The 57,671-nt window shown below is 46.9% G+C and carries 52 protein-coding genes (1 of these 52 running past the window's edge); 43 read left to right on the top strand and 9 right to left on the bottom strand.

What is annotated here, in order from left to right:
• The 20 genes from KE626_RS17450 to KE626_RS17355 all read left to right on the top strand — a co-directional run.
• Positions 1 to 801 carry the 3' portion of a hypothetical protein gene (locus KE626_RS17450; protein WP_211974210.1) on the top strand. Its footprint begins 21 nt before the window's first position, so only the last 801 of its 822 coding nucleotides appear in the window; its start codon lies off the left edge, out of view; it ends in the stop codon at positions 799 to 801.
• A 263-nt stretch (positions 802 to 1,064) separates the two neighbouring features.
• Positions 1,065 to 1,814 (top strand): L,D-transpeptidase family protein, encoded by a 750-nt coding sequence (locus tag KE626_RS17445; protein WP_211974209.1) that lies wholly within the window; start codon positions 1,065 to 1,067, stop codon positions 1,812 to 1,814.
• A gap of 240 nt (positions 1,815 to 2,054) precedes the next feature.
• Positions 2,055 to 2,630: a gluconate 2-dehydrogenase subunit 3 family protein gene (locus KE626_RS17440; protein WP_211974208.1), complete on the top strand. Its 576-nt coding sequence runs from the start codon at positions 2,055 to 2,057 to the stop codon at positions 2,628 to 2,630.
• A gap of 66 nt (positions 2,631 to 2,696) precedes the next feature.
• Positions 2,697 to 4,394 (top strand): GMC oxidoreductase, encoded by a 1,698-nt coding sequence (locus KE626_RS17435; protein ID WP_211974207.1) that lies wholly within the window; start codon positions 2,697 to 2,699, stop codon positions 4,392 to 4,394.
• 85 nt (positions 4,395 to 4,479) lie between these two features.
• Positions 4,480 to 6,177 (top strand): GMC oxidoreductase, encoded by a 1,698-nt coding sequence (locus tag KE626_RS17430; protein ID WP_211974206.1) that lies wholly within the window; start codon positions 4,480 to 4,482, stop codon positions 6,175 to 6,177.
• A gap of 273 nt (positions 6,178 to 6,450) precedes the next feature.
• Entirely contained in the window at positions 6,451 to 8,265 is a 1,815-nt protein-coding gene (locus KE626_RS17425; protein ID WP_249207532.1) for a glycoside hydrolase family 35 protein, read from the top strand.
• A gap of 342 nt (positions 8,266 to 8,607) precedes the next feature.
• A complete protein-coding gene (locus KE626_RS17420) occupies positions 8,608 to 9,051 on the top strand; it encodes a CBS domain-containing protein (protein WP_211974205.1) in 444 nt (147 codons plus the stop codon).
• A gap of 252 nt (positions 9,052 to 9,303) precedes the next feature.
• On the top strand, positions 9,304 to 9,786 hold the full coding sequence (locus tag KE626_RS17415; RefSeq protein WP_211974204.1) for an NADH-quinone oxidoreductase subunit A: 483 nt from the start codon (positions 9,304 to 9,306) through the stop codon (positions 9,784 to 9,786).
• A 50-nt stretch (positions 9,787 to 9,836) separates the two neighbouring features.
• Positions 9,837 to 10,475, top strand: a complete 639-nt coding sequence (locus KE626_RS17410; protein WP_211974203.1) for an NADH-quinone oxidoreductase subunit B — start codon at positions 9,837 to 9,839, stop codon at positions 10,473 to 10,475.
• 249 nt (positions 10,476 to 10,724) lie between these two features.
• Positions 10,725 to 12,470, top strand: coding sequence for an NADH-quinone oxidoreductase subunit C/D (gene nuoC, locus KE626_RS17405; protein ID WP_211974202.1), 1,746 nt, complete (start codon positions 10,725 to 10,727; stop codon positions 12,468 to 12,470).
• A gap of 11 nt (positions 12,471 to 12,481) precedes the next feature.
• Positions 12,482 to 12,946, top strand: a complete 465-nt coding sequence (nuoE, locus tag KE626_RS17400; protein WP_211974201.1) for an NADH-quinone oxidoreductase subunit NuoE — start codon at positions 12,482 to 12,484, stop codon at positions 12,944 to 12,946.
• 2 nt (positions 12,947 to 12,948) lie between these two features.
• Positions 12,949 to 14,223 (top strand): NADH-quinone oxidoreductase subunit NuoF, encoded by a 1,275-nt coding sequence (gene nuoF, locus KE626_RS17395; RefSeq protein ID WP_211974200.1) that lies wholly within the window; start codon positions 12,949 to 12,951, stop codon positions 14,221 to 14,223.
• Positions 14,210 to 16,903 (top strand): NADH-quinone oxidoreductase subunit NuoG, encoded by a 2,694-nt coding sequence (nuoG, locus tag KE626_RS17390; RefSeq protein ID WP_211974199.1) that lies wholly within the window; start codon positions 14,210 to 14,212, stop codon positions 16,901 to 16,903. The genes nuoF and nuoG overlap by 14 nt, the downstream gene beginning before the upstream one ends.
• 4 nt (positions 16,904 to 16,907) lie before the next feature.
• On the top strand, positions 16,908 to 17,858 hold the full coding sequence (gene nuoH / locus KE626_RS17385) for an NADH-quinone oxidoreductase subunit NuoH (RefSeq protein WP_211974198.1): 951 nt from the start codon (positions 16,908 to 16,910) through the stop codon (positions 17,856 to 17,858).
• Between the two features lie 11 nt (positions 17,859 to 17,869).
• On the top strand, positions 17,870 to 18,385 hold the full coding sequence (nuoI, locus tag KE626_RS17380) for an NADH-quinone oxidoreductase subunit NuoI (RefSeq protein WP_211974197.1): 516 nt from the start codon (positions 17,870 to 17,872) through the stop codon (positions 18,383 to 18,385).
• Positions 18,382 to 18,912 (top strand): NADH-quinone oxidoreductase subunit J, encoded by a 531-nt coding sequence (gene nuoJ / locus KE626_RS17375; protein WP_249207531.1) that lies wholly within the window; start codon positions 18,382 to 18,384, stop codon positions 18,910 to 18,912. The genes nuoI and nuoJ overlap by 4 nt, the downstream gene beginning before the upstream one ends.
• The gene (gene nuoK, locus KE626_RS17370; RefSeq protein WP_133810298.1) at positions 18,909 to 19,217 is read left to right on the top strand and encodes an NADH-quinone oxidoreductase subunit NuoK; all 309 of its coding nucleotides are present in this window, start codon (positions 18,909 to 18,911) and stop codon (positions 19,215 to 19,217) included. Before nuoJ ends, nuoK begins: the two co-directional genes overlap by 4 nt.
• Positions 19,218 to 19,229: 12 nt before the next feature.
• Positions 19,230 to 21,119 carry an NADH-quinone oxidoreductase subunit L gene (gene nuoL / locus KE626_RS17365; protein WP_211974196.1) on the top strand — a complete coding sequence of 630 codons (1,890 nt, stop codon included), beginning with the start codon at positions 19,230 to 19,232 and terminating at the stop codon, positions 21,117 to 21,119.
• 23 nt (positions 21,120 to 21,142) lie between these two features.
• On the top strand, positions 21,143 to 22,597 hold the full coding sequence (nuoM, locus tag KE626_RS17360) for an NADH-quinone oxidoreductase subunit M (RefSeq protein ID WP_211974195.1): 1,455 nt from the start codon (positions 21,143 to 21,145) through the stop codon (positions 22,595 to 22,597).
• Positions 22,584 to 24,023 (top strand): NADH-quinone oxidoreductase subunit N, encoded by a 1,440-nt coding sequence (locus tag KE626_RS17355; protein WP_211974194.1) that lies wholly within the window; start codon positions 22,584 to 22,586, stop codon positions 24,021 to 24,023. Before nuoM ends, KE626_RS17355 begins: the two co-directional genes overlap by 14 nt.
• Before the next feature lie 2 nt (positions 24,024 to 24,025).
• Here the strand turns inward: KE626_RS17355 and KE626_RS17350 are convergent, their stop codons facing one another.
• The 3 genes from KE626_RS17350 to KE626_RS17340 all read right to left on the bottom strand — a co-directional run bounded on the left by KE626_RS17350 (position 24,026) and on the right by KE626_RS17340 (position 28,148).
• Positions 24,026 to 26,470, bottom strand: coding sequence for an outer membrane beta-barrel family protein (locus KE626_RS17350; protein ID WP_211974193.1), 2,445 nt, complete (start codon positions 26,468 to 26,470; stop codon positions 24,026 to 24,028).
• Between the two features lie 56 nt (positions 26,471 to 26,526).
• Positions 26,527 to 26,805, bottom strand: coding sequence for a hypothetical protein (locus KE626_RS17345; RefSeq protein ID WP_211974192.1), 279 nt, complete (start codon positions 26,803 to 26,805; stop codon positions 26,527 to 26,529).
• Positions 26,806 to 26,879: 74 nt separating this feature from the next.
• Entirely contained in the window at positions 26,880 to 28,148 is a 1,269-nt protein-coding gene (locus KE626_RS17340; protein ID WP_211974191.1) for an aspartate kinase, read from the bottom strand.
• Between the two features lie 140 nt (positions 28,149 to 28,288).
• On the opposite strand from KE626_RS17340, the gene fbp reads away from it, so the two are divergent.
• From fbp to KE626_RS17315, 5 genes are all read left to right on the top strand, one after another.
• Positions 28,289 to 29,299 (top strand): class 1 fructose-bisphosphatase, encoded by a 1,011-nt coding sequence (gene fbp, locus KE626_RS17335; protein ID WP_211974190.1) that lies wholly within the window; start codon positions 28,289 to 28,291, stop codon positions 29,297 to 29,299.
• Between the two features lie 159 nt (positions 29,300 to 29,458).
• Positions 29,459 to 29,947, top strand: a complete 489-nt coding sequence (locus KE626_RS17330; protein WP_211974189.1) for a CAP domain-containing protein — start codon at positions 29,459 to 29,461, stop codon at positions 29,945 to 29,947.
• Between the two features lie 285 nt (positions 29,948 to 30,232).
• Entirely contained in the window at positions 30,233 to 30,997 is a 765-nt protein-coding gene (locus tag KE626_RS17325; protein ID WP_211974188.1) for an ABC transporter ATP-binding protein, read from the top strand.
• Positions 30,998 to 31,009: 12 nt separating this feature from the next.
• A complete protein-coding gene (locus KE626_RS17320; RefSeq protein WP_211974187.1) occupies positions 31,010 to 31,537 on the top strand; it encodes a YfiT family bacillithiol transferase in 528 nt (175 codons plus the stop codon).
• 18 nt (positions 31,538 to 31,555) lie between these two features.
• Positions 31,556 to 32,107 (top strand): NUDIX hydrolase, encoded by a 552-nt coding sequence (locus KE626_RS17315; RefSeq protein WP_249207530.1) that lies wholly within the window; start codon positions 31,556 to 31,558, stop codon positions 32,105 to 32,107.
• Position 32,108: 1 nt separating this feature from the next.
• Here the strand turns inward: KE626_RS17315 and KE626_RS17310 are convergent, their stop codons facing one another.
• From KE626_RS17310 to KE626_RS17300, 3 genes are all read right to left on the bottom strand, one after another.
• Positions 32,109 to 33,398 carry a bifunctional folylpolyglutamate synthase/dihydrofolate synthase gene (locus tag KE626_RS17310; protein WP_249207529.1) on the bottom strand — a complete coding sequence of 430 codons (1,290 nt, stop codon included), beginning with the start codon at positions 33,396 to 33,398 and terminating at the stop codon, positions 32,109 to 32,111.
• Between the two features lie 104 nt (positions 33,399 to 33,502).
• Complete coding sequence (locus KE626_RS17305) at positions 33,503 to 34,939, bottom strand: DUF5723 family protein (protein WP_211974186.1); 1,437 nt, start codon at positions 34,937 to 34,939, stop codon at positions 33,503 to 33,505.
• Positions 34,940 to 35,166: 227 nt separating this feature from the next.
• The gene (locus KE626_RS17300) at positions 35,167 to 36,054 is read right to left on the bottom strand and encodes an energy transducer TonB (protein WP_211974185.1); all 888 of its coding nucleotides are present in this window, start codon (positions 36,052 to 36,054) and stop codon (positions 35,167 to 35,169) included.
• 141 nt (positions 36,055 to 36,195) lie between these two features.
• Between KE626_RS17300 and KE626_RS17295 the strand changes: the two genes are divergently transcribed.
• Both KE626_RS17295 and KE626_RS17290 read left to right on the top strand, forming a co-directional pair.
• The gene (locus KE626_RS17295) at positions 36,196 to 37,428 is read left to right on the top strand and encodes an MFS transporter (RefSeq protein ID WP_211974184.1); all 1,233 of its coding nucleotides are present in this window, start codon (positions 36,196 to 36,198) and stop codon (positions 37,426 to 37,428) included.
• A gap of 163 nt (positions 37,429 to 37,591) precedes the next feature.
• Positions 37,592 to 38,479 carry an AraC family transcriptional regulator gene (locus KE626_RS17290; RefSeq protein ID WP_211974183.1) on the top strand — a complete coding sequence of 296 codons (888 nt, stop codon included), beginning with the start codon at positions 37,592 to 37,594 and terminating at the stop codon, positions 38,477 to 38,479.
• Between the two features lie 206 nt (positions 38,480 to 38,685).
• On the opposite strand, the gene KE626_RS17285 is transcribed toward KE626_RS17290, so the two are convergent.
• The 3 genes from KE626_RS17285 to KE626_RS17275 are packed head-to-tail and all read right to left on the bottom strand — an operon-like array spanning position 38,686 to position 41,659.
• Positions 38,686 to 39,981, bottom strand: a complete 1,296-nt coding sequence (locus tag KE626_RS17285; protein ID WP_211974182.1) for a radical SAM family protein — start codon at positions 39,979 to 39,981, stop codon at positions 38,686 to 38,688.
• Between the two features lie 30 nt (positions 39,982 to 40,011).
• Entirely contained in the window at positions 40,012 to 40,599 is a 588-nt protein-coding gene (locus KE626_RS17280) for a hypothetical protein (RefSeq protein WP_211974181.1), read from the bottom strand.
• 16 nt (positions 40,600 to 40,615) lie between these two features.
• Positions 40,616 to 41,659: an agmatinase family protein gene (locus KE626_RS17275; RefSeq protein ID WP_211974180.1), complete on the bottom strand. Its 1,044-nt coding sequence runs from the start codon at positions 41,657 to 41,659 to the stop codon at positions 40,616 to 40,618.
• Positions 41,660 to 41,896: 237 nt separating this feature from the next.
• Here KE626_RS17275 and KE626_RS17270 point away from each other — a divergent pair, with 237 nt between their 5' ends.
• The 16 genes from KE626_RS17270 to KE626_RS17195 all read left to right on the top strand — a co-directional run bounded on the left by KE626_RS17270 (position 41,897) and on the right by KE626_RS17195 (position 57,646).
• Complete coding sequence (locus KE626_RS17270) at positions 41,897 to 42,295, top strand: cytochrome c maturation protein CcmE domain-containing protein (protein ID WP_211974179.1); 399 nt, start codon at positions 41,897 to 41,899, stop codon at positions 42,293 to 42,295.
• 123 nt (positions 42,296 to 42,418) lie between these two features.
• The gene (gene ccsA / locus KE626_RS17265; RefSeq protein ID WP_211974178.1) at positions 42,419 to 44,902 is read left to right on the top strand and encodes a cytochrome c biogenesis protein CcsA; all 2,484 of its coding nucleotides are present in this window, start codon (positions 42,419 to 42,421) and stop codon (positions 44,900 to 44,902) included.
• A gap of 202 nt (positions 44,903 to 45,104) precedes the next feature.
• Positions 45,105 to 46,106, top strand: a complete 1,002-nt coding sequence (locus tag KE626_RS17260; RefSeq protein WP_211974177.1) for an alpha/beta hydrolase — start codon at positions 45,105 to 45,107, stop codon at positions 46,104 to 46,106.
• Between the two features lie 118 nt (positions 46,107 to 46,224).
• On the top strand, positions 46,225 to 46,809 hold the full coding sequence (locus KE626_RS17255; RefSeq protein WP_211974400.1) for a DUF4294 domain-containing protein: 585 nt from the start codon (positions 46,225 to 46,227) through the stop codon (positions 46,807 to 46,809).
• A 46-nt stretch (positions 46,810 to 46,855) separates the two neighbouring features.
• On the top strand, positions 46,856 to 47,353 hold the full coding sequence (locus KE626_RS17250) for a hypothetical protein (RefSeq protein WP_211974176.1): 498 nt from the start codon (positions 46,856 to 46,858) through the stop codon (positions 47,351 to 47,353).
• Positions 47,354 to 47,388: 35 nt separating this feature from the next.
• Positions 47,389 to 48,117 (top strand): bacillithiol biosynthesis deacetylase BshB1, encoded by a 729-nt coding sequence (gene bshB1 / locus KE626_RS17245; protein ID WP_211974175.1) that lies wholly within the window; start codon positions 47,389 to 47,391, stop codon positions 48,115 to 48,117.
• Positions 48,118 to 48,238: 121 nt separating this feature from the next.
• Positions 48,239 to 49,144, top strand: a complete 906-nt coding sequence (locus tag KE626_RS17240) for a serine hydrolase (RefSeq protein WP_211974174.1) — start codon at positions 48,239 to 48,241, stop codon at positions 49,142 to 49,144.
• A gap of 423 nt (positions 49,145 to 49,567) precedes the next feature.
• A complete protein-coding gene (locus tag KE626_RS17235) occupies positions 49,568 to 50,122 on the top strand; it encodes a peroxiredoxin (RefSeq protein WP_211974173.1) in 555 nt (184 codons plus the stop codon).
• Positions 50,123 to 50,229: 107 nt separating this feature from the next.
• The gene (locus KE626_RS17230; protein WP_211974172.1) at positions 50,230 to 50,817 is read left to right on the top strand and encodes a carboxymuconolactone decarboxylase family protein; all 588 of its coding nucleotides are present in this window, start codon (positions 50,230 to 50,232) and stop codon (positions 50,815 to 50,817) included.
• Between the two features lie 193 nt (positions 50,818 to 51,010).
• A complete protein-coding gene (rpmB, locus tag KE626_RS17225) occupies positions 51,011 to 51,247 on the top strand; it encodes a 50S ribosomal protein L28 (protein ID WP_089759466.1) in 237 nt (78 codons plus the stop codon).
• Positions 51,248 to 51,277: 30 nt separating this feature from the next.
• Positions 51,278 to 51,460 (top strand): 50S ribosomal protein L33, encoded by a 183-nt coding sequence (rpmG, locus tag KE626_RS17220; protein WP_089896023.1) that lies wholly within the window; start codon positions 51,278 to 51,280, stop codon positions 51,458 to 51,460.
• 74 nt (positions 51,461 to 51,534) lie between these two features.
• The gene (locus KE626_RS17215; protein WP_211974171.1) at positions 51,535 to 51,708 is read left to right on the top strand and encodes a DUF4295 family protein; all 174 of its coding nucleotides are present in this window, start codon (positions 51,535 to 51,537) and stop codon (positions 51,706 to 51,708) included.
• A gap of 387 nt (positions 51,709 to 52,095) precedes the next feature.
• Entirely contained in the window at positions 52,096 to 53,058 is a 963-nt protein-coding gene (ftsY, locus tag KE626_RS17210) for a signal recognition particle-docking protein FtsY (protein ID WP_211974170.1), read from the top strand.
• A gap of 209 nt (positions 53,059 to 53,267) precedes the next feature.
• Positions 53,268 to 54,149: a cupin-like domain-containing protein gene (locus KE626_RS17205; protein ID WP_211974169.1), complete on the top strand. Its 882-nt coding sequence runs from the start codon at positions 53,268 to 53,270 to the stop codon at positions 54,147 to 54,149.
• A gap of 223 nt (positions 54,150 to 54,372) precedes the next feature.
• Entirely contained in the window at positions 54,373 to 55,680 is a 1,308-nt protein-coding gene (gene rimO / locus KE626_RS17200) for a 30S ribosomal protein S12 methylthiotransferase RimO (protein ID WP_211974168.1), read from the top strand.
• A gap of 181 nt (positions 55,681 to 55,861) precedes the next feature.
• Positions 55,862 to 57,646, top strand: a complete 1,785-nt coding sequence (locus KE626_RS17195) for a DEAD/DEAH box helicase (protein WP_211974167.1) — start codon at positions 55,862 to 55,864, stop codon at positions 57,644 to 57,646.
• Positions 57,647 to 57,671: the final 25 nt, after the last annotated feature.

Genomic DNA, 57,671 nt, shown 5'->3' with positions numbered 1-57,671 from the left:
CAAAGGGCCAGCGTAGCCATGCTCATGGCGTCAGTAATTGTTTTTTCGGCTTTTCGTTCAGACCGGGGCACCCAGCCAGGTTCCTATCTGCATAAAATCTCTTCTCCGGCAGGTCAAACGGTGCTGGAATATAATGCAGACAAAACCATCAGTAAGATTGTACAGTTTCATAAAACAGAAAATGCCAGTTACAGCGACGTGCAATTACCTGTTTATGAAAATGGCCGCCTGGTAAAATGTCTTTTTGCCGACGAGGAACAGGCTACTACCGGTGATCTGTATACCTCGTACGACTATACCGCCACAGGTGATAAGGTAGCCAAGATCAGTTACTACCGTAACAACGAAGTATATACCTACGATTCACTGGTGTATAATGAAGGCGGTAAACTGGCCACCCGCTTCCTGTTTGGTAAAAATCCGGCTAAGGGTACCTGGGAAAATACCGGTTACCAGCAGTTTACCTGGGATGCTGCAGGGAACATAACCCGTATGGATACTTACGGCAAACAGCCCGGTTACAGCAAGTTCCTGCATACCTCCGCTGCCAGCTATACTTACGATAACAGGCAGAACCCGCAACAGCAACAACCGGAACTGGCTGTTTTAATGGAACTCAACGCCGCCAACCTTTCTGCCAACAACATCCTGACGGAGAACGTCAGCAGCGCTAACACCTCCCGCGTGGTAACCAGCACCTACTCTTATGCGTATAACGGCGGTAAATACCCCGTACGTGGTACCTATACTTCAGGAATGGACGCGGGAGTCGTAAAACTGGAATGGATAAAACTACAGTAAAGGAATAATCACTTAACTTTACAATAATTAAAATAACCGTTCCGTTTTTTATGAGGATACAGACACTGTTTGGTGTATTGTTTTTGTTAGGTGGAATTTTCCAGGCTTTTACGGCTATATTGATCTATCAGGGGCACAAGCACTATATACTGAAGATTGCCAGCAAGAAAGTGAGTATGGTAATATATTTTATTATTGCCCTGTTATTGTTTTATCTTGCTTACGTAAACCTGGTTTAAATATTAAAATTTTGTTGAATTAGTATGAAGCGACTTGTTGTAATCGTCTTGATTTTGTTGGGTGCAGGCAAAATTTTTGCCCAGCAATCCTTCCTCGACAACCAGAAAATGTTTCCCAAAGTAGGAGAGGCATACCGTGAAAAGGAAGAGTTGCTGAAAAAAGAGTTTGAAAAGAAAGGACTTACATATCCGGCCAGGTATATGTTTATCCGCTCCTTTAAGCTCGATAGCGAGATGGAAATTTGGGTGAAGAATAGCGCATCTGATACCTTCCGTCTGTTTAAATCCTACCGCGTATGCACGCTGTCGGGTAAAATGGGACCTAAACGCAAGGAAGGCGACCGCCAGGTACCGGAAGGCTTCTACTATATCAACGATTTTAATCCTAACAGTAATTATCACCTGTCACTGGGTATCAACTATCCCAATTTTTCCGACCGCATCCTGAGCGACGCCAAAAATCCGGGCGGAGAAATCTATATCCATGGCAATTGTATTACCGTAGGCTGTATTCCTTTAACAGATGAATTTATTGACGAAGTATATATTTTGGCGGTAAATGCCAAAAACGCCGGACAGGATTTTATCCCGGTACACGTTTTCCCGGTTAAATTCGGTAATCCCGGCTCCATGAACTATCTCGGCACTTTTTCCCTCACTGATGGTTCTTCCAAACAATTCTGGTCGGAACTGAGAGGGGCATACGATTATTTTGAAAAACACCACCGGCTCCCGGTTGTACTGGTGGATGACAAAGGAAAATATATTATGTAGGCAGCTGTTAGCTTTTAGCGGTTAGCTGTTAGTAAATGCAGCGAAGATATAAGCAAAGTAAAAACAGCGAAGATATAAGCAAGAACCCGTTTGATAGCATATCAGACGGGTTCTTTGTTTTTGGTAAATATCTCTTTTTACCCATCAGGAAAATCATATTCATCAGATTAATCATAGTTTTATTTGGTTTTTAGCAATTTTTTTTTCAACTTGTTCGAAGGTCAAATCAATTTACTAATTATGCACAGAAGAGACGCAATCAGGAATGTGGCGATTTTGTTAGGCACCGCCATTTCCGCTTCCACGTTATCAGCCTTAGAAAGCTGCACAGGCTCCGCTCCGAAAAATTATGATTTGCAAAAGCCGGAAACCAAGGCATTACTGGCTGAGATAGCGGAAACCATCATACCCAAAACCAGTACGCCTGGTGCTAAAGATGCCAAAGTAGAGGAATTCATGCTTGTAATGATGAACGATTGCTACAAGAAAGAAGATCAGCAGGTATTCCTGGATGGACTTTCGAAGATAGAAGAAGCCAGTAACAAACAATTCAAAAAAGGCTTCGTCGAGATCACGCCGGAACAACGGACAGAACTGCTCACCAAAATTGAGCAGGAACGCGTTGACTATAATAAACGTAAAGATAAAAAGGAAGGAGATCCTACCCACTATTTCCAATACCTGAAAGAACTGACCCTCCTGGGTTATTTCACCTCCGAACCGGGCGCCACCAAAGCCCTTCGCTATGTGCCGGTTCCTGGTAAATACGAAGGTTGTATACCTTATACCAAAGGTGAAAAAGCCTGGGCCGTTTAAGCGCTGCACCTTATGCTTTTAGCTTTATGCTTTCAGCTTTTTTTTACGTTTCAAACATAATATGATATGAACCTGAATATAAAAGCACAGGAACAGAACACCTATGATGCCATCGTTATTGGCTCTGGCGTTAGTGGTGGCTGGGCCGCAAAAGAACTCACCGAAAAAGGATTAAAAGTGCTCATGCTGGACCGCGGAAAACCACTGGAGCATGTGAAGGATTATGAAACGGCTACCAAAGATCCCTGGGAGTTCAAACACCGCGGCCGCATCACCGTGGATCAGCGAGAAACGCACCCTAAACTGAGCCGCGACTATCCCTATAGTGAGCACAACGAAAAATATTGGATCAACGATTCCGAAAGTCCGTATAATGAAGTAAAACGCTTTGACTGGTATCGCCCGGATATCGTAGGTGGTAAGTCTATCATGTGGGGCCGTCAGTCCTATCGTCTCAGCGATATCGACTTTGAAGCCAACCTGAAGGATGGCATCGCGGTAGACTGGCCTATCCGTTATAAAGATATTGCCCCCTGGTACGACTATGTAGAGAAATTTGCAGGTATCAGCGGTACCAGGGAAGGGTTGCCACAACTGCCCGATGGCCAGTTTATGCCTGCTATGGAAATGAACTGTGTGGAAAAAGATGTAAAGAAAAGTGTGGAAGACAAATTCAAAGGCCGTATCATCACAATGGGGCGTGTGGCCAATATCACCCAGCCGCTCCCGGGTCGTGAAAAATGCCAGTACCGCAATCTTTGCAGCCGCGGATGTCCGTTTGGCGCCTACTTCAGCACGCAATCATCAACGCTGCCTGCAGCAGTAGCCACCGGTAACCTTACGCTGCGTCCCGATTCCATCGTGAACTCCGTGATCTATGATGAGAAGCTGGGTAAAGCCACCGGTGTAAAGGTGATCGATAAACATACCAAACAAACAGTAGAATATTACGCAAAAATCATCTTCATCAACGGTTCAACATTGGGCTCTACCTTTGTAATGCTGAACTCCGTGTCTTCCCGCTTCCCGAACGGATTGGGTAACGATAGCGGCGTGCTGGGTAAATACCTGATGGACCACCACTTCCGTACCGGCGCTTCCGGCACCGCAGAAGGATATGAAGATAAATACTATTTCGGCCGCCGGGCCAACGGTATCTATGTACCACGCTATCGTAACATTGGTACCGATAAACGTGATTATATCCGTGGATTTGGTTACCAGGGTGGCGCCAGCCGCTCAGGATGGAGCCGCGGTATCGCTGAAATGGGCGTGGGTAAAGATTTTAAAGAAATGCTCACTGAACCGGGCCAATGGAGTGTCGGTTTGGGCGGCTTTGGCGAATGCTTGCCGTATGAAGCCAACCAGGTAACCCTCGACTCGTCTGTGAAAGACGCATGGGGACAGCCAGTGTTGAAGTTCGACGCCGAATTTAAAGAGAATGAAAAGAAAATGCGCGTGGACATGATGAATGATGCCGCCGAAATGCTGGAAGCAGCAGGTATGAAGAATGTGAAAACGTACGACAACGGTTCTTACCCCGGTATGGCCATTCATGAAATGGGTACTGCACGTATGGGCCGCGATCCGAAAACATCCATACTCAACGGCTTCAACCAAATGCATGCTGTGAAGAATGTATTCGTAACTGATGGATCTTTCATGGCCTCCGCTTCCTGCGTAAACCCTTCCCTCACCTACATGGCTATGACAGCCCGTGCGGTGGACTACGCAGTTAAAGAACTGAAGAAAGGTAATATCTGATTTTTATAACAGTACTTAGCGGTCAGGATTGCAGCTTCACAGAAAGCTAGGTCCTGGCCGCTACGCGCTTTTAACGCACGACGACATGAATCTTAATATAAAGGCTGTAAAAGAAAACACCTACGATGCCATCGTAGTAGGTTCCGGCATCAGCGGTGGCTGGGCTGCAAAGGAACTGAGTGAAAAAGGCCTGAAAACGCTGGTACTGGAAAGGGGCCGCAATGTGGAACACATTAAGGATTATACCACCGCTATGAAAGCGCCCTGGGAGTTCGCCCACCATCTCAATACTACCAGCGAAATGAGGGAAAAACATCCTATCCAGAGCCGCTGCTACGCCTTTGATGAGGCCACACAACAGTACTGGGTAGATGATAACGAGAACCCCTATAATGAAATCAAACCCTTCAACTGGCTGCGTGGTTACCATGTAGGTGGTCGCTCCCTCATGTGGGGCCGGCAGGTTTACCGCTGGAGCGATCTCGATTTTGAAGCTAACGCAAAAGATGGCCACGGAGTAGACTGGCCTATCCGTTATAAAGACATTGCTCCCTGGTATGAATATGTAGAAAAATACATCGGGGTAAGCGGACAAGCCGAAGGCTTACCGCAATTACCGGATGGCGTTTTTCTTCCGCCAATGGAAATGAACTGTCTCGAAAAACACGTGGCTGCCCGCATTAAGGAGAAGTACAATGACCGTATAATAACTATTGGTCGTGCGGCCCATCTGACCAAAGGATTAAAAGACCGCGGTCCGTGTCAGTATCGTAACCTGTGCGCACGCGGATGTCCGTTTACCGGTTACTTCAGCAGCAACGGCGTTACGTTGCCCGCCGCCGCAGCTACCGGCAATATGACGCTGCGCCCGGATTCCATTGTACTGGAAGTATTGTATGATAAGGATAAAAGCAAAGCAACAGGAGTAAGGGTGATGGATTCTCATACACTGCAAACAGTGGAATATTATGCAGATATCATTTTCCTGAATGCTTCTACCCTGGGTACCAGCTGGCTCATGCTGAATTCAGTATCCGACCGTTTCCCGAATGGTTTTGGAAACGATAGCGGGCAACTGGGGCATAACCTGATGGACCACCATTATGGCGTAGGCGCCGGTGGCGAATATGAAGGTTTTGAAGACCAGTACTACAACAGCGGCCGCAGGCCGAATGGCATCTATATTCCCCGTTTCCGGAATATCAACGACAGCACCAGGCAAAAGGATTATGTAAGAGGGTTTGGTTACCAGGGCGGCGCCGGCAGAGGCAGAGGTACGAGCATGGAAGGTATTGGAATAACGCTGAAAGAAGCCCAGACAGAACCCGGTAAATGGAGCATGGGAGTTGGTTCCTGGGGTGAACACCTGCCTTATTTTGAGAATAAGGTAACGATGAATAAAAACAAGAAAGACAAATACGGATTGCCAACACTGGATATAGACTGTGAGTTTAAAGAAAATGAAATGGCGATGCGCAAGGATATGCAGGCCAGCGCTATAGAAATGCTGGAAGCTGCAGGTCTGAAAAATGTGGGTGGGTATGATAGTGCGCCTCCTCCCGGACATTGTATCCACGAAATGGGAACCGCCCGTATGGGAAGGGATCCCAAAACATCGGTGCTGAACGATTTTAACCAGGTACATGCCGCTAAAAATGTATTTGTCACTGATGGCGCCTGCATGACTTCTTCTTCCTGTGTAAATCCTTCTATCACCTATATGGCGCTCACCGCCCGTGCATGTGATCACGCAGTGAGTGAACGCAAAAAAGGGAATATTTAGCGGGAAATTGTCTTGCCCGGGATTAATAGTGATTATGATGATTTTCAGGATTTTTTTCTTGTGATTATAATTTGATTTTAAAAGATTCGGGAAGATCTAAAGCGGATAAATTCGCTTAGATCTTCCCGAATCTTTTAAAATTGAAAAAAGAAAAAATCCTGAAAATCATCATAATCACTATTAATCCTGGGCAAGACAATTTCCTGCGTTGATAGCTTTCCGCTTTCAAAAAAATAGCGTATTTTGTACGCTTATCTGCAACTTATTAGAACAATGAAGAAAGTAATCCTAGGCGGCATGCTGGCTTTATCCTGTTGGATGGGAGCCGCGGTGCAGGCACAAAACAAACATTCCTTTGCATTGAGTACAACTGATTTTATGCTGGATGGTAAACCATTCCAGATGATCAGCGGCGAAATGCACCCGGCCCGTATTCCGCATGAATACTGGCGGCACCGTATCCAGATGGCGAAAGCAATGGGCTGTAACACCATTGCAGCATATGTTTTCTGGAACTATCATGAGCCGGTAAAAGGACAGTTTGATTTCAACACCGGTAATCACAACATCGCTGAGTTTATCAAAATAGCGCAGCAGGAAGGCATGTGGGTGTTGTTACGTCCGGGACCCTATGTATGCGCGGAATGGGAGTTTGGCGGCTTACCGCCTTACCTGTTGCAAACCCCCGACATCAAGGTGCGTTGCATGGATCCGCGTTACATCCAGGCGGTGAACAGCTATGTGGAACACCTTGCAGCCGAAGTAAAACCTTTGCTGGTAACGAATGGCGGCCCGGTGATCATGATGCAGATTGAAAATGAATATGGCAGTTATGGTAACGACAAGGAATATTTAAATACGTTGAAAGAGATGTGGGTGAAGAATGGTATCAACATTCCATTCTATACCGCTGATGGCGCTACCGCCTACATGCTGGAAGCGGGTGGGGTAGAAGGAGCAGCCATCGGGCTCGATTCCGGTGGTTCTGAAGCAGATTTCGCCGCTGCTAAAAAGCAGAATCCCAACGTACCTGCGTTCAGCAGCGAATCGTATCCGGGTTGGTTAACGCATTGGGGCGAGCAATGGCAGCGTCCTGGCGTTGATGGCATTTCCAGGGAAGTGAAATTCCTGATGGATACCAAGCGCTCTTTTAACCTGTATGTGATTCATGGTGGTACTAATTTCGGTTATACCGCCGGTGCAAACTCAGGCGGTAAGGGCGGTTATGAGCCTGATGTAACCAGCTACGACTACGATGCTCCCATTAACGAACAGGGAAGCGCTACCCCCAAGTACCAGGCATTGCGTCAGCTGATCGGTTCTTATCTCCCGAAGGGTAAAAAATTACCGGCTATCCCGGCAGCTATCCCAACTATTACCATCCCGGCATTTAATCTCACGCCATTTACTTCCATATGGGATCATTTGCCTGCTGCTACCCATTCTCCGCAGCCAAAACCATTTGAGGCCTATGGGCAGGATTATGGTTTTATGTTGTATAAAACCACGTTGATCGGACATAAAAGCGGTAAGCTCACGATCAAAGATCTGCACGATTATGCCACTATATTCGTGAATGGTAAGTATGTCGGGAAACTGGATCGCAGGCTGGGTGAAAAAACAATCGACATTCCTGTAAGTGATGTGAAAAATCCCGTATTGGAAATACTGGTAGAAGGGATGGGCCGCATCAATTTTGCAGATGCGCTTATCGATCGCAAAGGCATCACGGATCGTGTGGTCCTGAACGGTATGACGTTGATGAACTGGGAGGTATATGGATTGCCGATGACAGAAAAGTCCGTGCAGGAGCTGACCGCATCTTCAAATAATGCTACCAAACCCGGGCAATTCTTTAAAGGGACTTTCAACCTCGATAAAACCGGCGACACGTATCTTGATATGTCTGCTTATAAAAAAGGGATTGTTTGGGTAAATGGTCATAACCTGGGTCGTTACTGGGAAATAGGACCGCAGAAAAGACTGTATTGTCCTGCTCCATGGCTGAAAAAAGGCGCGAATGAAATCGTAGTATTTGATTTGCACCAGGAAGCCGCGGCAACGGTTTCAGGCGCCAGCGAGTTATAAATGCAGCGGAGATTGTCTTGCCCAGGATTTCAATGATTTTGATGATTTACAGGATTTCTCCCATGATTTTAAAAGATTAGCGGAGACAGAAGCGAGTCTCCGCTTTTGTATCCGCTAATCTTTTAATCAAAAATAAAATCTATAAAAGTAAAATCCTGTAAATCATCAAAATCATTGAAATCCTGGGCAAGACAATCTCCGCTGCATTAAAAGCTAGAAGCTAAAAGCTTTGCGTACTATTTACACAAACATTTATTTTTTACTGCCTTGATTTTAACAGCGAAAATTGGTAACTTAGGAATGGTGGTTTTTCATTTATTTACTTCTTAAAAAAGGCTTGCCATGGGAAAGGTACGTAATATCCTGCAGGCTAAGGGTCATGCAGTATACTCCATAAATCCTGACAACACTGTTTTCGAAGCCCTGCAGATGTTGGTTGATCGTAACGTAGGGGCCTTAACTGTAGTAGACAGTAATGATCATTTCCTCGGAATTTTCTCAGAACGTGATTATGCCCGTCGTGTTATCCTGAAAGGACGTGCATCCAAAGAAACCCTGATCCGCGAAATTATGACAGAGCGGCCTATCACTGTTACTGAAGATGATTCCATAGAAGATTGTATGGCGCTGATGACCGATAAAAGGATTCGTCACCTGCCGGTAATTGATGGTCAAGCCAGGCTGATCGGTTTAATATCTATCGGTGACGTCGTGAAATTTATTATCGACGACCAGCGTTATATTATTACCAGTTTGGAATGTTATATCACGGGCACGCATACCTGATTTTCGCAGTAGAATCAGTTTTGCAGATTAATTGTAAATTTTGTAACTTCAATTTCATATAGTCTTTACCGTAATGCAGCGGATGAACGTTATGAAACCGGGCAAATATCCGGTCTCCCTCTTGAACTGGCGGTTTACAGACATATAATTTCATAATAGCATTGTTACAGTAGATTGGAAAGCAGGCTACTGATTTTTCCTTAAGACTGGCATGACGGACTTTACAAGTAAATCGCTCGGAGGGCGAACACTTTGAAAAGCGCTGTTTCTGACATCACCCCTATCTGGCCATTTCTCGCATATGGTGCTATTGTTGTGATACTGATCGGTATCATACTTGGACTTTCCTATGTACTGGGCCAACGCCATAAAGACCGCGCAACAGGCGAGGCTTATGAATCCGGTATTATCTCCACCGGCTCCGCCCGACTTAGATTCCCTTCTCAGTTTTACCTGGTAGCTATGCTGTTTGTCATCTTCGACATTGAAACAGTATTAATCATTTCCTGGGCAATTGCCTACAAAGAAGTAGGCTGGGCAGGCTTTCTCGGCGTTTCTGTTTTTATCTTCATATTATTGGCTGTACTTATCTACGAATGGCGTAATGGCGCATTGGACTTCGGGCCCGATGGGAAAAAGATTTTACGTGCATATAGGAAAATGCGGAAGAAAAAATCCGCTAACGTTAACGGTTATACGGACATTAAGACTCCAGCACCACAGGCACTTATGTAACACCAGCATGTTGATTTTATGATTCACGCATAAAGTAAATCAACTTATTTATGAAATGGTGGCTGACCAATGCAAATGATGTAACGGGCAAAGTTTCCGGCAATACTTCTATGGAAGAAGTGATACAGCAAAGCGTTATGCTTACTTCTGTGGAAAGTTTGCTTGCATGGGGACGGAAAAACTCACTCTGGCCCTTCCATTTCGGCCTTTCCTGTTGTTTTGTGGAGATGGCAACCGCGATGACCCCCAAGTATGACGTGGCCCGCTTCGGCGCAGAAGTGATCAGGGGTACTCCCCGTGAAGCGGATGTCATGATCATCGCCGGTACGGTATTTATCAAAATGGCGCCGGTTATACAACGCCTGTATGAACAGATGATGGAACCCCGTTGGGTGATATCTATGGGTTCCTGCGCCAATTCCGGTGGTATGTATGATATATACAGCGTTGTACAGGGAGTAGATAAATTTTTACCGGTAGATGTATATGTGCCCGGTTGTCCTCCACGCCCCGATGCATTTATGCAAGGCCTCGTTATGCTCCGCGACAGCGTAGGCAAGGAAAAGCGCCCCCTCAGCTGGGTGATCGGCGAACAGGGTGTAGTGAAACCGGAAAAAATTTCCATGAAAGACGTGCTCCGCGAAAAACGACAGCAAATGACACAGTTTAAAACACCGGATGAAATTTAAACAGCTTTTAGCTTTTAGCCATTAGCTATTAGCCAACAGCTATAACATAACATATTTAACAACTAACAACTAACAACTAACAACTAACAGCTAACAGCTGTAACACAACATAATTAACAGCTAACAGCTAACAGCTAATGGCTAACAGCTATAACATAACATATTTAACAACTAACGGCTAACAGCTAACAGCTGTAACACAACATAATTAACAGCTAACAGCTAAAAGCCAACAGCTAAACAATACTCATGCCCGAACCCATTGCAACGGAATTAAGCGCCCGTTTTGGTGATATCACCTTTAAGCCTCAGGCTACGCGGGATGGGACGCCCACCTTCTGGGCGCCACAGGAGCATATTGTGACCGTATTACAATACCTTAAATCTGAAATACAAATGCCCTATCGCATGCTCTATGACCTCACGGCCATCGATGAGCGTGCGTATAAACGGCAGCAAAACGGTCATAAACCCTACGATTTTACTGTTGTTTATACACTTTTTTCCTTCGGCAGAAACGAATTCCTGCGCATTAAGGCCGGTCTCCACGGCGAATACCCGACGCTGGACAGTATCACCTCCATCTGGGCTGCGGCGAACTGGTACGAACGCGAAGTTTATGATATGTTTGGCATCCGCTTTAATGGCCATCCCCTGTTAAAACGCATCCTGATGCCCTACACCTGGGAAGGGCATCCGCTCCGTAAGGAGCATCCGGCACGGGCCACCGAAATGGGACCGTTTAGGCTCTATAATGAGAAGCAGGATAGGGAGCAGGAGGCCCTGCGGTTTAAACCCGAAGAATGGGGCTTAAAACGCCATAGCGAAGATGCTGACTTTATGTTCCTCAACATTGGTCCCCAACACCCCGGTACCCATGGCGTATTACGCATTATACTGCAACTGAATGGTGAAGACATTGTTGATGCTGTGCCTGATATCGGTTTTCACCATCGCGGCGCCGAAAAAATGGGCGAACGCCAGTCATGGCATACCTATATTCCCTATACCGACCGTATTGATTACCTCGGTGGCGTGAATAATAACCTGTCCTACCTGCTGTCGGTAGAAGAGCTGGGAGGCATTGATGTACCCCTCCGCGCCCAGGTGATCAGGATTATGCTCTGCGAACTGTTCCGTATTGCCAGCCACCTGGTATGGTACGGCACTTTTGCCCAGGACCTCGGGCAATTATCGCCCGTGTTCTATATGTTCACCGACCGTGAGCGCGTACTCGAAATCATTGAAGCCATCTGTGGTGGTCGTATGCACCCCAACTGGTTCCGTATCGGGGGCGTAGCCCAGGACCTGCCCAATGGCTGGGAAACGCTCGTGAAAAATTTTATCAGCTATTTCCCGAAACAACTGAAAGAATATGATAACATGGTAATGAAAAATTACCTGTTTAAAGCACGTACCAAAGGTATCGGTATCTATACCCTGGAAGAAGCTATTGACTGGGGCGTCACCGGCCCCGGACTCCGCGCCTGCGGCCTGGAGTGGGATATGCGCAAGAAAAGGCCCTATGGAGGTTACGGAAATTTTGCTTTCGAGATCCCGGTCGCACACAACGGTGATTGTTACGACCGCGCGGTAGTACGGGTGGAAGAAATGCGACAAAGTCTCCGCATTATCGAACAATGCGTGAGCAACATGCCGTCCGGCGATTACAAGTCGCACCACCCGCTGGCTACCCCTCCGGTGAAAGCGCGTACCATGCAGGACATCGAAACCCTTATCCACCATTTCCTCAACGTAAGCTGGGGCCCTGTAATACCCGCCGGTGAAGCCATGGTGGTGACGGAAGCCACCAAAGGATGGAACAGCTATTACCTGGTCAGCGATGGCAATACCGCCTCTTACCGCACAAGAGTACGAACGCCCTCGTTTCCCCATATGCAGATGATACCGCTGATCAGCCGCGGATATACAGTGGCCGATCTGCTTTCTATACTCGGAGGAATGGATTATGTACTTGCAGATATTGACAGATAATATAACAACATATGCTTTCTGCTATTGAAATAGAACAGATCACACACGAGTTGCAGCAGGTACCCGTAAAAAAGGCCGCCTGCATAGAAGCGCTGAAAATTGTACAGCAGCAACGGCGCTGGATATCTGATGAAAGCGTGGCAGACATCGCCTCTATACTGGAGATGAGCACCGCGGAAGTAGACAGCATAGCTACCTTCTATAACCTGATTTTCAGGCAACCGGTAGGCCGCCACGTTATCCTCCTCTGCGATAGCATCAGCTGCTACGTGATGGGCTATACGGAGATAAAACAGCAACTGATGGAGCTGTTGCAGATAAAGTATGGTCAGACAACCGCTGATGAACGCTTTACCCTGCTGCCCAACGCCTGCCTCGGTACCTGCGACCATGCACCGGCACTGATGATAGATAATGACTTGTACAGGGACCTTAAACCAGGTGAACTTTCACAAATACTGGATCAATATTTATAAAAATGGAACGTCCGCTCACACAACATATTCCCGCTTCCGGCGTCGCTCTTCACCTGAAAGAGTACGAAGCGGTGGGCGGATACGCCGCACTGCGTAAAGTATTGCAGGAACTTACTCCCGCAGAAGTAACCGCGAAAGTAAAAGACGCGAACCTGAAAGGGAGGGGAGGCGCCGGCTTCAGTACCGGTATGAAATGGAGCTTTGTACCCGCAAACGTCACCGGCCCCCGGTACCTGGTGGCCAATGCCGACGAAATGGAACCCGGCACGTTTAAAGACAGGTGGCTCCTGGAAGGAAATCCCCACCAGCTGCTGGAGGGAATGATTATTTCGGCCTACGCCATACAGGCCACACAGGCTTTTGTATTTATGCGCTGGGCCTATAAAGATGCGGCACGCATCATGACCCGCGCCATCGCAGATGCTTATGCAGCCGGCTATCTCGGCAAAAATATACTCGGAAAAAATTACAGCCTCGAAATGCAATTGCATACCGGCGTAGGAAGATATATGTGTGGCGAAGAAACCGCCCTGCTCAACTCACTGGAAGGAAAACGCGCCGTACCCCGCGCCAAACCTCCCTTTCCGCAGGTAAGCGGCTTATTCGGCAAACCCACTATTGTGAATAACGTGGAAACTTTGTCTTACATACCGCATATTATGAACAACGGAGGCGATTGGTTCAAATCCCTGAGCTATACCGCCGACGGGGGTACGAAAATATACGGCGTAAGCGGAAAGGTCAACAAGCCCGGTGCCTGGGAACTACCTATGGGAGTTACGATGCGGGAATTGCTGGAGGAACACGCCGGTGGCATGAAAGCGGGATTTCGCTTTCGTGGTGCCCTGCCCGGTGGCGCTTCCACAGACTTCTTAACCGATGCCCACCTGGATGTGAAAATGGATTTCGCAGGAGTAGCGGCCGCAGGAAGCCGCCTGGGTACCGGCACTATGGTAGTATTAGACGACCAAACCTGCCCGGTTGGTTTTGTACATAACCTGGAACATTTCTTTGCCCAGGAATCGTGCGGCTTTTGCACGCCCTGCCGCGAAGGATTGCCCTGGACAGAAAAAATATTATATGCTTTGGAACAGGGACACGGAACCTATGCGGATCTGGAACAATTGGAAATGCATACAAAACTGCTTGGCCCCGGTAATACTTTTTGCGCACTGGCGCCCGGCGCCATGGAACCGCTGCAAAGCGCACTGAAATATTTCCGGGAAGACTTTGAACAACATATCAAAGAAAAAAAATGTCCATATGCCCATCATTAACATCGATAATAAAACCTACGAAGTAAAAGAAGGAAAGAACCTGCTGGAAGCTTGCCTGTCGCTGGGTTTAAACCTTCCTTACTTTTGCTGGCACCCCGCCCTGGGTGCGGTAGGTGCCTGCAGACAATGCGCTGTTAAGGTGTTTAAAGATGAGGACGATAAAAAAGGGCGGATCATCATGTCGTGTATGGAACCCGTGAAAGATCAGCAACGTGTATCCATTGAGGATAGCGATGCAAAAAAATTCCGCGAGCAGGTGATCGGCTGGCTGATGACCAACCACCCGCACGACTGCGCCGTATGCGATGAAGGAGGCGCCTGTCACCTCCAGGATATGACAGTGATGACAGGGCATTCCTACCGCGATTATCATTTCACCAAAAGAACTTACAACAACCAATACCTGGGCCCCTTCCTTAACCATGAAATGAACCGATGCATACAATGTTACCGTTGTGTGCGTTTTTATAAAGACTTCGCCGGAGGCAAAGACCTCGATGTATTCGCCGCACATAACCACGTATACTTTGGCCGCCAGCAGGAAGGAGTCCTGGAAAGCGAATTCAGTGGTAACCTGGCAGAAGTGTGTCCCACAGGCGTATTCACCGATAAAACCCTCAAACAACATTATACCCGCAAATGGGATCTTACTTCCGCCGCCTCCGTTTGTCAGGGCTGCGGCCTGGGATGTAATATTATTGCAGGTGAAAGATATGGTGCGTTAAGACAGATCACCAACCGTTTTAACAGTGCGGTAAACGGCTACTTCCTTTGTGACCGCGGCCGTTACGGCTATGAATTTGTTAACAGCCCGCAACGTATAAAAACGCCGATGGTATACCATGGACCCAGCGAACTGTCTAATGGCATACCGGTGCTGCAACATATCCATCGCCGTATGAAGCCGGGAAAAACAATCGGTATCGGTTCTCCGAGGGCCTCCCTGGAATCGAATGCGGTATTAAAAGAATTGGTGGGAGAAGAAAATTTTTACCTGGGGGTTTCTGCCGGCGATCACGACCTCGTATCACTTGCCCTGAAAGTATTACAACAGGGACCCGTGCGGGCTGCCTCCCTGCAGGAAGCTGCCGCTGCAGATGTGGTGCTGATCCTCGGGGAAGACCTGACCAATACGGCGCCTATGCTGGCCTTGTCGGTACGGCAGGCAGTTCGCCGTATCCCGGTGGAAGAAGTCATCAATACTGTACATGTGCCCGCCTGGCAGGACGCTGCGATACGGGAGGCCGTGCAGGAAAACAAAGGACCGCTTTATATACTGAACGTTCAGCAAACAAAACTGGACGAACTGGCCAAAGGCGCCTGGCATACTGCACCGGACAATATTGCGCGTATAGGCTTTGGCGTTAGCCACCTGTTGAGTGATAAAATGCCGGAAGTAACCGGTATGTCCGAACAGGGCAAAGCCATTGCTGCTGAAATAGCGGAAGCATTAAAGCATGCGAAAAACCCGCTGATCATTGCCGGATACGGCAGCGGCAGTGAAGCAGTGATTAAGTCCGCCGCCAATGTTGCCTGGGCGCTGCACGACCTGGGCATAGATGCCATGCTCGCTTTTACTGTACCCGAATGCAACAGCATGGGACTGGAAATGCTGGGCGGCCATCGCCTGGAATCGGCGGTAGACCGTGCTTTGAACAACGAAGCAGATACAGTGATCATCCTGGAAAATGATCTTTATCGCCGCCTGAACCAACATAGGGCTGAACACTTTTTTGACAAGGTCCAGGATGTGATCCTGCTGGACCACCTGTATAATCCTACGGCTGAAAAGGCAACGATTATATTGCCGGCGGGTACCTTCGCGGAATCTGACGGTACGCTGGTCAACAATGAAGGCCGCGCCCAACGCTTCTTCCAGGTATTTTCGTCCAATACGGCGGTACAGGAAAGCTGGCGCTGGCTGCTGCAGATAGCTGCTGCCAATGGGCATGCGACATTGTCTTCCCTTAAACACCTCGATGAGGTAGTAAGCCATATCGCTGTTACCTGTCCGGTGTTTCATGGTATTGATACCCTGACGCCGGGCGCCGGGTTCCGCATTGCCGGTCAGAAAGTACCAAGAGAACCGCATCGTTATAGCGGCCGCACCGCCATGCAGGCCAATATCCAGGTTAGCGAACCCAAACCCCCGGAAGATCCGGATACGGCGCTGTCCTTTACGATGGAAGGATACCGCGGAGAACCACCTTCTTCCATGATCCCCTTCTTCTGGGCGCCGGGGTGGAATTCGGTACAATCGGTGAATAAGTTCCAGACAGAAACTGGTGGTCCGCTGCACGATGGAGATGGTGGTAAACGGTTAATCGAACCTCACCCTAACGGTCAAACGCCGTTTTACACGGAGGTGCCGGAACCCTATCTGCCGCTGACAGAACATTTGCTGCTGGTACCGCTTTATCATATTTATGGATCGGAAGAATTGAGCGTGCACACGCCCGGGATAGCGGAACGTATTCCTGCACCCTATATTATGCTGCACGGGGAAGATGCCAAAAGACTGCAGGTAGCCAATGGTCACCGGCTGCATTTTATGGATAACGGTCACCACTATACGTTACCGGTGATTATCAATAATACATTACAGCAGGGTGCAGCAGGCATACCTGTAGGCCTGCCAGGCGTACAGATTGCGGAAGCCCCGCAACTGATAAAAGTATAAGGTTATGACAAACTTCTGGTGGATAATAGGGGGAGTGCTGTTTGCACTGTTGAATACGGCAGCAGGCCTTATCTGGGTGGAGCGTCGTATGCTGGCACTGTGGCAGGACCGCTACGGTCCCAACAGGGCCGGGCCTTTCGGGTTGCTGGTGGTGCTGGCAGATACGATTAAACTCTTTTTTAAGGAAGACTGGATCCCGCCATTTGCCGACAAAGTAGTGTTTGTATTTGCGCCTGCAGTGGTCATGCTCAGTGTACTCATGAGCTTTGTGGTAATGCCTTTCGCGCCGCAGATCATTGTGGCGGATCTGAATATAGGCTTGTTGTTTTTCCTGGCTATGTCGTCGCTGGGCGTATACAGCGTGGTATTGGGCGGCTGGGCATCCAATAACAAGTATGCGCTGCTGGGTGCTATGCGCGGGGCTTCACAGATGATCAGCTACGAAGTATTTATGGGCCTGGCGTTGATGGGGGTAGTGGTGTTAAGCGGTTCGTTCAATCTCCGTGAAATAGTGGAAGCACAGAAGACGGTTTGGTTTATCGTACCACAATTTATAGGTTTTCTCATTTTCCTGGTAGCCGGCGTGGCGGAAACACATCGTTTGCCTTTTGATATCCCCGAAGCCGAAAGTGAGCTGGTAGCAGGATTTCACTCCGAGTACTCGGGGATGAAATTCGGTATGTTCTTTATTGGTGAATACCTGGGTATTACCCTGATTTCCGGCATGCTGGTCACCCTTTATTTCGGAGGCTGGCTGGGACCCGCTTTTCTGCCGCCGGTACTATGGTTTGTTATAAAAACGTTTGCCTTCATCATGTTATTCATCCTGTTCAGGGCTTCTATGCCGCGACCAAGATATGACCAGCTGATGGAGTATGGATGGAAGGTATTGTTCCCGTTATCGATTTTGAACCTGATGGTAACGGCTGCGATCAAACTTTGGTTAAATACTTAAAACTCAAAATAATGCTTAGTCTGGTAAGAAGTATGTGGCTGATATTCCTGCATATGTTTCATAAGCGGGAAACCTTTCAGTACCCGGAGCAGAAGGCGCCGTTGCCCGCCCGCTGGCGTGGCCGTATTGCCCTGACCCGTGATCCGGATGGAGGTGAGCGTTGCGTGGGCTGTTACCTGTGCGCCGCTGCCTGCCCGGTAGACTGTATTTCCCTGCAGGCAACAGAAGATGATTCGGGCAGAAGATACCCGGAATTCTTCCGCATCAATTTCTCCCGTTGCATTTTTTGTGGTTTCTGTGAAGAAGCGTGTCCTACTTATGCCATACAGCTGTTACCTGATTATGAAATGGCGGAATACAACCGTCAGAACCTGGTATATGAAAAGAAAGACCTGCTGATCGACAGTGAAGGAAAGTATCCCGGTTATAACTATTACAATATAGCGGGCATGGCTATACGTGGTAAAGATAAGGGTGACGCCCATCAGGAAGAACCTCCGGTAGATGTGAAAAGCTTAATACCATGATAGGCCCCGCATTTTATATTGCTGCTGCCATCGCTGTATTGGCCACGATTATGGTAATCACGCGGTATAACATCATGCATGCACTCTTGTACCTGGTGGTGTCGCTGCTGGCCGTGGCCGTGGTGTTGTATCTCTACGGCGCGCCCTTTATGGCGGCGCTGGAAGTAATAGTATATGCCGGCGCCATTATGGTATTGCTCATCTTTTTTGTAATGATGCTCAATCTGGGTAAAGAGTCGGCAGAACAGGAAAAGCTGTGGCTGAAGCCGCGTATCTGGATCTTCCCATCCCTGCTCTGCATCATCCTGTTGGGAGAACTGGTATTTCTTGTTTTACAAAATCACCAACCCGCTGCGGAAGTTAAAATTGTAGACCCCAGAGCCGTGGGAATGGCGTTATTCGGTCCCTACATCCTGGCAGTGGAACTCGCTGGCATGCTGCTGATGGCGGGTATTGTGGGGGCGTATCATTTGGGGCGCCAGAAAGAAAAAACATTACACAGGTTCCTTGAAAATAATGAACTATGAATGTGCATCCTACTACAGCGGGCATGCTGCTCGCCGGCGTTTTGTTTGTATTGGGACTAATCAGTATCCTGGTACGCCGCGACATTATTTTTATGCTGTTGTCGGTAGAGGTAATGCTTAATGCTGCAGGATTGGCCTTTGTGGTGGCCTCTTCTCATTGGGGTACGGCCGATGGACAAGTGATGTTCATCTTCATACTGGCGATGGCAGCAGCAGAAGTTTCAGTAGGACTGGCACTGATACTACAGTTATATCATCAGCTTAAAACATTGGATAGTGACGAAGCCGCAAAAATGAACGGATAAAAATTTATCACCATGTTCCCTGCACTGATACCGCTCATTCCTTTTGTAAGTGCCCTCCTGCTTATGCTGGGATGGAAGCGTCTGAGCCGTATAGCCGTTACCGTAATCGGATGTGGCAGCATTGGCTTGTCGGCCTTTGTTGCTGTGCTGATCGCCATACAATTTGCGGCCGGCGGAGAGCAGGCCATTGTGCAGCACGCCGGTAACTGGGTGGAAGCCGGTGGCTTTAAAACAGGTTTTGATTTGCGGATGGATGCTTTGTCGGTGGTGTTTGTAGGGGTGATTACGATCGTCGGTTTTCTCATACATGTATATGCTTCAGGCTATATGCACGAAGAGCCGGACTATGCCCGTTTCTTCGCCTGTATGAACTTATTTGTGGGCGCCATGCTTACTTTGGTTATGGCCGATAACCTGCTGCTGTTGTACTTTGGCTGGGAAGGAGTGGGCTTATGCAGCTACCTGCTTATCGGCTTCTGGTATAAAGATCCTGCCAATAATTATGCCGCCCGGAAGGCATTTATTGTAACACGTGTAGGCGACACCGCTATGGCTATCGCCCTGTTTATGCTATTTCAATTTACAGGAACCCTGCGCATCCCGGAAATACTGCAAAGCAGCACGCATATATGGTCCAAAGGTGATCCGGTGATCACGTGGATTGCCTTACTGTTGCTCGGCGGTGCGGTGGGCAAATCGGCGCAACTGCCTTTACAAACATGGTTGCCGGATGCCATGGCCGGACCTACTCCCGTGAGTGCGCTTATCCATGCTGCCACCATGGTAACTGCGGGTGTATACCTTATTGCGCGCACACATACCTTATTTGAACTGGCGCCCGATGCGCAGATCACAACGGCTGTAATCGGCGCAATTACCCTGGTGCTGGCTGGTTTCAGCGCGTTGGTGCAAACGGATATCAAGCGGGTACTGGCCTATTCCACGGTGAGCCAGATCGGTTATATGTTTCTCGCACTGGGCTGTGGCGCCTGGTCGGCAGCGGTATTTCATTTTGTAACACATGCTTTTTTTAAAGCCCTGCTGTTCATGGCCGCCGGCGCCGTTATTGTGGCGTTGCATCATGAGCAGGATCTGTTTAAAATGGGGGGGCTGAAAAAACAATTGAAAGGCATATACTGGGTATTCCTGGTCGGTTGTGCTTCCCTGGCGGCTATTCCATTTGTAACGGCCGGTTTTTACAGCAAGGACCAGATCATCTGGTTATCGTTATCCGCTGCCGGTGGTCATACTGCTTTCTGGCTGGCAGCCCTGCTGGGCGCACTGCTTACAGGTATGTATACCTTCCGGCTGTTTTTCCTGGTATTTTATGGCGACCTCAAAACACATGTACATCACCGGCCCGGCAACAGCATGATGATCCCTCTATATATCCTGGCGCTATTATCTACCATAGCCGGGTTTATAGAGCTGCCGCATACCCTGGGCCATGTAACGTTATTCAGTAATTGGTTGCTGCCGGTACTGCCGGCGGTATCTGTGCTGCATGACAGCGTGGCAATGGAATGGACCTCGCAGGCGCTGTCTGCTGTGCTGGCATTGAGTGGAATCGGGGTGGCTTATGCCTGGGTAGTATGGCGCCCCAAGGGTATGTCCGACTTCCTGGAAATGCCGGCCCTGCTCTGGCTGAGAGGCTTCTGGAGCCGTGGCTGGGACTTCGATAAATTATATAACATTTTGTTGGTATATCCCTTTGTATACCTGTCACGCATGAATAAGAAGGATCTGATAGACAAACTATATACCAGCCTGGCGGCGCTTATGCAATGGTGTCATAACGTACTCGCACGTACGCAAAGCGGTTTGCTGCGCTGGTATATACTGGGAGTAGTTTTAGGTGCAGTAGCCATCTTGTCGGTACTCATCTGGCGAATATACATATAACATAAACGTATAAACGAAATGATATGATCCTGCTGGTGCTTATACTGATCCTTTTCTTTGCCGCGTTGCTATCCTGGATAGTGGGCGTGAAAAGTCATGCCGGAAGCCGTTGGATAGCCCTTTGCAGCCTGCTGCTGAACCTGGGTATTGTTACCGGTGTATGGGTGAATCATCCTGCAGGAACAGGCCGCTGGTGGTATCAGTACCGGGTTGACTGGGTGCCGCATTTTGGTATCAGTCTGCATCTGGCCATGGATGGGTTGAGCATGCTGATGCTCGCACTTACTTTTTTCCTGGGAGCTTTGTCGGTATTAATTTCCTGGAAAGAAATCAATAGCCGGGTAGGCTTCTTTCATTTCAACCTGCTGTTTGTGCTTTGTGGTATAACCGGTGTTTTCCTGACGATGGATCTTTTTCTCTTTTATTTTTTCTGGGAGATGATGCTCATACCGATGTATTTCCTGATTGGTATCTGGGGGCATGAGCACCGGGAATATGCGGCCAACAAGTTTTTCCTGTTTACGCAGGCAGGAGGTTTATTGATGCTGCTGGCCATCCTGGGACTTTACTTTGTACATGCTGCTAACACAAATGTATATACGTTTGATTACTTTGATCTGCTGAATACCCCGATGGATCCTGCAATGGCGCGCTGGCTGATGCTGGGGTTCCTGGTTGCCTTCCTGGTGAAACTGCCGGCGGTACCTTTTCATACGTGGCTGCCGGATGCCCATACAGAGGCGCCTACGGCGGGCAGCGTGGTACTGGCGGGGTTGTTGCTGAAAACCGGTGCATATGGTATTCTTCGTTTTGTATTGCCGCTGTTTCCTGCAGCTGCAGCCGATATTGCGCCCGTAGCGATGCTGCTTGGGGTGATCGGTATCCTCTACGGTGGCATGCTGGCGTATGCGCAAACAGATTTCAAAAGACTCATTGCGTACACCAGTGTAAGCCATATGGGATTTGTACTACTGGGGGCTTTTGCTTTTAATGAAATTGCCTACCAGGGAGTAGTGATGCAGATGATCACGCATGGTATCAGTACCGGCGCATTGTTTATTATCGCGGGAGCGCTGTACGAGCGTATCCATACCCGGAATATCCGTCAAATGGGCGGCCTCTGGCTGCGTTTGCCTATGATGGGCAGCGCGGCGATGATCTTTGTAATGGCCTCATTGGGGTTACCGGGGCTGGGCAATTTTGTGGCGGAGTTCCTGGTATTACTGGGCAGCTGGCAGGCAAATCACCTGCTGACGGTGCTGGCTACTATTGGTTTGGTTGTGGCAACTGCTTACTCCCTGCGTATTATGCAGAAAGTTTTTTTCGGTCCCTGCGACCGGCAATATAATATGCCGGACCTGAGCGGGCGGGAACTGGTTATTATAATAGCCCTGGTTATTGTTATTTGCTGGCTTGGCTTTCATCCGCAACCGGTACTCAACACTTCCCAACAAAATATTGACTATGTCGTTCGTTGATTTTTTAAGTCTTGGCCCGTTGATTACCCTCAGCGCTGCGGGAGTAGCCACCATGTTGATGGTAGCCGCCTGGCGTAATCACCGTATCATATACAGTTGTACGCTCATTGCTTTTATCATGGCAATGATGGCGGTTATACCTGCTATAAAATATATTCCGCATACTTACCCGCCGCTGCTGGTGATAGACGAATTTTCCCTTTTTAACACCGGTTTAATCCTGGTAGCAGGATTTATTATCCTGCTACTTTCCTTTAACTATTTTGAAGAAAGGGAAGAACGGAAGGAAGAATATTATATCCTGCTGATACTGGCTACCATCGGAGCTTTGGTGCTGGTGGTGAGCCGTCATTTTATGGCACTGTTCCTCGGGCTTGAAATACTGAGTATCAGTTTATACGGCTTAATTGCGTACCTGCGTGCCCGTGAGCGTTCGGATGAAGCCGGGATCAAATACCTGATGCTGGCCGCTTTATCTTCTGCTTTTTTATTATTTGGAATGGCGCTGGTATATGCTTTTACCGGGCATATGGATTTTCCCGGTATCGGCGCTGCTTTGCGGCAGGCCGGCTATTTACCGGTGAGTGTTATGGCGGGTTTTGGTTTGATGCTGATAGGAGTGGGTTTTAAACTGGGTATTGTGCCTTTTCATATGTGGGCGCCGGATATCTATGAGGGAGCGCCCCTGCCTGTAGCGGCGTTTATTGCCACTATTTCCAAAGGAGCCATACTGGTATTGCTGATCCGTTTTTACCAGGATATTCACGGTAACGACTATCCGATGTTATGGTGGATGGTCGCTATTATTGCGGTGGCCTCCATGTTCGCGGGCAACTGGCTGGCATTGACCCAGCAAAACATAAAACGTATCCTGGCTTATTCGTCGATCGCGCATATGGGTTATATACTGGTAGCGTTTCTGTCAGGTGTCCAAACCGGGCTGGAAGCACTGGCCTTTTACCTGGTGGCTTATTTTATCACCAGCATTGGCGCCTTTGGTGTGGTGATCGTGATGTCCAGTAGCCTGCAGGATGCGGAAACTATTGCGGATTATAAAGGGCTGTTCTGGCGCTATCCCTGGGTGGCAACGGTGTTTACGGCCATGTTGCTATCGCTGGCAGGAATACCGCTCACGGCGGGCTTTATCGGTAAATTTTATGTAGTAATGGCCGGAGTCAACGGGCATCAGTGGTTCCTGTTGTTTATGCTGGTGATCAACAGTGTGATAGGACTGTATTATTATATACGCCTGGTAGCGGTAATGTTTGCAGTACCGGCCAATGGGGAACAAACAACGGTGGTGCCGGCATTGCCCATAGCCGGTAATATCACCCTGGTTATTTTAACCATTCTTTTAATTGGGCTGGGTGTGTATCCTACTGCTATGATGCAGCTGATCCAACAAATGATGCGTATCCTGGTCTGAGATCAGCCTGCCCTGTTCTGTTCGTCGCTGGTGCCGGTTTTGCGTTCCCTGGCAGCTTTAATGCTTGCGTTACCGAATTTGTAGCTGAAGGAAAGGTTAACGGTCCGGAACTGCCAGGTATTAAAAATACTCATATTCAGATTGGCAAATTCTGCGGCGCCACGATAGCTCTCGTTGCGCAGAATATTGTTATAACTCAGCTTCACCGTAGCATTTTTATTCAGGAACATTTTCTGTATACCCAGGTTCAGGTTATACTGACTGTAACCCCTGAAAATACCGAACACAAACGGGGAATTGTAATAGCCCATTACTTCCAGTTTCATATCATGCGGAAGGGTAATGGTATTGGTGCTGTTGATATAATAGTTGAAGTTGTAACGGCTGAAAGGCTCGTTGGTTTTGGGATCCTCAAAGCGGTATTTGTTATAGGAAAGATCCACATTGTTATCACTGCTCCACCATTTGGTCACCTGTACAGGCAATGTTAACAACAGGCTGTAGATATCCGTTTTATCATAGTTACGTTCTGTGCTGATGGATGCTTTGGTGCTGTCGTCCTGCGTTATAAATTCTTCCATCATGTCCTTTATCCGGCTGTAACGCAGGGTGGCGATATACTTATCTTTTAAGGTATAGGCCAATTCCGCTATGTTACTGTATTGTGGCCTCAGATATGGATTACCCCGGAAATAGGTGTATTTGTCGAGATAAAACATAAAAGGATTCAGCTGGCCGTACTGGGGTCTTTCTATCCTGCGCGACATGGCCAGGCTCAGCTTATTTTTATCATTCAGTTTTTGTTCTACCGTAACATTCGGGAAGAAGTCGGTGTAATTACGTTTTACATAATTATCGGTTGTGAAAGAGTGGCCGGTAGACGCGGTGTTTTCCACCCTTAAGCCCAGCTGAAGGTTCGTTTTGGCAATTTGTTGCCTGTAGGTAGCGTAGGCGGCATACACATCTTCCTGGTAATTAAACCGGTCGCTCAGCGAAGGGGAAGGCAGGTAAACGCCATGGTACAGGGAATCGAACTGCAATGCGTTGGTGGTGGTGACAAAACTCACTTTGGCGCCGGCTTCCAGCTTGCTTTCTTTACCAAGTGGCCAGCTCAGGTCTGTTTTCAAACTTTTTATGATCACCTGTGTTCCGCCTGTAGTGCGGATACTGTTTGGATTGCGGTTTATTTTCGTATGCGCATCATACAAACTGTCATTCAGTTGCATAAAGCGGTGGTTGTTAAACTGGGCATAGTCGGCATCAAAACTGATTTCCCGTCCGCCGGCAGTATCCAGCACGCCTTTGTAGTTAAGGTTCACCGCGATGTTATCAAACTTGTTGTCATTAACAGTAAGCGAATTCACGGTAGAATCCGGAGGCATAGCAGGCCGGCCCAGGTTGGTATTGCTGTAGATCTGGTTACTGAAGGCATTTTTGAAGCCATTGGCCAGCACGCCGATGGTATGTTTGTCGTTGACAAAGTAATCCAGGCCTACTTTCAGGTAGTTGTTTTTGAAGCGGTTGCGCTGAAATACGCCTTGCTGCATAAAAGTAGTGCTGCCATCGCCTTCTTTAACTGATCTTTTATAATCGCGTGTTACCATCCGGGGGTAGTCGCCCTGGTCGAAATTACCAAACAGGTTAAATTTCTGTGTGCGCCAGTTGACATTACCGGAGATGCCATAGCGGCCATATTTGGCCTGGGTAAGGGTAGCATTTATATTACCGTTTATGCCCGTCAGTTTTCCCTTTTTGGTTTTTATGTTGATGATACCGCCATTGCCGGATGCATCATATTTGGCGGAAGGACTGGTCAGTATTTCTATCGACGCAATACTTTCTCCCGGAGTGGTTTTCAGGAGATTGGTCAGCTGTTCGCCGCTTAAATAAGTCAGTTTGCCATCTATCATCACGGTTACGCTCTGACCTTTCAGGGTAACGTTTTCGTTATTGTCTACCTGCACACCCGGCGCTCTGCGGAGTAGATCCAGTGCGGTATTACCGGCTGCGCTTACACTATTTTCTATATTCATCACCGTTTTACCGGCGGAACTTTCTATAAATGGCTTTTGTGCAGTTACATTTACTGCCTGCAGGTTTTTGCCCAGGGGGGGTAACTGCATATTGCCCAGCGCGATGGTTTTGTGGGCAGCATCTACCTGGAATGCGGTGCTGTAGGAAGTGGTATACCCCATTTGGGAGGCCTGTATGAAATAGTGTCCGTTGGCAATTTTTTCAAAAGCGCAGGAACCATTTTCAATGGTCATTTCTCCCTTCACGAGGGCAGAGTCTTTTACCTTCTTCAGCATTACAGTGGTAAAGGGCAGGGGTTTGCCTGCATTGTCTGTAATTGTCAGTGTAATTTTTCCTGTGGAGTTGGGTTGTTGTGCAAATGCGGTGAAGCTGCAACCAATAAGCATTCCCAGGGCGACGATGATCGTTTTCATACTATCGTTTCCGTTGTATTTTTCTCAAAAGCTATAAACCAATAAATCTTTGGGTCTTAATGACTACTGCTATAGTTATCCTGGTAGTATTTAAGCGCGATGTTAACCGCCTCTCTTATCGTTTCAAGGGGAACCGTTTGCGTTTCAGTTACAGTATACGACTGGGTACTGGGAGTAACAGGGGTTTCCCGGAAATTACCGAGGGTAATCAGATATATAGGCAGTTCGTCCGGGTTATTGGCCGAAAGGTGGCCACGGCCTGCCATTTTCCCTCCTAATACCAGCATCAGCATTACCAGGGTACTCAGACATAAAACGATAGCAACTTTTTTCATACCTCATTTTTACTAAAGACGAACGGGTACAAAAAAAGTTGCACAGAGGGGGGAAATATTTTTACTGGATAAATTTATTTTTTCCAAAGACGCTGTACGGTAGCGGGTGATCTTTGTTCTAAAAGGATAGTATGGCCGTCGCTCAGTTCTTCCAGCAAGCCGTTATGATAATAACGCACTGTTAGCAGCTCCAGCCCCTCATTATACACGATCTTGAATTGCTGGTGCAGGGTCTTGATCAGGAGTTCTATCTTTTCCGGGTTATTATCAATACAGCAGGAAAAATTGATGGCGCCATTCTGCATCAGGTTGATTTTCACCTTCAGACCGTGGAAGATCTCATAAATGTCGCTGATCTTGTCTTCCGTAATAAAAGAATAGTCCTTGGAGGTGATATTCAGTAATACCTGGTTCTTTTTCAGAACGATGATCGGGGGTAGTTGTTTTACATCTGAGGTTTCCCTGATCACGGTGCCGGGCAGATTTTTATCCAGGAAGCATTTTACCAGCAGCGGGATCTGTTTGTTCTGCAGCGGTTTGATGGTTTTGGGGTGTATTACCTGGGCGCCATAGTAGGCCATTTCAATCACTTCTCCATAACTGATCTCTGGTATATTCACTGTATTGGGGAACAGTTTGGGATCCGCGTTCTTTAAGCCTTCCACGTCTTTCCAGATGGTTTGGCTTTCGGCATCCAGCATATTCGCGAAAACGGCGGCGGAGTAGTCACTGCCCTCCCTGCCCAATGTTACGCTTTCGTTCTGGTCGGTGCTGCCAATAAAGCCCTGTGTGATCACGAGGTTGGCTTTATCAAAAAGCGGTACTACTTTTTCCGTTACCTGCCGCTGGGTATAAACCCAGTCAATATTGGCATCGCGGAAGTTGTCGTCTGTCCGGAATACATCCCTTACATCCAGCCAGGTATTGTGGATGCCTACACTGTTAAAGAATGCGCTTACAATAGCGGTGCTGAGTAATTCACCCAGGCTTACCAGCTGATCGTAATAATAGTCGTAGGTGCGCATCGGCTTTTCACCCAGGGTCCATTCTGCTTCTGTGAAGAACTGCTGCAGCTGTGTAAACAGCGGATGTTCACGGGTGCCCAGCAATGCCTCGGCTACATTGAGGTGCTGCTGCTCAATGTTAAAAAGTAATTGTGCGGCAATTTCACGTTTCCGGAGAAAAAAGCTCTCTGCTACTTTTTCCAGCTCGTTGGTCGTTTTTGCCATGGCTGAAATAACAATGAGGAGTTTTTCTTCCGGGAATGATTGCACTATCTGCGCCACCTGCCGGATACGTTCAACACTTTCTAAACTTGCGCCACCAAACTTGAAAACCTTCATATGATACTTTATCTTCTTTTAAAAAATTATTCGGCAAAGTAAGACAAGTTTAGAATTGTTTTAAAATCTGTTTATAGATAAATGACGGTCCCGTTAAAATAGTTCCAATTCCGTTAATTTCGTCCGTACAACCTAACGTTATGAATCTTAAGCAAAAAGTAATGACCCTGGATGAGTTCACCATCCAGGAGTTGCGGAATTATCCGGGCGCTACAGGCCAGTTATCCGGTTTGCTGCGCGATATAGGGCTGGCAGCTAAAAGGGTCAATGTGGAAGTAAATAAAGCCGGTATCGCAGATATTTTAGGAGAAGCCGGCAAAACCAATGTACAAGGAGAATCCGTAAAAAAGCTCGATGAATTTGCCAACGAACAATTCATTAATTCGTTGGAAACCAGCATTTCCTGCTGCGGAGTCGCTTCTGAAGAAAATGAAAATTTTATTCCGTTTCACGACGAGCATTCCAAAAAATCTAAGTATGTAGTACTGATGGACCCCCTCGACGGTTCCAGTAATATCGACGTGAATGTATCTATCGGTACTATTTTCTCCGTTTATCGCCGTCTTAGTCCGGAAGGTACGGAGTGTGAGCTGGAGGACTTCCTGCAACCGGGAACCCGTCAGATCGCCGCCGGTTACATTATCTACGGTTCTTCTACCATGATGGTATATGCTACCCGCCGCAGCGTACAGGGCTTCACCCTCGATCCTTCCATCGGAGAGTTCTGCCTGTCGCACCCCAACCTGAAATGCCCTGTCGACAGCGATATTTTCTCCGTAAATGTGGGCTATTATCATTTATACGAGGAGAAGATCCGCAAGTCCATCGATCATTTCATGGCCCGGAACGAAAACGACCGCATATACCGCCATCGCTTTGTGGGCTGCATGGTAGCAGAAATACACCGTACCCTGATCCAGGGAGGTATTTTTATGTACCCGGCTTTTGGCAAATATTCCTCCGGCCGTTTACGGCTTTGCTACGAGTGTAACCCCATGTCTTTTATCATGGAAAAGGCGGGAGGCGTGTCTATGGCCAATGGTAAACAACGCCTGCTGGAACTGAAACCGGCACAATTGCACCAGCGCATGCCTATTTTTATCGGTTCCAAAAATATGATGGATACCTGGCAGCATATCATAAACGAATAGCACAAAAAAAAACTGTAAAAACGGTGTATGGTGAATACAAAATGTTCACTATACACCGTTTTTAATTTCTGGTATAACACTTGCTAAACCTCCGGTAGTTTTAGCGGTCTAAACTAAACAGTTCATTATTCATTTTTAATTATTAACCATTTTTATTCTATGTTGATTTTGAAGAACCAACGGATCTTTGCGTTATTGTTCGCTATGTTTGCCTTTTTCCAGGTGAGTGCGTGTTCACGTGCTACCCACGCGGCAGACAGCAGTAACGCCGGTGGTAGTATGGATGACCAGATCCTTTACTATACCAACAAGTTCCGTCAGTCCAAGGGACTGAAGCCTTTGCAGCTGGATGCCACCATCAGCCAGCAGGCCCGCCGCCATAGCCGTGATATGGCGAATGGCAGCACCGGTTTCGGACATGAAGGATTTGAAGAACGTGTCGCCAATGTATCCAAGAAAATGGGACGCGTAGCCAGCGCCGCTGAAAACGTGGCCTATGGTACCCTTGATGCAGAAGCAGTGGTAAACGGCTGGATCAAAAGCCCTGGTCACCGTAAAAATATGCTGGGCGACTATACCCTGATTGGTATCGGTACCGCCGACAAAGGCAGGATTACCTTCTTCACGCAGGTGTTTATAAAGCAGTAAGCTATTAGCTGTTAGCAGTTAGTAAAATGCAAAGGGGATCGCCTTCGGCGATTGTCTTTGGGCAGGATTAGATTGATTTTAGTGATTTTGATGATTTTAGCTTTTTCAGATAAAATATTTTTATCCTATTGCGAGAGCTTTTAGATATAAAGTATATGCCTGCATAAAAGGAAATGAAATCAGAATAATCATCAAAATCAATCTAATCCTGCCCAAAGACAATCGCCGAAGGCGATCCCCTTCGTTTTTCCCGCATAATTCCCATTCTTTTACTAATTTGGCCCCATGGAAAAGAAAAAGATCATAACGGTAAGCAACCTGGTGAAAAAGTATGGGGAATTTACCGCGGTAAAAGGGATCAGCTTTGAGGTGTATGAAGGAGAGATCTTTGGCCTGTTAGGCCCCAATGGCGCCGGCAAATCCACTACCCTGGAAATCATTGAAACACTCCGTGATAAAACGGAAGGGAAAGTGATGGTAGGTGGATACGACCTGGACAAAGATCCTAATAATATAAAAAAGATCATCGGCGTTCAGCTCCAGAGCTCCGGCTATTACCCCGGACTTAACCTGGTAGAACTGATAGAAATGTTTGGCGGTCTGTACAACCAGCCCGTTGAACCGATGAAACTCCTGGGCATGTTTAACCTGGAAGATAAGGCCAAAGCAAAGTTCAAAGAGCTTTCCGGCGGACAAAAACAACGGTTTTCCATTGCCACCACACTGATTAATAAACCACAGATCATATTCCTGGACGAACCCACCACAGGGCTTGATCCACAGGCAAGACGCAACCTCTGGGATCTGATCCAGCAGGTACGCAGCCAGGGAACCACCGTGGTAATCACCACACATTATATGGACGAAGCCGAGTTTTTGTGCGACCGCTGCGCGATCGTAGACACCGGACGTATCATTGCCATCGATTCGCCGGATACGCTGATCGATCAGCTGGTATCTTCGGGTTTTGAAAGAAAGAAGGAAGTGAAAAAAGCCAACCTGGAAGACGTATTCATTCATCTTACCGGTAAGGATCTGCGGGAAGAATAAATCATAAACCGGATGGAAGCACTAAAATATCCTATTGGCCGTTTTGAACCGCTGCCAGCCTATTCTCCCGAAATGCTAAAGGGATTCATTAATGACATCCGCTATCTGCCGCAGCTGGTGGAAATAGCGGTGCAGCAGCTGGATGAGTACCAGTTGCAAACACCCTATCGCCCCGAAGGCTGGACGGTAGCACAGGTGGTGCATCACCTGGCCGATAGCCATATGAATGGCTATACACGGATGAAACTGGCGCTTACAGAAGATAACCCCCTCATCAAACCATACGAGGAAGGGGCCTGGGCTGAACTGCCGGACGTAAAATATACCCCCATCAATATATCCATCACCCTGCTGCATGCCCTGCATACCCGATGGGTGAACCTCATGGAACATTTAACCGCTGCTGAATGGGAACGTACATTTATACATCCCGTTAATGGCACGCAACATCATCTTAAAACACATGCCGCCAACTATGCGTGGCATGGCAAACATCACCTGGAGCATATACTGCGCCTGAAAGAAAGGATGGATTGGTAAAGCATTGAAATTATGAATATGGATTGGAAATTACTTTCTTCGGAATATTTGTTTAAGGACGCATGGTTAACAGCGCGTGTCGACAAATGTGAAACCCCGGCGGGTAAAATAGTAGCGCCTTATTATGTGCTGGAGTACAACAACTGGGTGAATGGGGTAGCGCTGCGTGAAGACGGGCAGGTGATCATGATCCGTCAATACCGGCAGGGGATAGGCCGAACGCTGCTGGAAATCCCCGGAGGCACCATGGACGCCACAGACCCTTCACCTTTGTTTGCTATGAAACGGGAAATGCTGGAAGAAACCGGCTATGAATTCAAAGAATGGGTACCATTGGGCACCATCGCGCCCAACACGGCTTCCAGCAATAACTACACGCATATGTTTCTCGCTACGGGCGGGGTAAAAGTGCAGGATCAGCAACTGGATCACAACGAAGAAATTGAAGTGGTGATTATGCCGCTGGAAGAACTGCAGCAACTCGTATTGGATAATAAAATAGTACACAGCCTGCATACCACCTGCATCTTCTACGCGTTACTGCATCTGGGTAAAATGACGATGAAGTAGCCTACATCACTTCTGCCACAATAAAGAAACTACCACAAACAAGAATCATATCATCCGGCTGGGCATGTTGCCTGGCCGCCTGCAGTGCCGCCTGTACTGAAGCGAATGCATGTCCCTGTAATCCGCTTTCAGCGGCCATTTCAGACAGGGCCATTTCATCCATGGCACGCGGAATGGAAGCTTTACAAAAGTAATAACGGGCATTGACAGGAAATAACGGCAATACTTTTTCTACTTCCTTGTCCTTTACAAAACCTACTACAATATGCAGTTGCTGATAGTTGACATGCCCCAGCTGCTCCATTACTTCCCGGATTCCCGCTTCATTATGGCCTACATCCAGCACCGTGAGCGGATGTTGCTGTATTACTTCCCAGCGGCCCCTTAAGCCGGTGAGTTTTTTTACATGAGATAATGCCCCGCTGATATGTTCCCAGGTAATATGCCACCCATTTTGTTGTAATATTTTGACCGATGACAGCACGCCCATTACATTCTTTTCCTGGTACTGGCCGTTCAGATCCAGCTGAAAACGACGCATCTGCTGTTGTCGTGTATCCAGTAACGTTATAACGAGGTGGTTGCCTTCAATAGCGCTGGAAGATTCCATCCATTCCTGGTCGGCAAAGTGGATGGGTGCATTTAATGCGGCGGCCGTATTAACGAAAACATCCTGTACTTCTGATTGTGTTTCGCTGATCACCACAGGCACGCCGGCTTTGATAATACCGGCTTTCTCTGATGCAATTTTCGGCAAGGTATCGCCCAGGATATTTTTATGATCATAACTGATATTGGTAATCAGTGATAACTCTGGTGTAATCACATTGGTGCTGTCCAGTCGCCCGCCCAAACCAACTTCGATGATGGCGATATCAACTGCTTCCTGCTGGAAATAGCTGAACGCCATGGCTACAGTAAGTTCAAAGAAAGAGGGTGCTATGTCCGTGATATGTGTACGCATCTGCTCCGTAAAACGGATCACAAAATCTTCGGGCACCATTTGCCCGTTGATCCGGATGCGTTCCCTGAAATCGAGCAGGTGAGGAGAAGTATATAACCCTGTTTTATAGCCTGCCTGCTGGAAAATGGCTGCCAGCATATGGCTGGAAGATCCTTTTCCATTGGTGCCGGCAACGTGTATGGTTTTAAACGCATGCTGCGGATGTTGTAGTTTTTCCAGCAATGCAAGGGTATTATGTAAATCGGTTTTAAAAGCACTGGCGCCTACCCGCGTAAACATGGGCAGCTGTGCAAAAAGATAGTCCAGCGTTTCCTTGTAAGAGGCCATAATTGTGAATTACAATTACGAAACACGAATTACGAATTGCGGATTGACAGGTGGATCTACCATTGCCGTCAATCCGTCATTCGTAATTCGCCATTCGTAATTTTTTAATAATTAACCGGGCAGCCCAGCTGTCGTTTGCGCATCCGGAAGATGCCGCCGCCATTGCCGTCGCCCCGTTCGAACATGCTTGAATTTAAGCGCAAAGCTACGAAAGCCTCCGCATGATCGATACGCCGCTGGAAAAGGTTATTGAAAATTGTGCTGGAGCCTATCAGCAGGGGGCCTATACGGATGCCGGCTCCTACATCTGCCTGTCCGTTACGGTTAATGGTCATCGGCAGGTAAGCGCCAAACAGGTAGGTTTCGTACCTGGGCGTAATGTTAAACTGGGTCAGCGCATGGGTTTTGGAAATATCCCGCTGACCGGCAGTTAAAGCAATGACTGCATTGGCGCTGACAAAAAAGCGGCCATCAATATTATAGTCGCCCATCAGGTTCAATGCAGTGGGCAAGGTCATGTTAAACGTGGAGTCCGAGGCCATCGGTGTAAAATAGTTATTCAGTCTGCGCGCATACTGTTGCAGGCTTTCTTTTTTACGATACTCCACATCTTTTGGTACCACGTGATCTTTTACCAGGCTTAGGTCCGCATTGTTGGCGCCTTTGGTATATTTGATCCTTCCGATGTCTGTAACGGAAGCGCCTATACGAAATTTATATTCATCAGCATCAGAGCCTTCATAGGCGCCGAAGCCGCCATTGTCCGGCCGGTATTCGTATATCACGCCGATATCAGCACCAATACTGTTGTTATTAAACAGTTTGAGGTTCTTTTGCGCGGGAGATTGCCAATCATCGAGTTCTTTGCTGTATCCGTAGTACAGGGTACCACTGGTGATAGCGGCATCCCGGTTGCTGTTGAGCCGGAAATTAACATCTTTTGCAGCTGCATAGCCCGCGGCCACGCCACTTAATAACTTCAGGGTAATACCTCCTTTGAGGCGCCCGGAATATGTTTCCTTTATTACACGTGCATAACTGAATCCTAACTCATGCCATATATGAGAAGATACACCCACCTGTGGAATGCTTAAGTTAGTGCCCAGGTAATCGGTGTTGGGAAAATTGATGCCGAAGAAGTTGGCAATAGGAGTGGTTACATTTCCTCCGTTACTGCTGCTGCGCATACGCCATACAAAGGAAACAGATTGCTTTTCATCGATGGCATACAACACAGAAGGTAATACTATTTCCGCCATTTCCCACCCGTTTTGTTTCCTGTTGGCGCCCTGATCCACGAAGTAGTCGCGGTTCAGGCGTAAGCTGTCAGGTATATTAAACAGTACTGATTTGGGTACGCTGACATACGTGTTGCCGGCGTTTACATCTGCTCCTATAATATTTACATCCCATTTGTAGCGGTAACCGGCTGCGCTGGCAGGGTTGGAAAATACGCCATAAATACCCGCGTAGTTACTGTTATTGTAGCCCGGGAATGTTTGTGCCATAGCGGCCTGCATCAGTAATAACATTACTGACATGCTAAAAAAGATACGGTGTAGTCTCACAATCATCGTTGGCGATAAAAAATAGGTTTCTCGAAATGACACAAAAAAATTGCGCTTACTTGCTCTTGAAATCATAGGTAGAGATGTAGGAATTCCGGATCCGGACATCTGAGATATACCGGTTGTTCAGGAATTTACTTGACATAAAATGCCTGTACAACCTTCCCTCAAAAAACGCCGGGTAATTTTTTATGCTGCTGTTATTCTGCTTTGAAATAGAAACGTATGGTCCCGAATTGTTCTTCAGGAGCATCCGGGTTAGCATTATACTTTAGTTGACCGCTTCTTGCTGCTTTTCTGGCAATCTCAATCAGTTGCGGGTTGCTGATAGTAGATCCTTTCATACTGAAAGTGGCAGACGTCACATTTCCCTGCTGATCTACTTTTATATTAATGGCTACATAGCCTGTTTCAGTGCCATCGTAAGTTACCTGTGGTCTTCCGATCAGGTTCCTGCCATTCAGATGAAAGTCTGAACGGCCACCGCCCAATCCGCCGCCCGTATATCCGCCGCCGTTAGGGTTACCACCCAGCTGGCCACGATCGCCCGGTCTGCCGGTGTTACCTTCGCCGGTAGCATTGTTGGAACCATTGGCGTTATTACCGCTATTGGCGCTGTTACCGGTACCACCGGAAAATACCGCTTTGGGTTTTGGTGCAGGTGGTGCTGGTTTTGGTGGTGCTTCTGTCGGTTTTTTTGTTGGTTTGACAGGCTTTGGTTCTAATTTCTTTGGAATTTCTTTTGGTTTCTCAACAGGTTTTTCCGGCTTTTTTATTTCCGGTGCATCCTCTTCGTCCTGGGTTGCAATATCCTGTTGAGGTTCGCTGTTATCTTTGGCCGCAGTGGCGGGTGTTTCAGCCGGAGCCGGTTCAGGCGCGGCAGCACTGGGAGGATTGGGGTTCAGGGGCTGCTCGTCTCCCATACCATCATCAGATGTGCCAAGGTTTACTTCCATGCCAAGATCCTGGTCTGGCAGTGGAGGAGGAGCGGAAAAGCCGGTAAATATAAGCGCTACTAACAACAACGCATGAACGCCGATAGTAATGCCTAGTGCCTGAATATTTTTTTTACCTTTTTTTTCCTCCATGATAATTATTGAGCGCCTGTTGAGACCAAAGTTAATGTTTTGATCCAGAAAAAATAATCACTCATCAAAAGATGAATTCCGGATCTTTGCAAAAACTGTGCTGTTAATCCGATTTCAAGGAATTTATTTTCGCCAATTTTTATGAACCTCGTAAAGCAAACGATCCGTCTCTATCAAAACGCCTATACTGGACTTTCCCCGGCTACCTGGTGGTTGTCGCTTGTACTGCTGATCAACCGAAGCGGTACTATGGTGATACCCTTTATGACAGTGTATCTTACCCAACATCTGCATTTCAGCATCGCCCAGGCAGGCCTGGTGATGGCTTGTTTCGGCACCGGCGCCATTGTAGGCGCCCTGTTGGGGGGATGGCTGTCAGATAAAATTGGCTTTTACCACGTACAGTTCTGGAGCCTCTTCTCTAACGGATTATTATTCATTTTATTGGGCCAGATGCGCACGTTTGAGCAAATATGTGTCTGTGTTTTTGTGATGAGCTCCGTGGGAGATGCCTTCCGTCCGGCCAACAGCATCGCTATTGCGGCTTACAGCGCCCCGGAAAACCGGACCCGCTCTTATGCGCTCAACCGGCTGGCAGTGAACCTGGGCTGGTCTGTAGGACCGGCTATTGGTGGTATCCTGGCTAGCTTCAGCTACCAGCTGCTCTTTTGGGTGGATGGATTTACCTGTATGGCCGCAGCGGTATTGATGCGTATTTTCCTTCCGCCGGTAGCCGCGCCGAAAAAAGAAATAAAGAAAGATGTTGTAAAGGAGGATAAGGTCTGGCATGACCATATTTACCTCTGGTTCCTGCTTTTTGCCACCATCAACGCCATTTGCCTGTTCCAGTTTTCCAGCATTGTTCCGCTGTACTATAAAGAAGTCATGCACATGGAAGAATGGCTGATCGGGCTGAACATGTCTATCAACGGTATTTTAATCGCAGTAGTGGAAATGGTGATGGTATATCATCTCGACGGTACCAAACCCAACCTCATATTTATCGCAAGAGGGGCGATGATGGTATGCAGCGCCTATCTGTTGCTCGCATTTCTGCCACCGGTGTGGGCGCTGGCTATGTTTTTTATGGTAACGATCACGTTCGGGGAAATGTTTTGTCTCCCCTTCATGAATAGCTTCTGGATAGGCCGGAGCCGGGATCATAACCGCGGACAATATGCCGCACTCTATACCATTTCTTATTCCCTGGCTAATATCGTATCTCCCACCACCGGCGCTTTTGTGGTGCAGCACCTGGGCTTTAAGCCATGGTGGGCCATCACAGCGCTGGGTTGCGTGTTGTCGGGAAGCGGTTTCTGGTGGCTGCAGCAAAAGATAGCCCGGAGCAGGAAAACAGAAAGTGTCCTGAGCTGACATCTGTTAATGACCTTTGCACAATAGTCGTTTGCACCTAGGTAAGTACCCATGGCTGGTACAATCATGAGAAGTAGGCCGGGCACTGCTTGATATTGTTAAAGACTTTACAAATATTGTCTTAAAAATGCTAATTTTGCTGAAAAAGTAGTAAAATTGGTTAATGAAAGTAATTCAATTTACTGTTCCTGTTGCTGAGGAAGGAGCGGTCGTAATACAGGAAGACATACTTCCTTACTTCTATAATTATCTGCACCGGCACAAAGAGGCGCAGGTGACGCTTATCATTAAAGGAGAAGGCACCCTGATTGCCGGCAACTACACCCAGCCGTTTAAAGCAGGGGAGATCTATGTTATTGGCGCCAACCAACCCCATATGTTTAAAGGGGATGCCAGGTATTTTGAAAATATCCAGGAGAAAAATATTCACGCCATCCATATTTTCTTTGACCATGAACAGGCCTTACAGGGATTGTTCTTGCTGAAGGAAATGGAAACAGTCCGTAAATTTCTACAGCTCACCGCCAACAGTCTTCAGCTGCCGGCAGAACACGCCGAAAAAATAGCCATAGATATATTGAAGATTTCCCGTCTCAGCGGACCGGAAAGATTACTCGCATTTGTGAGTATGCTGGTCTATTTCTCAAGACAGGTAAAGGAATGGAAGTCCTTATCTACAGGCTTCTCCAGGCACTCTTACAGCGAGTCGGAAGGACTTCGTATGAATGATATCTACCAGTATACGCTGGAACATTATGCTGAGAATATTTCCCTCGGACAAATTGCTGCTGTAGCTCATTTAACTACCTACGCATTCTGTAAATATTTCAAGAAACACACCCGCAAAACCTATCTCGAATTTTTAAATGAAATCAGGATCAATGTTGCCTGCAAGAAGATCATTGACGGGGACTTCGACAGTATTGCCGCAGTAGCTTATGCTACGGGTTATAACAATCCTATTACGTTTAACCGGGTATTCAGAAAAGTGACGGGGATGTCGCCTTCTGCGTATGCAAGGCAGTATCGCTTTGAAGCGGTGGCTGAATAAGTGGGATCGCCTTCGGCGATTGTCTTTGGGCAGGATTTAGATGATGATAATGATTTTTCTGATTTTATTTCTTTTTTAAAGCAAATGTTTACTTCTACTAAAATTCTTTTCATAAAGGAAAAGATATTCATTTGAAAAAGATAAAATCAGAAAAATCATTATCATCATCTAAATCCTGCCCAAAGACAATCGCCGAAGGCGATAAATCAATGTGCAAAGTCGCTCATATAATCACCGGTAATACGTTCCATCGGCGGATTGAAGTAGCCGAATTTAAGATCCGGAAATTCTTCATGTATCAATTCCTGTAACTGTTTTACGCCTAAACATTCTCCCGTTTCCGTGACGCCCAGTTTACCCAGGTACCAGTCGGGATCAATGTTAAAGTTGCGCCACTGGATCATATTCAAACCTGTTTCCCGGATCAGTTTACGCAATGCTTCATATTCATCCGCGCTGTCGGTCATACCGGGAAATACGAAGTAGTTGATGGAAGTCCAGCCGCCAAATTCCCGTACTACTTTCAGGCTTTCAATGATGTCTTCAAAAACATAATTGTTAGGCCGGTAGTATGGAGTATAATATTTTTCCTGTGCGGAGTTCAGGCTCACGCGGATGCTGTTCAGGCCCGCTTCACACAAGGCTCTTACTGCGTCCGGCTTGCTGCCGTTGGTGTTAATATTGATACTGCCTTTAGGGGTGTGCTTACGTATTTCAATGATGGATTCGCGGATAGTTTCCCACATCAGCAGCGGCTCACCTTCGCAACCCTGGCCGAAGCTTACGATAGGGAAGGGGGCTGATTCCAGGTGCGGTACGGTATACTCCACGATTTCAGCTGCAGTAGGTTTAAAACGCAGCCGGTCCTGTGTAGAAACAATGCTTTCCTCTTCCGGCTGGAATGAAATACATCCAACACAGTTGGCGTTGCACGCAGGGGAGGAAGGAATAGGGCATTCCCATCTTCCCATAAAGTAATTGCGCGCAGCAGGGCATTCGTAGGTAAGCGCACAGTTTTCTGCCAGGTGCTGTACCAGCCTGTTATGCGGATATGCTTCCACCAAAGTTTTTACGCCCTGTTTCACTTTTTTATCGTCAAATCCGGCGCATTCCTGGCGGATATCGGCTTCGATACGTGTGGCGGGTACGTAGAACTTGCCGTCGAGCCAGCCTACTGCGGTATAGCAGAACAGCGGCAGGGTAGGCGCATCGGGCATGGTTTCGTAGGCTGCCAGGTAAAAACCGGTATGCGCGGGCGGAATGAAAGCCGCCACTGCCCAACCTTTATCACAAAGCTGCATGTCGCCGGTGGCAGCATTGATGCCAATACCACGGCGGCCGGGCAACTCATACAAATTGCCTCCTTCCGGTAATTCGATCCATTCATCTGCTTCTACCGGCCATGCATCCCAGCCACTGCGGCCGGTTACATACATGCTGGTGTCTTCAAAAATATTCCCCTCACCGTCAGAATATAATATGTAAGGTGTTTGTTTTAACATTTTGTGATTTTATGATCCCTGTGGATGATATTACTGAACCCTGCTCTGAAAGAAGGTATTTAATGCTTCCCTCTGCGCTGCACCTGGTTCATCCAATATTTCCAGTTGCAGGATCCTGTTATTTTTAAAGTCAATTGTCAGCAGGTCGTTCCGCAAAATTACGTTATTCAACTCGTTCCAGCCAACCAGCCTTTTAGAAAAGGTAGTAGGCAGCGTAATACCGGTAGTATCCATTTTTACGTACGATGGCTGGAAGATCTTGTATTCCATCCATCCCACATAAGCCAAACCGCCGCCGGTAAGGAATAATAACAGTCCCGTCAGTGGTTCCAGATGTGATAAAAAGTACAGGCTGCCGGTAAAGCAGATGAACGCTTCTATCATACGTGCCACCGTATTGGCTTCGCTGAATTTCTTGAACCGCTTCATGGTAAACGGAAAACCTATACAAGCCATTCCCAACACCAGGAAAAATACCACCAGGAACCAGTTGGGCTGCGGACTCCGGTATATACCGATCGCATTAAACAGGAACAGGATGCCGGTAAGTCCGTGCATAACCGGTAACAACCGGATTCTGCTGCTGGTATTGGGATGCAGGATGCGCAAACTATGCATGAACAGGAATGTAAGATTAAGAATTAGAACTGATCAACAGGTTGCAAAGCTTGAACAACACGCGGGCGCCTACGTTGGCATCCCATTCGTCGTGCGAGGTGCTTACTTCATTCAGGTCAAATCCTATCAGTTTGCGGCCGCTTGCCAGCACTTGCTTGAAAAGATAATATACCTGCTCTGCTTCAAAACCGCCTGGCACCGGGGTACCGGTATGCGGGCATAATTTAGGATCCAGTCCGTCTATATCAAAACTAATGTATACCTGTTGTGGTAATGCAGCTACAATGCTGTCGCAGATTGCTTTCCAGGTTTCGCCATCATATTGTCTTTCTTTGATTCGTTTGTCAAAAAAGGTAACTACGCGGCCTTCACTGTTGTTAATATAATCTACTTCTTCTTCGCAATAGTCGCGGATACCCACCTGTACGAGCTTCGATAGCTGAGGTACTTCTGCCAGTGCGTTAAACATAATGGAGGCATGCGAATATTTAAAACCTTCGTAACCGTCGCGTAAATCGCAGTGTGCATCAATCTGTAAAATGCCAAACTCACCTTTATGTTCACCGATCGCTTTGAAGAAGCCCAGAGGTGTACTGTGATCGCCGCCTACAAGTCCTACAAGCTTGCCTTTTTCCAGCAACGCCTTGGTTTGGGTATATACCCACTCATTCATTGCCTTGGTACCATTGCTAACATCTACCAGCGTTTTTTTGAGGAACTCATTTTCAGAAATATCTCCCCCTTCGGTCAGGAATTTCAGGTACAACTCCGCTTCTTTACGCAGGTAATCGCTGCGCAGCAAAAGATGTTTGTCTGGTTCGCGCATGTAAAAGCCCTGTTTCCAGCCATCTTTCACATCTGCGTCGTAAAGGTCTACCTGGAAGGATGCCCTGAATATATGCTCCGGTCCGCGGGCAGTACCATTATTATAAGATACCGTTACTTCCCAGGGCACAGGTAATAATACCAGCCGGGCCTCTTCTTCAGAAAAAGGTAAGCCAAAAACGTTGTTGGACAGCAGGCCAACCGAGTTAGGGTCAAATTGAGATAAATCTGCCATGATAAAATCGTACTTTTCTAAATTCCGCGCAAAGATAGGATTATGTTTACTTACAGCCCCCCTTCCAATAAAAAGAATTGCCTTTTATATAAAATTTGTCCGAAGAAGGCCATTTTGACTTAATTTTGCCGATCAATCGGAAACAATTAATTAACGGCAAAAAGCGGGGATTGTTAATAGCGTACTGGTAAAGGTTTTTGCAGCTTGTGTCAAATCAATAGGGAAGATAATTTTCATATGAAAAAAACAAATATTATTCTGCTGGTGGTAATTGCGGTGGCAATTGGAGTGATCGTAACGATGGTGGGAGATTTCAGTACCTATGAAACTTTCGCAACCGCCCGGGAAAAGGAAGGAAAGGAGTTCCACGTGATCGGGAAACTGGACACCTTACAGGCAATGAATTATGACCCGATTAAGGATGCTAACTTATTCAGCTTCTACGTTCACGATAAAACCGGTGAATCACACAAGGTAATATTCTACGGCGCCAAACCTACCGACTTTGAGAAAGCAGAATCCATCGTGCTGACAGGTAAAATGGAAGGCAGCGAATTTCATTGCAGTAAAATACTGATGAAATGCCCGTCTAAATACAAGGACGATCAGGTTGCTGTCAGCAACAAACAACTTTAATATAATTATTTGAACATTTTGATATTTGATTATTTATAACGGATAGTCATTTGACCCGGTATATCAATAACAAAGCATCAGGATGGTCAGGTGCCGGAATATTCACATCTCTAGAGGAATTTTATGAAGTTTGTAGGGGAACATTTACTGCCGGGCCAATTGGGCCACTTCTTTGCCATACTGGCATTTGTAGCATCTATGGTAGCCACCGTGGCTTATTATAATGTGGTTAAATCGAAAGATCCTGCTGCACAGGATTCCTGGAAAAGACTGGCCCGCTGGTCTTTTATTATACAATCAGCTGCTGTTATCGCCGTTTTCAGCTGCCTGTACTATATCCTTTACAATCACTATTTTGAATATAAATACGCGTGGCGTAATACCTCCCGTGATCTGCCCGTATATTACCTGCTGTCCAGTCTCTGGTCCGACCAGGAAGGAAGCTTCCTGCTCTGGAGTATCTGGAACAGTATTCTCGGAATTATCCTGATCCGTACTTCCAAAAAGTGGGAAGCACCGGTGATGACCACTTTCTCCCTGGCACAGTTTATCATGGCCAGCATGCTGCTGGGCATCTTTGTATTGGGCTATAAAGTGGGCAGCAATCCGTTCATGCTGCTCAGAGAAGCACCTGAAAATCAGCTGGCGCCTATTTTCCAGACGCCCGATTATATGCAGCATATCCACGATGGTAATGGTCTGAACGTCACCCTGCAGAACTACTGGATGGTTATACACCCGCCAATACTGTTCCTGGGCTTCGCTTCCATGATCATCCCGTTTGCTTTCGCTTTTGCGGGCATCTGGACCCGCGATTATACCGGCTGGGTAAAACCGGTACAGCCATGGGGGCTCTTTGCCATTATGCTGCTGGGAACCGGTATTATGATGGGCGCTGCATGGGCCTATGAGTCTCTCAACTTCGGTGGTTACTGGGCCTGGGATCCGGTAGAAAACGCATCGCTGGTGCCATGGCTCACCATGGTGGCGGGTGTGCATACGTTGCTGGCCTATAAAGCTACCGGCCACTCGCTGAAATCCACCATCTTCTTCTTCTTTATTTCCTATGTGTTGATTCTCTATTCTTCCTTCCTCACCAAGAGCGGGGTTTTAGGAGATACTTCCGTACACTCGTTTACAGATATGGGGATGACGGCACAGTTGCTTTTTGCTATGCTGGTATTCACTATACCATCTATCACTTTATTGATTATACGCAGAAAGGACATTCCATCCGTAAAGAAAGAAGAAAACAGCTACTCCCGCGAGTTCTGGCTGTTTGTTGGTTCGCTGATCCTGCTGATCGCCGCCATCCAGATCACTTTCACCACTTCGATACCAGTATGGAATAAATTACTGAGCGCATTCGGACTGAAGTCGCTGTTTAACATGAACGATATTGCGCCGCCGTCAGACAGTATCTTCCACTATAATAAAATCCAGATCTGGATTGCCATTGTATTGGGCGTATTAACGGCTATCGTACAGTTCATGAGATACAAGGATACGCCACGGGGCATGATTACAAAGAAACTGGCCCTGCCTACACTGGTATCATTATTATTAACCGGACTGGTAGCCTGGAAAGGTACTATCACCTACGATACTTATGGTGCAGGGTTCCTTACCGCGATTTACCTGATGCTGTTTGCCAGCATTTATGCGATCGTGGGCAACGTTACCTATATTTTCACCGGGCTGAAAGGTAAACTGAAAAATGCCGGCGCCTCTGTAGCGCATATCGGTTTTGGTATGGTGTTGTTAGGGGTGTTGATTTCTTCCTCCAAAATGGAAATAATTTCGCTGGATCGGATGAAGATGTTGAATGATGGCTTCTTCAGAAAAGAAAGCAAACAGAATCCGCGCGAAAATATTATGCTGCCCAGGGATGTACCGGTACAGATGGGCGACTATCATGTTACCTATGGCGGCGACTCTGTTGCGCAGGGGGATCCTAAAACCTATTACAAGGTTCACTATGAGAAAAAAGATCGTCAGACCGGTAAGATAACCGAGAAATTTACCCTCTACCCGGATGCGTTTGTGAACAGGAAAGAAAACGCGATTTCTTCCAATCCTGCTTCCAGGCACTATCTGACCAGGGATATTTTCACCTATGTGTCTGCTGCGCCCAACAAGGAGGAAGAAGCGAAAGCCGATACTACTCCCTATATAACGCATGAAATGAAACAGGGTGATTCTGTATTCTTCTCCAAAGGATTTATTGTGCTGAAAGGACTGAATACCAAACCGGAAAGCCGCAATTATGTTGCTCAAAGTGGTGATCTGGCGGTTGGTGCGGAACTGGAAGTATTCACGCAAACAGATGATCACTTCAAATTACAACCTGTCTATTTTATCCGCGACAGCAGCTACCAGTATAGTGTGGAAGATACGCTGGCGCCACTGGGACTGAATGTACGGTTCTCTAAAATTATGCCTGCGGAAAATAAGATAGAACTGAAGGTAAAAGAAGCCGCCGGCTTCAGTGATTATATTGTGATGAAGGCCATGATATTCCCTTATATCAACGTATTATGGCTGGGCATCCTTATCACCATCTTTGGTACTGCCATGAGTATTTATCAGAAAGTAAGAAGAAGATAACCATTTATAGGAAGCGGAAAGCTAAAAGCCGAAAGCAAAAAGCTATCGAAGAGAATGATGACTACAGACCACTTATCTGTTCTTCATTCTCTTCGATAGCTTTTTGCTTTCGGCTTTTAGCGTTTTTTCTTTATAAATTAACCCCGATGTGTAGCACGTCTCAGAATTCTTATCTACATTTAGTTTATTAAATATTCTTGCGATGCGTAGGTGGTTGCGTATATCCCTTATCGTTATAGCCACGCTTTCAGTGGTATACCTCCTGGGCCCCAAACCGGCGGATCCGGTGTATAATCACGCGCTGCCGGCAGTACCAGCGGCAGGGGCGGCATTAGAGGATTATATACAGGCAAAGGAGGCAAAACACCGGCTGAAGCCTGATAATGAGGCCCGCATAGTATGGAATGATTCCACCCATCAGAAAACACCTTATGCCGTGGTATACCTGCATGGTTTCTCCGCCAGCCAGGAAGAAGGCAATCCTGTACATCGCAATTTTGCAAAGCGTTTTGGCTGTAACCTTTATTTATCGAGGCTGGACGGACACGGTATTGATACCTCGGATCCCCTGTTAAATATGACTGCTGAAGGTTTATGGAAAGACGCGGAGGAAGCACTGAGTATAGGCAAAGCGTTGGGCGACAAGGTGATCCTGTTAAGTACCTCCACCGGTGGTACGCTGGCATTACAACTGGCCGCCGCTTATCCCAATGATGTGTATGCCCTGATCAATATGTCGCCCAATGTGGCTATCAACGACCGGCTCGCCTTCCTGGCCAATAATCCCTGGGGCCTGCAGCTGGCCAGGCTGGTCAGCAAAGGGGATTTCAGGAAAACCAATGACCAGGATCCGCAGCGGGCAAAGTACTGGAATAATCAATACCGTCTGGAAGCGGTGGTACAGCTGGAAAGCCTGCTGGAATCAACGATGACCACCCAAACGTTTGAAAAAATACATCAGCCAGTGTTGAATTTATATTATTATAAAGATGAAGAACACCAGGATCCCACTGTGAAAGTTTCCGCTATCCTGTTTATGCAGCAGGAACTGGGGACCTCCGAAACACAAAAGGTGGCGTTGCCCATTCCCGGAGCAGGGGCGCATGTAATGGGTTCGGCACTCACCGGTCACGACCTCCCGGCAGTGGAAAAAGCGATCAATGATTTCGCTGTCAACACGTTAAAAATGACGCCGGTCCGGTAGCAGGATTTAGTTATCTTCAAGTCTCAAAACTTTTTTAACTTGTGATAACATTCTATATCTAAGCAACGTTAACTTATCTATGCGGCTTTGTTTTAAACAGATCATCGTTTTGGTTTTCATGGTATTGGGCATATCCCTCTGTCATACAGGTGCGATGGCGCAGGAGGCGCATGGTGCGGACGTAATTCCGCTGCATGCCATCGTTGTAGGCCACGACACCATCCCCGTGATCACCCTGGCGATATTTGATGTGGTAGAGAAAATGCCGAAAGCGCTGCGTAAGGAACGCGAGCGCTGGAGCCGCCTGCGTAATGCTGTATACGTAACTTATCCTTATGCCAGGTCTGCTGCCAAAGTGCTGAAAGATGTGAACAGCAGCATGGTTAACATGAACAAAAGGGAACGCAAAGCTTTCCTGGCTACCAAAGAAAAAGAACTGAAAGCCCAATTTGGCGATAAACTGGAAAATCTCTCCGTATACCAGGGTAAAGTACTCATGAAACTGATCGATCGCGAAACTGGTCAGAACTGCTTTGAAATTATCAAGGAGCTCAAAGGCGGATTCAATGCCCGCGTATGGCAAACCGTCGCCTTCTTTTTTGGCGGAAACCTGAAGAGTGAATACGACAAGCAGGAAGACAAAGACATCGAGGTGATTGTCCAGGAACTGGAAATGTACCAGCACTACCGCGCCTACAATTAATTCTGCTATCTTCGTAATATTCGCCTGTCATGAAAAAGGGATTATTATGAAAGCAAGGATCTTACTTACCAGCTTACTGTTTATATCAATAGGCGCTGCGGCGCAGTCTGTAGCAGACGACGACCCTGTGTATGTACTGGACAGCGTAGTGGTTACCCAAACCGCTATCGGCCAGGTAACCCCGGACCGTATCGGTGTTATTACCATTGCCAAAGGCTCTAAAGCAGTACTGAAATATGGCAGCCAGGCAGCCAACGGCGTAGTATATATAGAAACCAAACCCTTTGCCCGTAAACGGGTGAATGCATTGCTGAGCAATGAATCTCCGGCATATGACAGCCTGTTGCAGAAATATGGCAACGACAGCAGTTTTTACTTTATCGTAAACGGTAAACCCATTGTACCCACCAATGAAACCGGTTTGATGACAATAGACCGTAAAACATTCCGCTCTGTAAGGATCATCTCTGAAAAAGAAGTACAGGATAAGTACCAGGTAATGGACCGGAAGGCCGGGGTGGTCATCACCAGTTCAGAAGATTAAATATTTTCCCATCTTTGCACCTCAATTTACAGCATATGAAACTGGATATACTGGCTATAGCTGTGCACCCGGACGATGTAGAACTGGGCTGTGCAGGCACATTGATGATACATGCGCAACAGGGACTGAAGGTGGGAGTAGTGGATCTTACGCGCGGAGAGCTGGGTACCCGTGGTACTCCTGCACTCCGGGAGCAGGAAGCGCAGGCGGCGGCAGAGATCATGGGACTGGAAGTTCGTGAAAACCTCGGCCTGGCTGATGGTTTCTTCCGGAATGATACGATGGAGCAGATGGCCATCATTACTGCCATCCGCAAGTTCCGGCCCGATATCGTGCTGGCTAATGCCATGGATGACCGTCATCCGGACCATGGACGCGCCGGCAAACTGATAGCCGACAGCTGTTTCCTGGCAGGGTTAAGGAAAGTAGAAACCACATTAGACGGACAGCCGCAGGAAGCATGGCGTCCGCGGCAGGTGTTCCACTTCCTGCAGGACCGTTATCATGAGCCCGACTTTGTAATAGATATCACCGCCGTAATGGAGCGGAAACTGGATGCTATCCGCAGTTTCAGTTCCCAGTTCCTGGCGCCAAAGGATAATGAGCCGCAAACCTACATTTCCGGGGCCGGATTTTTCGACAGCGTCGTTTACCGCGCCAAGATGCTGGGCAAGATGATAGGAGTGGAGTATGCCGAAGGATATACTTCTGCAAAGATGATAGGTGTACGGAGTTTTAAAGATTTCATCAGCGAAAATACCTGAGTAAAATTATTAATATGCTATGCAGCGCAGATCACCCCGGGTGGTTTCCGCTGCATTTTTTGTTAGCAGGCGCCTGTTTTCGGGTGTAAGAAAATAATTGCTATTTATTTATCTTGGTAATATGAAAAAGCTCCCTCTTTTCGGGTTACTGACCTTAATGGCGTTACCTGCCATTGCCCAGAAAACCGATAAACGCCTTGCCGCCGTTTTAGCCCCGCTGCTGTCATCTTTCCATGGACAGGCAGGCATATATGTCCATCATCTCAAAAAGGACCGTGTGGTGGCTATAAATGCCGATACCACGTTTCCTACGGCGAGTATGATTAAAACCGCGATCCAGGTGGGTATTTTTGATAAGCTGGCCAAAGGGGAGCTGAAATACCAGCAACCCCTGGTTTACCGCGATTCGTTATTATACCAGGGAGAGGATATCCTCGGTTCTTTCCGCGACAGCGAGCAGATTGCCCTGGATAAGGTAGTGATGCTGATGCTGACCATGAGCGATAACACAGCAAGTTTGTGGCTGCAGTCGCTGGCAGGAGGAGGAGTGGTGATTAACCAATGGTTGCAGGCGCATGGATTTGAGCATTTACGGGTTAATTCCCGGACCAAAGGCAGGGAGGCTAACCGGGCGGAATACGGATGGGGACAAACGAGTCCGCGTGAAATGGCGCGATTGATGGAGATGATCTATAAAGGGGAGGTGATCAGTGTTGCCGCAAGTGAGCGCATGTACCGGAACCTGACCCGTAACTATTGGGATGGGCAGGGGCTGACCCAGGTGCCCCCAAACGTTCGCACCGCGTCAAAAAATGGTGCGGTGGATGAATCACGTTCAGAAGTGATCATGGTAAATGCGCCTCATGGCGACTATGTATATTGTATTATTACCAAAAACAACAAGGACCAGGGTTGGAACCATGATAATGAGGCATGGCAATTATTGCGGAAGGTGGGTTTTGCGATCTGGCAGCATTACGAACCGGCCAGCCAATGGAAACCCGACCCCGCTTTGGGGCAGTTTTAGGAACGGTCAATGGGACCCGCTAAACACTAAATGAACAGATCTCGTGTAGCGTCGAATTCATCGTGTTTAATGATACTGTTTTTGATAAACGGAATCAAAGCAAGTCCAATCGTTATAACCACCAGTAATACGTATTTTTTTTTCATTTCCATGCTATTGCTATTAAAAAAGTCCACTTATATAACTAAATAACGTGCCAAAATGTTACAGAAATAGCATAAAAATGTTAACCCTGGAATAAATTTTTTGATTATATGCGCGTTACGGGTCAATACCCGTATTCCGGCGGTAAAAAATCCTATATATAGAGAAACTCAATGTCACATTTTTAAAATCTATTTGATTACTAATGAATGTAATGTGATCTTTGCGCCGTCAAAGAATAAAATCATTAGTCTGTAAATCAAAAAGAGAATAGTTATTATGAAAAATGTTATTTTATCCGTAGGGTCAGAGTTTCCCGAATTCAAAAAAACGGCTGTTGTTTCTATCGAAAAAGGTAAAGAGTTTTATGAGTTGTCTTCTGAAGAACTGAAAAACTCAGGCAAGTGGATGGTAATGTTTTGGTGGCCTAAAGACTTCACTTTTGTATGTCCTACTGAAATAGCTGAATTTAACAAACATGCGCAGGATTTCGCTGATCGTGATGCTGTTTTGATCGGTGCTTCTACTGACAGTGAATTTGTGCATGCTGCATGGAGAAGAGATCATGAAGATCTGCGTGGATTACAGTTCCCTATGCTGGCGGATACTTCAAAATCCCTTGCCACTGAGCTGGGTATCCTGGAAGCCAATGAAAAGGTAGCTTACCGTGCTACTTACATTGTAGATCCTCAGGGTATTGTACGTTGGGTTTCCCTGTACGATCTGTCTGTAGGCCGTAGCGTAAAAGAAGTATTGCGTGTGCTGGATGCGCTGCAAACAGATGAACTGTGCCCTTGCAACTGGACTAAGGGTGAAGCTACGCTGGCTGTTTAATTTATCTGATACTTTCGTTTTATTATCCGGATATTTTGGGGAGATGAAGATGTATTCATCTCCCCGGATATTCGGACTAAAATGATAAAATAAAAAAATTACATATTATGTTTGCAACTACAAATCAGGATACGGCGGTTCAATTGCTGGAAGCGGTTGGATTAACGGGTGAGCAGGTATCAGGTAAACTGCAGGCGCTTGTAAATGTGGATGCGCGTTACCTGAAAGATCTGAAGATCAATGTAACCAATTCACTGGCGGCGGCTACCCTGTCGAAAAAGGAAGCTTACCTGATCGGGGTGGCAGTAGCAGTAAATGAGAAGCATGCAGGGCTCCGGGAAGCTTTTGAAAAGCTGGCGACCCAGGAAGGTGCAGGAGATAAGGATATTGCAGAGGTGATCAGTTGTACTTCCCTCATGAATGCGAACAACGTGTATTATCGTTTCAGGCATTTTGTGAATAAGGAATTTTACACGGCCACGCCGGCAGGCATCAGGATGAGCATTATGGCAAATCCGGTGTTGGGAAAAGAATTTTTTGAGTTGCTCAGCCTCGTGGTATCTGCGTTGAATGGTTGTGAAATGTGTGTGACTTCCCACGAAGAAGCTTTGTTGAAACATGGAACGGATCAGCAGAGAGTGTTGGAGGCGGTAAGATTGGGTGCTGTTTTACGCAGTCTTGTTGTATTATTGTAAAATTATTTTTCGGCAAAAGACAGATGAAAATTTGTCTGATAATCTTTTGATTATCAATATTTTGCATTGTGTTCGCATCTTAAGGGAAGGCACTTTACCGGTGGCTTTTACTGTACTTGTGAATAAATTCATTTAATAATATTTGCAAAATCCATAAAAAAATTGGACTTTTGCATTCCTAAATTTTTAGATCATGGCAAGAGTATGTCAGGTGACAGGAAAGAAGCCGATTACGGGTCACCATGTTTCCTTCTCCAACATCAAGACAAACAGAAGGTTTCTTCCTAACCTGCAAAAGAAACGTTTTTTCCTGGCAGAAGAAGACAAATGGATATCATTAAAAGTATCTGCTGACGGTTTGAGAACCATCAACAAGAGAGGTTTGTATGCAGTTGTGAAGGAATTGCGTGCAGCTGGTCAGGAAATCTAATTCTAAGACTCACTTAATTTGTAATACACAATGGCAAAAAAAGGTAATAGAGTACAGGTAATTCTGGAGTGCACAGAGCATAAGACTTCTGGCCAGCCCGGAACTTCCCGTTACATCTCTAACAAGAATAAGAAGAATACTCCTGAGCGTCTGGAGTTGAAAAAGTACAATCCTATTTTAAGGAAAGTTACTGTACACAAGGAAATTAAATAAGTAATTGTTGATGGTGAATGGCTGTATTCGCATACTGCCAGTTAGCCATTGGACCATAAAAACAATAGAATACAATGGCAAAAGTAGCATCTAAAAACGCGAAAGTTAAAGATACTAAAGCAGCAGCTGAATCAAAAGTATGGACCAAAGTTATCAGAGCAGTACGCTCTCCTAAATCCGGTGCTTATACTTTTAAGGAAGCAATCGTGCACAAGGACAAGATCCAGGAGCACATGAACCAAAAGTAATTCGGCTTTACTAATAATACTGAAAGGCTGTCCCGTTAAACGGACAGCTTTTTGTATTGGGATAGCTTGAATAGCTTTTAGCCATTAGCTTTTAGCAGTTAGCCTAATGCAGCGGTTGGAGGGAGTTATATAGCTTTTAACAGTTAGCCTAATGCAGCGGATGATAGAAGTGATAAAGTGATAACTGCTTTTTTGTAGGTTAACTAACAGCCCAATAGCCCCGGCTGGTAATAAAAAGTGCAGTAAAGACGATAACTGCTTATCTTCGCAGCATTTACTAACAGCTAACAGCTAATGGCTAAAAGCTATACAGCATTTACTAACTGCTAAAAGCTAATGGCTAACGGCTATTAACAACTAGCTGTCTCGACCCAATTAAACTAAACTATGAGCTTTTTCAATAAACTATTTTCCAGGGAGAAGAAGGAGAATCTGGATCAGGGTTTACAAAAAACCAAAGAGAGCTTCCTGAGTAAAATAGGACGCGCCATTGCGGGGAAATCAACCGTAGATACGGAAGTACTGGATAACCTGGAAGATGCCCTGATTTCCGCTGATGTTGGCGTAGACACCACTGTAAAAATCATTGACCGGATAGAGCAACGTGTTGCGAAAGATAAATACATGGGAACCAGTGAGTTGAACAGGATGTTGCAGGAAGAAATTGCAGCTATACTGGTAGACGCACCCGACAGCGGCTTCCGTGATTTTGATGTGCCGGCTGGTAAAAAGCCTTATGTCATTATGGTGGTGGGCGTAAATGGGGTGGGTAAAACCACGACCATCGGGAAGCTGGCATACAATTTTAAGAAGGCTGGTAAATCGGTGATGCTGGGGGCTGCGGATACGTTCCGTGCCGCAGCGGTAGATCAGCTCACTATCTGGAGCGAAAGGGCAGGCGTACCCATTGTAAAGCAGCAGATGGGCTCAGATCCCGGAGCGGTTGCTTTTGATACGGTACAAAGTGGCGCTGCAAAAGAAGTAGACGTTATTATTATAGATACAGCCGGTCGTTTGCATAACAAACTCCACCTGATGGATGAGTTAGGTAAGATCAAACGCGTCATGAAAAAAGTAATTCCGGATGCGCCACATGAAGTATTGTTGGTGCTTGATGGCTCTACCGGGCAAAATGCGCTCGAACAAGCCAAACAATTTACCGCTACCACCGAAGTAACTGCTCTTGCAATTACCAAACTGGATGGCACCGCTAAAGGCGGGGTAGTACTGGCCATCGCCAACCAGTTTAAAATACCTGTTAAATACATTGGTATCGGTGAAAAAATGGAGGATTTACAGGTGTTTAATAAAGAATCTTTCGTAGACTCACTGTTTAGTGTAAACTCCTGATTATCTGTTAATTGTGAATGATATCTGTTAATTGGCACAAAGCTTATTTAAGATTTTACTTTAAATAATATCATTGTTCGGGCTCCCTGTACGGAGCCCGGCCATTTTCATCAACTTTCAACCTGTTTCTTTGTTTTGATAAAATAAAACTGCATTTATTACATTTGAATAATTGTTCCCTTTTTGTACCCTTTTAACAATTCGTAAGTATGATAGTACAGCACATAGATCGAGTTGAAGATATTACACCAGCGGAATTCAAGAAGAACTACTACCTTCCACGTAAACCTGTTATCATCGCAGCAGGGGGCCTTAGCAAAAACTGGCCGGCTTATTCAAAGTGGACATGGGATTATTTCAAATCAATAGTGGGTGACAAGACAGTGGGGGTATATAATAATGAACGCGCCGGCGTAAATACCCTTGTGAACGGAGCAGATGATTACATTACTTTTGGTGAATACCTGAGTATGGTGGAGCGGGGACCGGTAGCCCTCCGCATTTTCCTTTTCAATATCTTTCAACACGCACCGCAACTGGTGGAGGATTTTACCTGGCCGGATCAGCTGGCTTCAGGATTTCTCAAGAAATACCCCATGCTATTTGTGGGCGGAGCCGGGTCGGTAGCGCATATGCACTACGATATTGACCTGTCTCATATCTTTCATACCCAGTTCCTCGGACGTAAAAGGGTGCTCTTGCTGGAAAACAAACAGGCGCCGTTTATTTATCGCATGCCTTTTACGGTAGAGAGCGCTGCTAATTTTGTTAACTGGCACGAGAACCTGGATTTTGAACAGTTTCCGGCACTGAAACATGCCAAAGGATACACCACTATTCTGAATCATGGCGATACCATGTTCATGCCGGCTGGTTACTGGCATCATATGGAATACCTCGACGGCGGCTTTGCTATGAGTCTGCGTGCAATGGACCCTACCCTCCTGGGCAAATTAAACGGGCTGTACCACCTCGTAGGCCTCAGAGGCATGAATAACCTGATGATTAAAATGGCCCCCACCTGGTGGTATTATTATAAAAGGAAGCTCGCGCGTGAACGCGCAAACAAGGCTTTACAGGAATTAAGTTAGCCTCTTCCGCAGAATTTATGCTAAGTAGCTAGTCAACAGATACTTAGCATAAATTTCTAATTATCAATTCTTTTTGCTACCTTTGCACCTTCCTTATTTCAACCCCCACTAAGACTCAAGTCACATACAGTAAGTCTGCTGTTAAATTCAATCAGTGTCTGTGTGTCTTCGTGGCGGTAGCAGTTCAAAGAATGCTGGACTGCTTGTAAAAAACAATTCGCGCTTGAAGACAAAAACTTTAAAGAAAGACAAGGTTAATATAATTACGCTTGGTTGTTCCAAGAATATGGTGGATTCAGAGGTGCTGAGCGGACAGCTCGTGGCCAATGATATCGATGTGGTACATGAAAGTGCCAAACGCGACCACAATATTGTAGTGGTGAACACCTGTGGTTTTATTGACAAGGCCAAAGAAGAATCGATTAATACCATCCTGGAGCAGGTAGAACTGAAGCAGCGTGGCAAACTGGACAAAGTGTATGTTACCGGTTGTTTGAGCGAGCGTTACCGCGGCGACCTGGAATCTGAAATAGCAGGTGTAGACGCATGGTTTGGTACCATGGAACTGCCCCTGATCCTCAAGAAATTTGATGCAGATTATAAAGCAGAGCTGATTGGCGAAAGATTACTGAGTACGCCATCTCACTATGCTTACCTGAAAATAGCAGAAGGTTGTAACCGTACCTGTTCATTTTGTGCGATTCCGTTGATGCGTGGCACTCACGTATCAAAACCCATAGAAGAGCTGGTACTGGAAGCAGAGAAACTGGTAAAATCCGGTGTGAAGGAAATTATGCTGATTGCGCAGGAGCTGACCTATTATGGCCTGGACCTGTATAAGCAACGCCGCCTTGGCGACCTGATGCGCGCCCTGGCAGGTGTGAAAGGACTGGAGTGGATCCGTCTCCATTACGCTTATCCCACGAAGTTCCCGATGGAAATTCTGGATGTAATGAATGAATTCCCCAATATCTGCAACTATATTGATATGCCATTGCAACATGCTTCCAATGCCATGTTGAAGGCAATGAAACGTCAGATTACCCGCGAGGAAATAGAAGAGCTGGTACATAACATCCGTGCGAAAGTGCCGGGTATCTGTTTACGTACCACACTGATTGCGGGCTTCCCCGGCGAAACGGAAGATGATGTGGAAGAACTGAAAGGCTTCCTGGAAAGAATGCGCTTTGATCGGGTAGGGGTGTTTACCTACAGCCATGAAGAGGGTACCAGCGCTTATGCACTGGAAGACAATATCCCGGCGGAAGAAAAAGAGAGAAGAGCGCAGGAGATCATGGAAGTACAACAGGAAATCTCCCTGGAAAAAAACCAGGAGAAAGTAGGGAAGGTGTTTAAAGTAATAGTAGATAAAAAGGAAGCGGGAAGATACCTCGCCCGCACCGAGTTTGATTCCGTGGAAGTAGATAATGAAGTGATTATCGACACTACCAAACGCCTGAAACCAGGCGATTTCGTGGAAGTTCGTATCACCAAGGCATTCGACTACGACCTCGAAGGAGAGCTGATATAAAGCTGAAAGCTAAAGGCAGAAAGCTACACAATAACGATTTCCAATAGCCGAAAGCTATCGCTCGAGGTTAAAAGCTAAAAGCTAACCGCTAACAGCTAAAACAATATATTTCTAACGGCCAACAGCTAACTGCTGGAAGCTATATCCACAGCTCCCGACGGAGCTTGATTAATGCAAATCAATGACTACATTTGAATCACTGGGCTTACAAGAGCCTATCTTAAAGGGAATTACGGACCTGGGCTTCGTTTCCCCAACCCCTATCCAGGAACAGGCAATACCTGTATTGTTAGGAGGCGACCGCGATTTCGTAGGTCTTGCCCAGACGGGCACCGGTAAGACTGCTGCATTTGGCCTGCCTTTGCTGCAGCAACTGGATCTGAAAATTAATAAACCACAGGGACTGATTTTATGTCCTACCCGTGAACTGTGTCTTCAGATCACGAGCGATCTGAAAAACTTTAGTAAATATCTCGGCGATGTCAGCATCGTAGCGGTATATGGCGGTTCCAGCATTGTACAGCAATTGCGTGAGCTGAAAAGAGGTGTCCACATCGTTGTAGCTACCCCAGGCCGTTTACTGGATATTATAGACCGTGGCGCCGTTAATTTTGAAAACGTACGTTACGCAGTACTGGATGAAGCAGATGAAATGCTGAATATGGGATTCCAGGAAGATATTAACAGCATCCTGTCTAATACCCCGGAAGGTAAAACTACCTGGTTGTTTTCCGCTACTATGCCACAGGAAGTTCGCCGTATCGCCAAAAAATACATGGAAGATCCGTTTGAACTGACCGTTGGCAGCAAAAACAGCGGTAACGTTAATATAGAACACGAATACTACGTAGTGCGCCCGCGTGAGAAATATGCGGCCCTCAAACGTATCGTGGATTTTAACCCTGAAATTTTTGGTATCATCTTTACCCGTACCAAAATTGAATCCCAGGAAATTGCTGAATCCCTGATTAAAGATGGCTACAATGCAGACGCTCTGCACGGTGACCTGACCCAACAGCAACGTGATAAAGTAATGAAACGTTTCCGCGAAAGAGCACTACAGGTGCTGGTAGCTACAGATGTGGCGGCCCGTGGTATTGACGTGGATAATGTTACACACGTTATTAACTACGATTTACCGGACGACGTAGAAAACTACACCCACAGAAGTGGCCGTACCGGAAGGGCTGGTAAATCAGGTATCTCTATTGCTATTATCAGCAGCCGCGATACCGGTAAGATCCGTCAGATCGAAAGGGTTATCCAGAAAAAATTTGTAAAAGCTGAAGTACCTGATGGTTTCGCAGTTTGTGAAAAACAACTGTTTGGCCTGGTACATAAAGTACATAATGTTGTGGTAAACGAAGAACAGATAGAGCCTTACATGGAGCGCATCAACGAAGAGTTTGCGTCTATGACCAAGGAAGAACTGATCAAACGTTTTGCTTCCCTCGAGTTCAACCAGTTCCTGGAATACTACCAGGATGCACCTGATCTGAATGCAAAAGACGACAGACGTTCAGGTACCTTTGGAGAAGACAGAGGACCACGCAGAAGCGATGGCAAATTCACCCGCTTATTCATCAACCTGGGTTCAGTAGATGATTTCAACCGCGGCGACATGCTCCGCTACCTGTGTGATAACACCGGCTTACGTGGCAACAAAATCGGTCGTATTGATCTGAAAGGTGTTTACTCTTTCTTTGAAGTAGAGAACGAAGAACTGGCTAAAGTAACTGAAGCTTTCAAGAAAGTGGAATACAATGGCCGCAGCGTGAGGATAGAAATGTCGCAGGATGGCGACAGACGTCCCCGCACTGGTGGAGATCGTGGTCCCCGCAGGGAAGACGGTCCGCGTAAAAGAAGCTGGAGCTCCGAAGGTGGCAGCCGCCCTGGTGGTAGCCGCAGCGGTGGTGAAAGACGCGAATTTGGCGGTGGTAAACCTCCGTACAAAAAGAAATACTAATCCGGTAACGGAAGCATGATAAGGG

The organism is Chitinophaga hostae (assembly GCF_018224885.1).
Classification (GTDB): domain Bacteria; phylum Bacteroidota; class Bacteroidia; order Chitinophagales; family Chitinophagaceae; genus Chitinophaga; species Chitinophaga hostae.
This window is presented reverse-complemented; position numbering and strand designations above follow the sequence as displayed.

Bases quoted from the DNA above. Each gene is read 5' to 3' on its own strand.
- nuoI (WP_211974197.1), top strand. From the start codon at position 17,870: ATGCTTAGTCTGGTAAGAAGTATGTGGCTGATATTCCTGCATATGTTT.
- KE626_RS17355 (WP_211974194.1), top strand. From the start codon at position 22,584: ATGTCGTTCGTTGATTTTTTAAGTCTTGGCCCGTTGATTACCCTCAGC.
- KE626_RS17285 (WP_211974182.1), bottom strand. From the start codon at position 39,981: ATGTTAAAACAAACACCTTACATATTATATTCTGACGGTGAGGGGAAT.
- KE626_RS17345 (WP_211974192.1), bottom strand. From the start codon at position 26,805: ATGAAAAAAGTTGCTATCGTTTTATGTCTGAGTACCCTGGTAATGCTG.
- KE626_RS17300 (WP_211974185.1), bottom strand. From the start codon at position 36,054: ATGGAGGAAAAAAAAGGTAAAAAAAATATTCAGGCACTAGGCATTACT.
- KE626_RS17340 (WP_211974191.1), bottom strand. From the start codon at position 28,148: ATGAAGGTTTTCAAGTTTGGTGGCGCAAGTTTAGAAAGTGTTGAACGT.
- KE626_RS17305 (WP_211974186.1), bottom strand. From the start codon at position 34,939: ATGTCAGTAATGTTATTACTGATGCAGGCCGCTATGGCACAAACATTC.
- nuoE (WP_211974201.1), top strand. From the start codon at position 12,482: ATGCTTTCTGCTATTGAAATAGAACAGATCACACACGAGTTGCAGCAG.
- KE626_RS17215 (WP_211974171.1), top strand. From the start codon at position 51,535: ATGGCAAAAGTAGCATCTAAAAACGCGAAAGTTAAAGATACTAAAGCA.
- KE626_RS17195 (WP_211974167.1), top strand. From the start codon at position 55,862: ATGACTACATTTGAATCACTGGGCTTACAAGAGCCTATCTTAAAGGGA.
- KE626_RS17270 (WP_211974179.1), top strand. From the start codon at position 41,897: ATGAAAAAAACAAATATTATTCTGCTGGTGGTAATTGCGGTGGCAATT.
- KE626_RS17205 (WP_211974169.1), top strand. From the start codon at position 53,268: ATGATAGTACAGCACATAGATCGAGTTGAAGATATTACACCAGCGGAA.
- ftsY (WP_211974170.1), top strand. From the start codon at position 52,096: ATGAGCTTTTTCAATAAACTATTTTCCAGGGAGAAGAAGGAGAATCTG.
- nuoJ (WP_249207531.1), top strand. From the start codon at position 18,382: ATGATAGGCCCCGCATTTTATATTGCTGCTGCCATCGCTGTATTGGCC.
- KE626_RS17295 (WP_211974184.1), top strand. From the start codon at position 36,196: ATGAACCTCGTAAAGCAAACGATCCGTCTCTATCAAAACGCCTATACT.
- KE626_RS17275 (WP_211974180.1), bottom strand. From the start codon at position 41,659: ATGGCAGATTTATCTCAATTTGACCCTAACTCGGTTGGCCTGCTGTCC.
- KE626_RS17320 (WP_211974187.1), top strand. From the start codon at position 31,010: ATGGAAGCACTAAAATATCCTATTGGCCGTTTTGAACCGCTGCCAGCC.
- KE626_RS17280 (WP_211974181.1), bottom strand. From the start codon at position 40,599: ATGCATAGTTTGCGCATCCTGCATCCCAATACCAGCAGCAGAATCCGG.
- KE626_RS17235 (WP_211974173.1), top strand. From the start codon at position 49,568: ATGAAAAATGTTATTTTATCCGTAGGGTCAGAGTTTCCCGAATTCAAA.
- KE626_RS17290 (WP_211974183.1), top strand. From the start codon at position 37,592: ATGAAAGTAATTCAATTTACTGTTCCTGTTGCTGAGGAAGGAGCGGTC.
- nuoG (WP_211974199.1), top strand. From the start codon at position 14,210: ATGCCCATCATTAACATCGATAATAAAACCTACGAAGTAAAAGAAGGA.
- KE626_RS17315 (WP_249207530.1), top strand. From the start codon at position 31,556: ATGGATTGGAAATTACTTTCTTCGGAATATTTGTTTAAGGACGCATGG.
- nuoL (WP_211974196.1), top strand. From the start codon at position 19,230: ATGTTCCCTGCACTGATACCGCTCATTCCTTTTGTAAGTGCCCTCCTG.
- KE626_RS17260 (WP_211974177.1), top strand. From the start codon at position 45,105: ATGCGTAGGTGGTTGCGTATATCCCTTATCGTTATAGCCACGCTTTCA.
- KE626_RS17445 (WP_211974209.1), top strand. From the start codon at position 1,065: ATGAAGCGACTTGTTGTAATCGTCTTGATTTTGTTGGGTGCAGGCAAA.
- bshB1 (WP_211974175.1), top strand. From the start codon at position 47,389: ATGAAACTGGATATACTGGCTATAGCTGTGCACCCGGACGATGTAGAA.
- KE626_RS17325 (WP_211974188.1), top strand. From the start codon at position 30,233: ATGGAAAAGAAAAAGATCATAACGGTAAGCAACCTGGTGAAAAAGTAT.
- KE626_RS17440 (WP_211974208.1), top strand. From the start codon at position 2,055: ATGCACAGAAGAGACGCAATCAGGAATGTGGCGATTTTGTTAGGCACC.
- KE626_RS17430 (WP_211974206.1), top strand. From the start codon at position 4,480: ATGAATCTTAATATAAAGGCTGTAAAAGAAAACACCTACGATGCCATC.
- nuoH (WP_211974198.1), top strand. From the start codon at position 16,908: ATGACAAACTTCTGGTGGATAATAGGGGGAGTGCTGTTTGCACTGTTG.
- KE626_RS17410 (WP_211974203.1), top strand. From the start codon at position 9,837: ATGAAATGGTGGCTGACCAATGCAAATGATGTAACGGGCAAAGTTTCC.
- ccsA (WP_211974178.1), top strand. From the start codon at position 42,419: ATGAAGTTTGTAGGGGAACATTTACTGCCGGGCCAATTGGGCCACTTC.
- KE626_RS17310 (WP_249207529.1), bottom strand. From the start codon at position 33,398: ATGGCCTCTTACAAGGAAACGCTGGACTATCTTTTTGCACAGCTGCCC.
- rpmG (WP_089896023.1), top strand. From the start codon at position 51,278: ATGGCAAAAAAAGGTAATAGAGTACAGGTAATTCTGGAGTGCACAGAG.
- KE626_RS17425 (WP_249207532.1), top strand. From the start codon at position 6,451: ATGAAGAAAGTAATCCTAGGCGGCATGCTGGCTTTATCCTGTTGGATG.
- KE626_RS17230 (WP_211974172.1), top strand. From the start codon at position 50,230: ATGTTTGCAACTACAAATCAGGATACGGCGGTTCAATTGCTGGAAGCG.
- KE626_RS17255 (WP_211974400.1), top strand. From the start codon at position 46,225: ATGGTATTGGGCATATCCCTCTGTCATACAGGTGCGATGGCGCAGGAG.
- rpmB (WP_089759466.1), top strand. From the start codon at position 51,011: ATGGCAAGAGTATGTCAGGTGACAGGAAAGAAGCCGATTACGGGTCAC.
- fbp (WP_211974190.1), top strand. From the start codon at position 28,289: ATGAATCTTAAGCAAAAAGTAATGACCCTGGATGAGTTCACCATCCAG.
- nuoC (WP_211974202.1), top strand. From the start codon at position 10,725: ATGCCCGAACCCATTGCAACGGAATTAAGCGCCCGTTTTGGTGATATC.
- KE626_RS17250 (WP_211974176.1), top strand. From the start codon at position 46,856: ATGAAAGCAAGGATCTTACTTACCAGCTTACTGTTTATATCAATAGGC.
- KE626_RS17330 (WP_211974189.1), top strand. From the start codon at position 29,459: ATGTTGATTTTGAAGAACCAACGGATCTTTGCGTTATTGTTCGCTATG.
- KE626_RS17435 (WP_211974207.1), top strand. From the start codon at position 2,697: ATGAACCTGAATATAAAAGCACAGGAACAGAACACCTATGATGCCATC.
- KE626_RS17240 (WP_211974174.1), top strand. From the start codon at position 48,239: ATGAAAAAGCTCCCTCTTTTCGGGTTACTGACCTTAATGGCGTTACCT.
- nuoF (WP_211974200.1), top strand. From the start codon at position 12,949: ATGGAACGTCCGCTCACACAACATATTCCCGCTTCCGGCGTCGCTCTT.
- KE626_RS17350 (WP_211974193.1), bottom strand. From the start codon at position 26,470: ATGAAAACGATCATCGTCGCCCTGGGAATGCTTATTGGTTGCAGCTTC.
- KE626_RS17420 (WP_211974205.1), top strand. From the start codon at position 8,608: ATGGGAAAGGTACGTAATATCCTGCAGGCTAAGGGTCATGCAGTATAC.
- nuoM (WP_211974195.1), top strand. From the start codon at position 21,143: ATGATCCTGCTGGTGCTTATACTGATCCTTTTCTTTGCCGCGTTGCTA.
- nuoK (WP_133810298.1), top strand. From the start codon at position 18,909: ATGAATGTGCATCCTACTACAGCGGGCATGCTGCTCGCCGGCGTTTTG.